The sequence below is a fragment of the Salinispora vitiensis genome, from assembly GCF_000378825.1.
Classification (GTDB): domain Bacteria; phylum Actinomycetota; class Actinomycetes; order Mycobacteriales; family Micromonosporaceae; genus Micromonospora; species Micromonospora vitiensis.
The window spans coordinates 231,470-289,140 of sequence record NZ_KB900388.1 but is presented as its reverse complement, the minus strand read 5'-3'; the positions used below and the strand labels follow the sequence as shown (position 1 = coordinate 289,140).

At 68.4% G+C, this 57,671-nt stretch carries 49 protein-coding genes, 2 pseudogenes and 1 riboswitch (2 of these 52 running past the window's edge); of the genes and pseudogenes, 23 read left to right on the top strand and 28 right to left on the bottom strand.

Annotated elements, in window-relative coordinates; translation table 11 throughout:
• Together pgm and SALPAC2_RS0101400 are read right to left on the bottom strand one after the other, a co-directional pair.
• Positions 1–636 carry the start of a phosphoglucomutase (alpha-D-glucose-1,6-bisphosphate-dependent) gene (gene pgm, locus SALPAC2_RS0101405; protein WP_018214847.1) on the bottom strand. The gene continues 1,023 nt to the left of window position 1, outside the view, so the window shows 636 of its 1,659 coding nt (coding positions 1–636); the start codon lies at positions 634–636; its stop codon lies beyond the left edge, outside the window.
• 67 nt (positions 637–703) lie between these two features.
• The gene (locus SALPAC2_RS0101400) at positions 704–1,690 is read right to left on the bottom strand and encodes an App1 family protein (RefSeq protein WP_188115870.1); all 987 of its coding nucleotides are present in this window, start codon (positions 1,688–1,690) and stop codon (positions 704–706) included.
• A 251-nt stretch (positions 1,691–1,941) separates the two neighbouring features.
• Here SALPAC2_RS0101400 and SALPAC2_RS0101395 point away from each other — a divergent pair, with 251 nt between their 5' ends.
• From SALPAC2_RS0101395 to SALPAC2_RS0101385, 3 genes are all read left to right on the top strand, one after another.
• Positions 1,942–3,549 (top strand): hypothetical protein, encoded by a 1,608-nt coding sequence (locus SALPAC2_RS0101395; RefSeq protein WP_018214845.1) that lies wholly within the window; start codon positions 1,942–1,944, stop codon positions 3,547–3,549.
• Between the two features lie 122 nt (positions 3,550–3,671).
• Positions 3,672–4,331 carry a hypothetical protein gene (locus tag SALPAC2_RS0101390; protein WP_018214844.1) on the top strand — a complete coding sequence of 220 codons (660 nt, stop codon included), beginning with the start codon at positions 3,672–3,674 and terminating at the stop codon, positions 4,329–4,331.
• A gap of 95 nt (positions 4,332–4,426) precedes the next feature.
• Positions 4,427–5,383 carry a TAXI family TRAP transporter solute-binding subunit gene (locus SALPAC2_RS0101385; RefSeq protein ID WP_026184287.1) on the top strand — a complete coding sequence of 319 codons (957 nt, stop codon included), beginning with the start codon at positions 4,427–4,429 and terminating at the stop codon, positions 5,381–5,383.
• 5 nt (positions 5,384–5,388) lie between these two features.
• Here SALPAC2_RS0101385 and SALPAC2_RS0101380 read toward each other — a convergent pair whose 3' ends face one another.
• From SALPAC2_RS0101380 to SALPAC2_RS0101370, 3 genes are all read right to left on the bottom strand, one after another.
• Positions 5,389–6,813 carry a sensor histidine kinase gene (locus SALPAC2_RS0101380; protein WP_018214842.1) on the bottom strand — a complete coding sequence of 475 codons (1,425 nt, stop codon included), beginning with the start codon at positions 6,811–6,813 and terminating at the stop codon, positions 5,389–5,391.
• 6 nt (positions 6,814–6,819) lie between these two features.
• Positions 6,820–7,476 (bottom strand): response regulator transcription factor, encoded by a 657-nt coding sequence (locus SALPAC2_RS0101375; protein ID WP_018214841.1) that lies wholly within the window; start codon positions 7,474–7,476, stop codon positions 6,820–6,822.
• A 106-nt stretch (positions 7,477–7,582) separates the two neighbouring features.
• Complete coding sequence (locus SALPAC2_RS0101370) at positions 7,583–8,215, bottom strand: TetR/AcrR family transcriptional regulator (protein WP_018214840.1); 633 nt, start codon at positions 8,213–8,215, stop codon at positions 7,583–7,585.
• A gap of 185 nt (positions 8,216–8,400) precedes the next feature.
• On the opposite strand from SALPAC2_RS0101370, the gene SALPAC2_RS0101365 reads away from it, so the two are divergent.
• Positions 8,401–9,306 (top strand): ABC transporter permease, encoded by a 906-nt coding sequence (locus SALPAC2_RS0101365; RefSeq protein WP_018214839.1) that lies wholly within the window; start codon positions 8,401–8,403, stop codon positions 9,304–9,306.
• On the top strand, positions 9,293–10,096 hold the full coding sequence (locus tag SALPAC2_RS0101360; protein ID WP_018214838.1) for an ABC transporter ATP-binding protein: 804 nt from the start codon (positions 9,293–9,295) through the stop codon (positions 10,094–10,096). The genes SALPAC2_RS0101365 and SALPAC2_RS0101360 overlap by 14 nt, the downstream gene beginning before the upstream one ends.
• 104 nt (positions 10,097–10,200) lie before the next feature.
• On the opposite strand, the gene SALPAC2_RS0101355 is transcribed toward SALPAC2_RS0101360, so the two are convergent.
• The 3 genes from SALPAC2_RS0101355 to SALPAC2_RS0101345 all read right to left on the bottom strand — a co-directional run bounded on the left by SALPAC2_RS0101355 (position 10,201) and on the right by SALPAC2_RS0101345 (position 15,603).
• A complete protein-coding gene (locus SALPAC2_RS0101355; RefSeq protein ID WP_018214837.1) occupies positions 10,201–12,432 on the bottom strand; it encodes a bifunctional glycosyltransferase/CDP-glycerol:glycerophosphate glycerophosphotransferase in 2,232 nt (743 codons plus the stop codon).
• Between the two features lie 18 nt (positions 12,433–12,450).
• Entirely contained in the window at positions 12,451–14,079 is a 1,629-nt protein-coding gene (locus tag SALPAC2_RS0101350) for a stealth family protein (RefSeq protein ID WP_018214836.1), read from the bottom strand.
• 681 nt (positions 14,080–14,760) lie between these two features.
• Complete coding sequence (locus SALPAC2_RS0101345; RefSeq protein ID WP_026184286.1) at positions 14,761–15,603, bottom strand: C39 family peptidase; 843 nt, start codon at positions 15,601–15,603, stop codon at positions 14,761–14,763.
• Positions 15,604–15,826: 223 nt separating this feature from the next.
• Positions 15,827–15,961: riboswitch (cyclic di-AMP (ydaO/yuaA leader) on the bottom strand.
• A gap of 1,752 nt (positions 15,962–17,713) precedes the next feature.
• Here SALPAC2_RS0101345 and SALPAC2_RS0101340 point away from each other — a divergent pair.
• From SALPAC2_RS0101340 to pseI, 3 genes are read left to right on the top strand one after another with little or no spacing between them, the layout of a single operon-like run.
• Positions 17,714–18,814 (top strand): glycosyltransferase family 2 protein, encoded by a 1,101-nt coding sequence (locus SALPAC2_RS0101340; RefSeq protein ID WP_026184285.1) that lies wholly within the window; start codon positions 17,714–17,716, stop codon positions 18,812–18,814.
• A complete protein-coding gene (locus SALPAC2_RS0101335; RefSeq protein WP_018214833.1) occupies positions 18,811–19,314 on the top strand; it encodes a GNAT family N-acetyltransferase in 504 nt (167 codons plus the stop codon). The genes SALPAC2_RS0101340 and SALPAC2_RS0101335 overlap by 4 nt, the downstream gene beginning before the upstream one ends.
• The gene (pseI, locus tag SALPAC2_RS0101330; RefSeq protein WP_018214832.1) at positions 19,311–20,363 is read left to right on the top strand and encodes a pseudaminic acid synthase; all 1,053 of its coding nucleotides are present in this window, start codon (positions 19,311–19,313) and stop codon (positions 20,361–20,363) included. Before SALPAC2_RS0101335 ends, pseI begins: the two co-directional genes overlap by 4 nt.
• A gap of 51 nt (positions 20,364–20,414) precedes the next feature.
• Here the strand turns inward: pseI and SALPAC2_RS0101325 are convergent, their stop codons facing one another.
• From SALPAC2_RS0101325 to SALPAC2_RS0101305, 5 genes are read right to left on the bottom strand one after another with little or no spacing between them, the layout of a single operon-like run.
• On the bottom strand, positions 20,415–21,641 hold the full coding sequence (locus SALPAC2_RS0101325; protein ID WP_018214831.1) for an acyl-CoA reductase: 1,227 nt from the start codon (positions 21,639–21,641) through the stop codon (positions 20,415–20,417).
• Complete coding sequence (locus tag SALPAC2_RS0101320; protein ID WP_018214830.1) at positions 21,638–22,687, bottom strand: LuxE/PaaK family acyltransferase; 1,050 nt, start codon at positions 22,685–22,687, stop codon at positions 21,638–21,640. The genes SALPAC2_RS0101325 and SALPAC2_RS0101320 overlap by 4 nt, the downstream gene beginning before the upstream one ends.
• The gene (locus tag SALPAC2_RS0101315; protein WP_018214829.1) at positions 22,681–24,078 is read right to left on the bottom strand and encodes an AMP-binding protein; all 1,398 of its coding nucleotides are present in this window, start codon (positions 24,076–24,078) and stop codon (positions 22,681–22,683) included. The genes SALPAC2_RS0101320 and SALPAC2_RS0101315 overlap by 7 nt, the downstream gene beginning before the upstream one ends.
• Positions 24,075–24,827 (bottom strand): SDR family NAD(P)-dependent oxidoreductase, encoded by a 753-nt coding sequence (locus SALPAC2_RS0101310; protein ID WP_018214828.1) that lies wholly within the window; start codon positions 24,825–24,827, stop codon positions 24,075–24,077. Before SALPAC2_RS0101310 ends, SALPAC2_RS0101315 begins: the two co-directional genes overlap by 4 nt.
• Complete coding sequence (locus SALPAC2_RS0101305; RefSeq protein ID WP_018214827.1) at positions 24,808–25,050, bottom strand: acyl carrier protein; 243 nt, start codon at positions 25,048–25,050, stop codon at positions 24,808–24,810. The genes SALPAC2_RS0101310 and SALPAC2_RS0101305 overlap by 20 nt, the downstream gene beginning before the upstream one ends.
• Before the next feature lie 251 nt (positions 25,051–25,301).
• On the opposite strand from SALPAC2_RS0101305, the gene pseB reads away from it, so the two are divergent.
• From pseB to SALPAC2_RS0101275, 6 genes are read left to right on the top strand one after another with little or no spacing between them, the layout of a single operon-like run.
• Complete coding sequence (gene pseB, locus SALPAC2_RS0101300) at positions 25,302–26,279, top strand: UDP-N-acetylglucosamine 4,6-dehydratase (inverting) (protein ID WP_018214826.1); 978 nt, start codon at positions 25,302–25,304, stop codon at positions 26,277–26,279.
• A gap of 5 nt (positions 26,280–26,284) precedes the next feature.
• Positions 26,285–27,433, top strand: a complete 1,149-nt coding sequence (locus SALPAC2_RS0101295; RefSeq protein WP_018214825.1) for a DegT/DnrJ/EryC1/StrS family aminotransferase — start codon at positions 26,285–26,287, stop codon at positions 27,431–27,433.
• Between the two features lie 10 nt (positions 27,434–27,443).
• Entirely contained in the window at positions 27,444–28,301 is an 858-nt protein-coding gene (locus SALPAC2_RS0101290; RefSeq protein WP_018214824.1) for a hypothetical protein, read from the top strand.
• A gap of 22 nt (positions 28,302–28,323) precedes the next feature.
• Positions 28,324–30,096 carry a methyltransferase domain-containing protein gene (locus tag SALPAC2_RS0101285; RefSeq protein WP_033661748.1) on the top strand — a complete coding sequence of 591 codons (1,773 nt, stop codon included), beginning with the start codon at positions 28,324–28,326 and terminating at the stop codon, positions 30,094–30,096.
• A complete protein-coding gene (locus SALPAC2_RS0101280; RefSeq protein ID WP_018214822.1) occupies positions 30,093–30,824 on the top strand; it encodes a cytidylyltransferase domain-containing protein in 732 nt (243 codons plus the stop codon). Before SALPAC2_RS0101285 ends, SALPAC2_RS0101280 begins: the two co-directional genes overlap by 4 nt.
• A complete protein-coding gene (locus SALPAC2_RS0101275; RefSeq protein WP_018214821.1) occupies positions 30,821–31,882 on the top strand; it encodes a PseG/SpsG family protein in 1,062 nt (353 codons plus the stop codon). The genes SALPAC2_RS0101280 and SALPAC2_RS0101275 overlap by 4 nt, the downstream gene beginning before the upstream one ends.
• Position 31,883: 1 nt before the next feature.
• On the opposite strand, the gene SALPAC2_RS0101270 is transcribed toward SALPAC2_RS0101275, so the two are convergent.
• Positions 31,884–34,367, bottom strand: coding sequence for a DNA gyrase/topoisomerase IV subunit A (locus SALPAC2_RS0101270; protein ID WP_018214820.1), 2,484 nt, complete (start codon positions 34,365–34,367; stop codon positions 31,884–31,886).
• 71 nt (positions 34,368–34,438) lie between these two features.
• Positions 34,439–36,547 (bottom strand): DNA gyrase/topoisomerase IV subunit B, encoded by a 2,109-nt coding sequence (locus SALPAC2_RS0101265; RefSeq protein ID WP_050563069.1) that lies wholly within the window; start codon positions 36,545–36,547, stop codon positions 34,439–34,441.
• Positions 36,548–36,939: 392 nt separating this feature from the next.
• Here SALPAC2_RS0101265 and SALPAC2_RS0101260 point away from each other — a divergent pair, with 392 nt between their 5' ends.
• The 5 genes from SALPAC2_RS0101260 to SALPAC2_RS0101240 all read left to right on the top strand — a co-directional run bounded on the left by SALPAC2_RS0101260 (position 36,940) and on the right by SALPAC2_RS0101240 (position 42,427).
• Positions 36,940–38,214 carry an SGNH/GDSL hydrolase family protein gene (locus SALPAC2_RS0101260; RefSeq protein ID WP_018214818.1) on the top strand — a complete coding sequence of 425 codons (1,275 nt, stop codon included), beginning with the start codon at positions 36,940–36,942 and terminating at the stop codon, positions 38,212–38,214.
• Positions 38,215–38,410: 196 nt separating this feature from the next.
• Positions 38,411–39,265: an alpha/beta hydrolase family protein gene (locus SALPAC2_RS0101255; protein ID WP_018214817.1), complete on the top strand. Its 855-nt coding sequence runs from the start codon at positions 38,411–38,413 to the stop codon at positions 39,263–39,265.
• Between the two features lie 127 nt (positions 39,266–39,392).
• Positions 39,393–41,264 carry a hypothetical protein gene (locus SALPAC2_RS0101250; protein ID WP_018214816.1) on the top strand — a complete coding sequence of 624 codons (1,872 nt, stop codon included), beginning with the start codon at positions 39,393–39,395 and terminating at the stop codon, positions 41,262–41,264.
• A 78-nt stretch (positions 41,265–41,342) separates the two neighbouring features.
• On the top strand, positions 41,343–41,723 hold the full coding sequence (locus tag SALPAC2_RS0101245) for an ArsR/SmtB family transcription factor (protein WP_050563152.1): 381 nt from the start codon (positions 41,343–41,345) through the stop codon (positions 41,721–41,723).
• Positions 41,720–42,427 carry a cation transporter gene (locus tag SALPAC2_RS0101240; RefSeq protein ID WP_018214814.1) on the top strand — a complete coding sequence of 236 codons (708 nt, stop codon included), beginning with the start codon at positions 41,720–41,722 and terminating at the stop codon, positions 42,425–42,427. The genes SALPAC2_RS0101245 and SALPAC2_RS0101240 overlap by 4 nt, the downstream gene beginning before the upstream one ends.
• 57 nt (positions 42,428–42,484) lie before the next feature.
• Here the strand turns inward: SALPAC2_RS0101240 and SALPAC2_RS0101235 are convergent, their stop codons facing one another.
• Positions 42,485–43,390, bottom strand: a complete 906-nt coding sequence (locus tag SALPAC2_RS0101235) for a LysR family transcriptional regulator (protein ID WP_018214813.1) — start codon at positions 43,388–43,390, stop codon at positions 42,485–42,487.
• A 72-nt stretch (positions 43,391–43,462) separates the two neighbouring features.
• Here SALPAC2_RS0101235 and SALPAC2_RS0101230 point away from each other — a divergent pair, with 72 nt between their 5' ends.
• From SALPAC2_RS0101230 to SALPAC2_RS28405, 3 genes and pseudogenes are all read left to right on the top strand, one after another.
• Positions 43,463–44,758, top strand: a complete 1,296-nt coding sequence (locus SALPAC2_RS0101230) for an MFS transporter (protein ID WP_018214812.1) — start codon at positions 43,463–43,465, stop codon at positions 44,756–44,758.
• A 131-nt stretch (positions 44,759–44,889) separates the two neighbouring features.
• Positions 44,890–45,117, top strand: a pseudogene (locus tag SALPAC2_RS28410) (hypothetical protein); the annotation flags it as partial.
• 166 nt (positions 45,118–45,283) lie between these two features.
• Complete coding sequence (locus SALPAC2_RS28405; RefSeq protein ID WP_080636847.1) at positions 45,284–45,670, top strand: DUF4304 domain-containing protein; 387 nt, start codon at positions 45,284–45,286, stop codon at positions 45,668–45,670.
• A 16-nt stretch (positions 45,671–45,686) separates the two neighbouring features.
• Here SALPAC2_RS28405 and SALPAC2_RS25595 read toward each other — a convergent pair whose 3' ends face one another.
• Positions 45,687–45,878 carry a hypothetical protein gene (locus SALPAC2_RS25595; RefSeq protein WP_080636846.1) on the bottom strand — a complete coding sequence of 64 codons (192 nt, stop codon included), beginning with the start codon at positions 45,876–45,878 and terminating at the stop codon, positions 45,687–45,689.
• Between the two features lie 146 nt (positions 45,879–46,024).
• On the opposite strand from SALPAC2_RS25595, the gene SALPAC2_RS25590 reads away from it, so the two are divergent.
• Positions 46,025–46,603 carry a hypothetical protein gene (locus tag SALPAC2_RS25590; RefSeq protein ID WP_223874048.1) on the top strand — a complete coding sequence of 193 codons (579 nt, stop codon included), beginning with the start codon at positions 46,025–46,027 and terminating at the stop codon, positions 46,601–46,603.
• Between the two features lie 517 nt (positions 46,604–47,120).
• On the opposite strand, the gene SALPAC2_RS0101215 is transcribed toward SALPAC2_RS25590, so the two are convergent.
• From SALPAC2_RS0101215 to SALPAC2_RS0101165, 11 genes and pseudogenes are all read right to left on the bottom strand, one after another.
• Positions 47,121–47,438 carry a helix-turn-helix domain-containing protein gene (locus tag SALPAC2_RS0101215; RefSeq protein ID WP_018214810.1) on the bottom strand — a complete coding sequence of 106 codons (318 nt, stop codon included), beginning with the start codon at positions 47,436–47,438 and terminating at the stop codon, positions 47,121–47,123.
• A pseudogene (locus SALPAC2_RS24260) lies at positions 47,435–47,797 on the bottom strand (type II toxin-antitoxin system RelE/ParE family toxin). Before SALPAC2_RS24260 ends, SALPAC2_RS0101215 begins: the two are co-directional and overlap by 4 nt.
• Positions 47,798–48,021: 224 nt before the next feature.
• A complete protein-coding gene (locus SALPAC2_RS0101205; RefSeq protein ID WP_018214808.1) occupies positions 48,022–49,044 on the bottom strand; it encodes an ABC transporter ATP-binding protein in 1,023 nt (340 codons plus the stop codon).
• Positions 49,041–50,030, bottom strand: coding sequence for an ABC transporter ATP-binding protein (locus SALPAC2_RS0101200; protein ID WP_018214807.1), 990 nt, complete (start codon positions 50,028–50,030; stop codon positions 49,041–49,043). The genes SALPAC2_RS0101205 and SALPAC2_RS0101200 overlap by 4 nt, the downstream gene beginning before the upstream one ends.
• Complete coding sequence (locus tag SALPAC2_RS0101195) at positions 50,027–50,908, bottom strand: ABC transporter permease (RefSeq protein WP_018214806.1); 882 nt, start codon at positions 50,906–50,908, stop codon at positions 50,027–50,029. The genes SALPAC2_RS0101200 and SALPAC2_RS0101195 overlap by 4 nt, the downstream gene beginning before the upstream one ends.
• Complete coding sequence (locus tag SALPAC2_RS0101190; RefSeq protein ID WP_018214805.1) at positions 50,905–51,849, bottom strand: ABC transporter permease; 945 nt, start codon at positions 51,847–51,849, stop codon at positions 50,905–50,907. The genes SALPAC2_RS0101195 and SALPAC2_RS0101190 overlap by 4 nt, the downstream gene beginning before the upstream one ends.
• 50 nt (positions 51,850–51,899) lie before the next feature.
• Positions 51,900–53,432 (bottom strand): ABC transporter substrate-binding protein, encoded by a 1,533-nt coding sequence (locus SALPAC2_RS0101185; protein ID WP_018214804.1) that lies wholly within the window; start codon positions 53,430–53,432, stop codon positions 51,900–51,902.
• 106 nt (positions 53,433–53,538) lie between these two features.
• Positions 53,539–54,990: a glucose-6-phosphate dehydrogenase gene (locus tag SALPAC2_RS0101180; RefSeq protein ID WP_018214803.1), complete on the bottom strand. Its 1,452-nt coding sequence runs from the start codon at positions 54,988–54,990 to the stop codon at positions 53,539–53,541.
• Positions 54,991–55,183: 193 nt separating this feature from the next.
• Positions 55,184–55,489, bottom strand: a complete 306-nt coding sequence (locus tag SALPAC2_RS0101175) for a hypothetical protein (protein WP_018214802.1) — start codon at positions 55,487–55,489, stop codon at positions 55,184–55,186.
• A 105-nt stretch (positions 55,490–55,594) separates the two neighbouring features.
• The gene (gene nhaA, locus SALPAC2_RS0101170; protein WP_018214801.1) at positions 55,595–57,553 is read right to left on the bottom strand and encodes a Na+/H+ antiporter NhaA; all 1,959 of its coding nucleotides are present in this window, start codon (positions 57,551–57,553) and stop codon (positions 55,595–55,597) included.
• A gap of 105 nt (positions 57,554–57,658) precedes the next feature.
• Positions 57,659–57,671, bottom strand: the 3' end of a protein-coding gene (locus SALPAC2_RS0101165) for a GGDEF domain-containing protein (protein ID WP_018214800.1). The gene runs 1,580 nt beyond the window's last position; only the last 13 of its 1,593 coding nucleotides appear in the window; its start codon lies off the right edge, out of view — the gene reads right to left on this strand; the stop codon is at positions 57,659–57,661.

The window sequence follows — 57,671 nt, the reverse complement described above, 5'->3', positions numbered from 1 at the left end:
GCGGCCGAGGAAGTCGTACCGGCCGGTGGTGTCGGCGGTGCGCGCCCGCGCGTACGGGATGCGGCGCACCTCCTTGAGCCCGGCGGCGAGGATCGCGTTCGCACGCTCCTGAATCCACGTGGTGACATCGGTGCCCGCCGGGCCCCCGTGGGTCGGGTTGTACTTGAACCCGCCGTCCTCCGGCGGGTTGTGCGACGGGGTGATCACGATGCCGTCGGCGAGCCCGCTGCTCCGTCCCCGGTTGTGGGCCAGGATGGCGTGGGAGACGGCCGGCGTCGGAACGTATCCGTCCCGGCTGTCCAACAGGACCGAGACCTCGTTGGCGGCGAGCACCTCCAGCGCGTCCACCGCCGCCGGGGCGGAGAGCGCGTGGGTGTCCCGGCCGAGGAAGAGCGGGCCGTCGAGGCCGTGCTCCCGCCGGTAGTCACAGAGCGCTTGGGTGATCGCGACGATGTGATCGGAGTTGAACGCGTTCCGCAGCGAGGACCCCCGGTGCCCGGAGGTGCCGAAGGAGACCTGCTGCCCCGGGTCCGCCGGATCCGGGTGCTCCGCGTAGTACGCGGTGACCAGCCTCGCCACGTCCACCAGGTCGGATGGCTGGGCCGGCTGGCCCGCCCGGGGGTGCGTGCTCACCACGTGACCTCCTGATCCCGGCCCATATCAGCCGTGTCTCGACGCTATCAAGATCCGGTGGAGCCGCGGCTCAGACCAGACCCGCCTCCCGCAGCAGGTGCCACAGCCCGGCCCCGTCCGGCGCCGAGATCCACTCCTGCCCCACCGGCGGAGTCGAGGCGCTGTCGCTAGCTGAGTACGGTAGCGCGCCGGCGAGCATCGCCTGGGTCGGGGAGAGCCGGCGAATCGCGATCCCGGCGACGTTGTCCGGGTGGGACACCGCGAACTCCCGGTAGATCTCCTGGTCGTGCTGACCATCGTCGCCGACCAGTAGCCATCGCACGTCCGGGAACTCTGTGGCGAGCCGGGTCAGGGTGGCCCGCTTGTGCTCCCGGCCGCTGCGGAACCACCGGTCCGCCGTCGGGCCCCAGTCGGTGAGCAGCAACGGCCCGCCCGGATAGAGGTGCCGAGACAGAAACCGGGTCAGGGTCGGCGCCACGTTCCAGGCACCGGTGGACAGGTAGAACACCGGCGCGCCGGGGTGGGCGGTGACCAGCCGCTCGTACAGCACGGCCATCCCGGGCACCGCCGCCCGGGCATGCTCGTCCAGGACGAACGTGTTCCAGGCGGCCAGCAGGGGCCGGGGCAGCGTGGTGACCATGACCGTGTCGTCAACGTCGGAGATCACCCCGAAGCGCACCCGGGGGTCAAGGATCCGCACCGGCGCCTGGACCGGCTCGGCCTCCGGGACTCGGATCCGCACCGCCCCCCAACCCGGGGGCAGGTCCACCGGCACAATCGTGTCCACGAAACCGCTGCGGTCGGTGCGCGTCTCATGCCGCTCGCCCCCCGACTCGATGTCCACCTGGACGTGCTTGGCCGGAAGGGTGGCGAAGCTACGCCAGCCCCGAACCTTCTCCGGCCGGCCTCGCTTCCGGTTGTCCGGCCGCCGCAACAGCACCCGACACATCACCCGAACCCAGCCCGGGGCCCCGTAGCCCGGGTAGGCCACGGTGTGAATCCGCCAACCGGTGCGCCGGAGCCGCCGCTCGACCAGACGGTGCACGGCGTCCTCCATCCGCGCGGCCCGGTGTAGTTGAGGTACGGCCAGTTGGCCGGCGGAATTCGGTGGCACACGGCCACCCTGCCACAACCGACCTACCGCGACCACGCGAGGCGAACGGCCGGCACCGACCTACCGCGACCGTCGTTGCCCGATGGCCCGCTCGGCATCATCGACCATGCCAGGCGAACGGGCCGGCAGCGAACCGCTCCGCCCAGCCGAGCTCCTGTGACAGACTCCGGTGGGGGGATGACGGGGGCCTGATCGTGTCGCAACCTCTACCGCGCCGTGAGCGGTGGCGCCGGCGGCTGGACCTGCCGGCGCTCGTCGCGCTGGTGCTCGGGGTGGCTGGCATCGGATACCGACTACTCCTCACACTCTCCACGGTCCCGCCGTCAAACAGCGACGAGGCGACGTTCGGACTCGCCGCCGTACACATCGCCGATGGCCAGGAGCGGCCCGTGTTCCTGTACGGGCAGCACTACATGGGGGTGCTGGAGTCGTACCTCGCCGCGCCCCTGCTCGCGCTCTTCGGGCCGAGCTGGCCGGTGCTCCGGCTGCCGCTGCTGGCCCTCTACGCACTCTTCCTCTGGCTGATCCATCGGCTGACGCGCCGGATCGGCTCCCCCTGGTTCGCCACCCTGATCGTCGGCCTACTCGCGCTCGGTTCAGAGCGGGTGATCCGGGACCAGCTGACCGCGGTGGGCGGGCGCCCGGAGGGGAAGGTGGCGGTGCTGCTGATGCTGCTGGTCGTGGTGGGGCTGGCCCGGGGAACGCTCCGGCTCCGCCGGCTGGCTGTCGGCCTGTTCGGCTTGCTCGCCGGGGTGGCCGTCTGGTCCGACTGGCTGCTCCTGCCCTACGTCGGGGCCGCCACTCTGGCGTTGCTGTGGGCAGCCCGCCGCGACCTGCTCGGCTGGGCGGGCGTGCTGCTGGTCGCCGGATTCGCGCTCGGCGTCGCACCGATGATCGCGTACTACCGCACCGCCGGTCCGGGTACGGACCCGCTGTCGGTCCTCCGTCAGGTCCACGACGATTCGGACCCACCGCTGGCCCAACGGTTCTCCGGTGCCGTACTGGAGGGGGTACCACTGGCCACCGGGCTCTGCCCCGTCAATGGGTGCAGCCGCTGGCTGGAAGGGTTCGGCCTGCTCTACCCGGCGCTGCTGGTGATCGCGGCCGTGGTCGCGGTCGTCGCGTATCGGCGGGCCACCGGACGGGCCGCGCGGGTCGCCCCGGTCGTGCACCTCGCGCTGGTCGTCGGCGCGACGTTGACCCTCCTGTCGTACACACGCACTTCGGTCGCCGCCACAGATCCCCTGGCTAACGCCCGCTACCTGGCGCTGCTGCAGCTGTCCCTACCCGCAGTGCTGTGGCCGCTCTGGCAGGCGGCGGTCGCGGCCCTGCGGAGCACCGCCGGTGTGTTTGGTCGGCTGGCGGGCACGCTCGCCGCGGCGTTCCTCGCCGCCCTCGCCGTCACCGCCACGCTGACCACGGTTTTGTTCATCACCACCGGCACCACCGCTTCTCGAGCCAACGAACGCGCCGCCCGGGAGTTGGCGGACACCCTGCGGGTGTCCGGTCCGCACGAGGTCTACGGAACCTATTGGACCTGCAACCGCCTGATCTTCAACACGGACGAGGAGGTGGTCTGCGGGGTCCTCGACGACGAGCTCAACCCGGGAAATAACCGCTACCCCGCCTACTGGGACCGGGTGGCGGTGGCGAGCCGGCCCGGCTATGTGGTGGAGACCGGATCGCCCCAGGAACAACGCCTGCGGCAGCTGCTCGGCGAACGAGCTGACGCCTCCCTCATCTCCGACGCCGAAGAGTATCGGGTGTATCACCCAGAGACACCGCTCCGGCCTTGGCAGTAAAGCGACCGCCATCAACCGCCGCCACACCCGCAAGATTTCCTCAAGGCTTGGCCCAATCGGTTCCCTACGTTTGTGACAGCCGTCACCGTAGGGGAAATCCGACGCCGCTAAGGAGTCCCACGGTGAACCCGACCCTGCTGGACCGTCCCCGGTCCGCGTCGACCCCACCGCCGCTGGACTGGCGGACCCTGACCGCCGCGTTCGAGGCCGCCTGTCTCCTGCGCTGCGCGACCGCACCAACGGCGGCCCGACGCCAGCGCGGCGCCCCCGTCCACGCGCCCGGGCGGGTGGAGTTCAACCGCGAGGACGCGGCGCAGCGGCTCCGTCACCTGCTCCACCAGCTCGAGGTTCCGGTCACACACGAACGCGCCATCGGCGGGCTGCGCCGCCGCTACGAGCTGCACCGGCTGACCATCGCCCCGGCCCAACAACCCGGCTACGCCGCCATCCTGGGTGCCAGCTGGCGCCGCGGACGCGGAGAACTCATCGGTGCGCCGGTACGCGACGCGTCCCTCCCCCGACGAGTGGGGCGGACCCGGCTGGCCGCAGCGGCCTGGCGAGCCGCGCTGTTGGCCGGTGGCCGGCACATCCGCCGGCACATCCTCGGGATCCGGGTGACCGACCGGGACCTGGCGGCGATCCTCGTCCGGAGCGCCGCCCTGCTGGACGCACCGGCGATACTGCGCCCTGGCACCGGCTGCTATCTGGTGAGCGTGCCTCAGGGGCCGGCCCGCGTACGGATCATGCAGGCCACCGAGCTGGGGCCGCCACCCCCGAGCTGATAAACAGCTGATCTTATCGGTGGGTGGGCGGATCAAGCGCCGGGACCGGATCGTCGGACAATCCGGGTTGCGCCCGACCACGCGTACGGCGCACAGTGCAGCGCGTGATCAGAATCCCAGGTCGCCGGCGCGACGCGGTGCTGGCCGTACTGCTTCTGGCGATGGCGCTGCCGGGTCTCACCGGCTGCCAGCACGGCCCGCCACCAACCGTGCAGATCCGAATCGCCACCGGCAGTCCCACCGCCGTCTACTACGCCTTCGGGCAGTCACTGGCCACCATCCTCAATCGGGAGCTACCGAACGTCGAGGCTGAGGTGCTGGTGACCGCTGCGTCGGCGGAGAACATCCGGCTGGTGAGCGCCGGCGAAGCGGAACTCGGCTTCACCCAGGCCGACGCGCTCCCCACCGTCCCGGCCACGCTGCCGACGATGGCCGCCGTGGCCCGCGTCTACGACGACCTCCTACACCTCGTCACCACCCCGACCAGTGGCGTCCGCACCCTCGCCGACCTGCGGGGGCGGCGGGTCTCGGTGGGGGCATCGGGCTCCGGCACCGAGATCACCACGTCCCGGCTGCTCGACGTGGCCCAGCTCGGCGGGGATGCGGTACGCCGGGAGCGGCTCGGCCTGGACGACTCGGTCGAGTCGCTGCGGGCCGGCCAGATCGACGCGTTCTTCTTCTCCGGCGGCCTACCGGTGGGGGCGGTGGCGACGCTGGCCGCACAACGAGGCGTCCAGCTGGTCGACCTGGGCGAGTGGAGCACGCCACTGCGCGCCCAGCACCCCGGCTTCTACGTCTCCCGGGACGTTCCCCGCTCGGTGTACGGGGTGGACCCGGTGACCACCGTTGCCAACCCGAACTACCTGATTGTCCGGGCCGACCTGCCAGCGCGACTGGTCCGAGACGTGACCCGGCTACTGATGGAGCGACGCGAGGAGCTGGCGTCGGCGCACCCCGCAGCCGGCCAGATGAGTCCGCGCTCGGCCATCAACACCACCCCCCTACCACTGCACCCTGGGGCGGTCGCCTGGTACAACGCGGTCAAACCGTAGCCACGTCAACACCGAGCAGCAGGGCGGGACGCTTCCTGCTCCCCCTCATCGGCGGGGATGGGCAGCGACGCGGGAAACCAGAGGGCAGCGACCAGGCCATGGGGCTGGTTCGGACGCATACTGAGCCGCCCCGCGGAGGCGTCCACCAGGACGGCGACGATGGCCAGACCCAGCCCGGCACCGTCGATGTTCTGCGCCTCCGGCGCCCGCCAGAACCGTTCGGTCGCCTGGTCGAGCTGGCTGGCCGTCATACCCGGGCCGGTGTCGCGTACCTGCAGGGTCGTCCCGTCCTCCCGACCCCGAACCGCCACCGTCACCTCACCCCCCGCGACGCTGAACTTCACCGCGTTGTCGATCAACGCATCAAGCGCCTGGTCAACGGCGGTCGGCACGGTTCTCGCGTACGCCGGAGCAGCATCGGTGTCCAGCCGCAGGGTGATCGCCCGGCGGCGTGCGAGCGGCTCCCACGCCGCCACCCGGCTCGCGGCGACTGCTGCCGCGTCAACGGTCACGCGCAGGTTCTCCGTCCGCTCCGCCCGAGCCAGGGTGAGCAGCGCATCCAGCACCAGCGCCAGCCGGTCGGTCTCGGCCAGGGCAAGCTGGTGCTCGGCCGCGCCCTGCGGGTCACCCAGGCTGGGTCCCAGCTCCTCGACCCGCAGCCGCAGCGCCGTCAACGGATTGCGGAGTTGGTGGCTGGCATGCGCCACGAACGCCCGCTGCCGATCCATCACGTCGGAGACGGCGTCGGCCATGTCGTTGAAGCTCGCCGCCAGGCGGCGCAATTCGGGTGGGCCCTGCCGATGCTGCACGCGGGCGTTCCGGTCGCCCTCGGCGATCTCGTGGGTCACCGCGTCCAGCTCGGTGACCGGTCGCAGCACCCATCCAGCCAGGGCGAACGCGGTCGAGACGCAGGCCAGCACCGCGAGCAGGCCGGCACCGGCGAGCAGCAGCCACCAGGTGGCGACGGCCTCCCGGATCCGATCGGTGGGGGTGGTGGTGACCACCGCGCCGAGGACCTCGCCGCCGTCGTTGATCGGCACCGCGACGACGATCGGCGCGTCCACCCACGGCAGCACCGAGTCGGGCCCGCTGGCCTGCTGACCGGAGAGGGCCGTGTCGAGCTCCCCCCAGGTGCCCGAGGCGGGCTGCCAGCTCGGCGACGCGACCACCGTCCGCCGGTCTCGGTCGACGACCGCGGCGCCGATGCCGTACAGCTCGTCGTAGCGGTCCAACTCACTGCCGATCGGGCCGGTGCTGCCGCCGCGCAGCGCCGCGTCGGCCAACGACGCAAAGCGGGTGGCGTCGGCGAGCCGGTCGGCGCGGACCCGCTCGGTCTCCCGACTGGCCAGCGTGGCCGCGAGCGGGGTCTCCAGGGCAACAAGGACCAGCACCATCAGCAGCAGATAGCTGATCACCAGGCGGCGACGCACCGCGCCTCACCCGCTCCGCAGCCGGTAGCCGATCCCGCGTACGGTCTCCACCAGGCCGGGATCGCCCAGCTTGCCGCGGAGCGAGCCGACGTGCACCTCAACGGTGTGCCGGTCGGCGAAGGTGGTGCCCCAGGCGTCGAGCAGAATCCGATCGCGGGGCACGGCGGACCCGGGCTGGCGGGCCAGGGAGAGGAGCACGTCGAACTCCTTACGGGTCAGCGCCACCTCCTGGGTGTGGATGCGGACCGTCCGGGCCGCCACATCGATCTGGACCGGACCGACCTCGATCAGGTTGCGCTCCGGCGCGGCCTGCGCGGCGCGGCGCAGCACCGCCTCGATCCGGGCCTGCAACTCCACCATCGAGAACGGCTTGACCACGTAGTCGTCCGCACCGATGCGCAGCCCCAGCACCCGGTCGCGCTCCTCCCCCCGCGCGGTCACCGCGATGATCCCGAGTTGGTTGCTGCGCCGCCGCAGCTCCCGACACAGGTCGGTGCCGTCTCCATCGGGCAGGGTGAGATCCAGCAGGGCCAGGTCGCACGGAGCTGCGCGGAGCGCGGCGGCAACCGTCGCCGCATGCTCCACCTGGTAACCGCGCCGGGTCAGGGCCGCGGTGAGCGCGGCGGCCACCCGGTGGTCGTCCTCGACAAGCAGGATCCGCACCTAGTGCCCCCAACTCTCGCCTCCGTTGACCACGAATGGTCGCAGATGGCGACGGTTCAGGGGAGAGCCCCGCCTTGGTCGACGCGCCCACACTGGCGCACCAACCTCATACCTCCGCCTCGGGCACGTCGGGCCCCGCACCTGCCACCTGCAGCGCGGCCACGATCATCTCCGCGACCCGGCGCACCTCCGCGGTTCCCAACGGGGTCCGGGCAATCACCAGCCGCCAGTAGATCGGCCCAACGATCAGGTCCACCGCGAGACGCTGGTCGGTGGCGGCCGTCAGCTCGCCGCGCTCGACGGCCCGACCGATCACCGCGAGACCTATCGTCCGCTGGTAGTCCTCAAGCGTCTGATGGAGCTTCTCGGCGATCTGTGGGGTACGCGCCGCCTCGGCGAGCAGGTCCGGGATGATCTGCAGGGCCATCTGGTGCTGCAGCGCACGAGCCATCACATGGAGCAGAATCTCCAGGTCGCCCAGGAGGCTGCCGGTGTCGAGCAGCGGCAGATTACGGCCAGCCGTTGCCGAGACCAGATCCAGCACCAAGTCGAGCTTCGAACGCCAACGGCGATAGATAGCGGCCTTGCTCACGCCAGCCCGCCGGGCTACCGCTTCAATTGAAAGTCGCCCATATCCCACCTCGGCGAGCTCCGCCACGACCGCACCACGGATGGCCACGGTGATGTCATCACGCAGCACCGCGGCACCGACCGGGGAGCGCTTCTTCTCGACCACCACGTCAACAAGGTACCGTAACGACGGTACGGTTGCGTCGCGACGCGTCGTACACTAACTTCCAGGCAGCAGCACGGCGCCTCCCAGGGGCCGAGGACCGCCCGGTCGCGAGCCGCAACAACGCCCGCCTGTCGCTGTGATGCGCACCACCTGCTCCCCAATGGCACAGAAGATCGGAGCACTCGACCATGGCCAACACCGCGGTGGCCAACCTCCACCCCAGGCTGACCCCCGCCGAACTCGCGCAGCGGCACGGGCTGAAGGTCGCGAACGACAGACCGCCCCTGCGCGAGTACACCCGCCAGGTTTGGGCATACCGGCACTTCATCACCGCGTATTCCCGAGCGAAGATAACCTCGTCGCTTAGCAACACCCGGCTCGGCCAACTGTGGCAGGTACTGACCCCGATCACCAACGCGGCGGTCTACTACCTGATTTTCGGCGTGATCCTGTCCCAGGGACGCGGCAGTATAGATAACTTCATCGCCTACCTCTGTACCGGTGTGTTCGTCTTCATCTTCACCCAAACCGCGGTGGCGAACGGCACCAGTGCGATCAACGCCAATCTCGGGCTGATCCGGGCCCTGCACTTCCCGCGAGCCGCCCTACCCATCACGGTCACCCTGGTGCAGCTCCAGCAGCTACTCATGTCGATGGTGGTCCTGGCCGCCATCGTGCTGTTCACCGGCGAGCCGATCACCCTCCGTTGGCTACTGCTCGCCCCGATTCTGTTCCTGCAGACAATCTTCAACATCGGCCTCACCATGGTGATGGCACGATTCGGCTCCAAGGTCGCCGACCTCAAGCAAATCATGCCGTTCGTGCTCCGTACCTGGCTCTACGCCTCCGGCGTGCTCTACCCGGTATCGCTGCTCCGCGATCACCTACCAGACTGGGCCGCGACCCTGATGGAGGCCAACCCGGCGCTGATCTACATCGAACTGGCCCGGTACGCCCTACTGGATTCGAACCGAGAGAACCTGGTCGCCACACCCATGCAGCTCTGGGGGACGGCCCTGGCCTGGACACTCGTCGTCGGCATCGGCGGATTCGTCTACTTCTGGCGCGGAGAGAAGGAGTATGGACGTGGCTGAGCAGACCCAGGCCCCAACCGACCCCAGCACGGTGGACTCGCAGCGCGTTCCAACCGTCATCGCGGATGACGTCCATGTGATCTATCGAATTCACAAGGGCGCCGCGGCCAACACCGGCGCCACCGCCGCCCTCAAACGCATCGTGTCTCGCACCAGCACTCCGAACATTCGCGAGGTACACGCGATCAAGGGAGTCAGTTTTACTGCCTACCAGGGCGAGGCCATCGGTCTGATCGGTAGCAACGGATCCGGCAAGTCGAGCCTACTGCGGACCATCGCCGGACTACTCCCGCCGGCCCGGGGTGCGGTCTACACGCTGGGGCAGCCCTCACTGCTCGGCGTGAACGCGGCCCTGCTCAACGACCTCTCTGGCGAGCGAAACGTAGCGCTGGGCTGTCTGGCGATGGGAATGTCTCCGGATCAGGTCAAGCGCATCACTCCAGAGATCATCGAATTCTCCGGTATCAACGAGCGGGGGGACTTCGCATCCCTGCCGATGCGCACCTACTCCTCTGGGATGGGGGCAAGGCTGCGCTTCGCCATTGCCGCCGCGAAGGAGCACGACGTGCTGCTCATCGACGAGGCGCTGGCCACCGGAGACCGAAAGTTCCGTATCCGCAGCGAACAACGCGTCCGCGAGCTACGCGCAAATGCGGGCACAGTCTTCCTGGTTAGCCATTCGCTCGGCTCGATTAAAGACACCTGCGAGCGGACCATCTGGCTTGAGGGCGGCGTTCTGAAGATGGACGGCCCGACCGATGAGGTTTGCCGGGCGTACGAAGGAAGATAGCCACCCACCGTGGCGGAAGTGCGTCATCGACCAATCGGTTGATGACGCCTTTCCGCCACGGTGTTCAACATCCGGATTCGGACACCGAGGACAGGCAAAGCCTATTAACGCTGCTCACCCTGAGTACTCGCGTCGATAATTCGCTTACAGTTCTGGCCGTCGGAGTAGGCGAAGAAGGAGTCGATCTCGCGAATCTTTTCCTCATCCGGCAGGAAGCCCTGACCCGCGCTGGCGGCGATAGCGTCGACGGCGGCATCGTGGTCTGATGACCGGACTCCCAAGCGCTCATAGAGCGCGAGGTCGCTTCCGACGTTGGTGCCGTGGGTCTGGAGTTCCGGGAACGTGTAGTAGACCACGGGCCGCCGTAGGTAGAGGGCGTCAAACGCAAGCGAGGAATAGTCGGTTACCACCATCTGGGCACCCGAAATCAGGTCAGCGAAGCTCTCCACCTTACCGTAATCGAGCACCTCGACTAGGTCGGAGCCCGGGAAGCAATCCCGGAATTGAGCAAGACTCGAGTGCAGCGCGAATTTGATCCGAACCCCGGCGGCCCGCAGAGCTGCCTGCACCCGATCATCGTGGAGTAAGGCGTTCCACGACTTGCAGAATTCCGATGCTTCGAATTCGGACTTCGATGCCTCTTGCAGAAAAGATCGCCAAGTTGGACTCACCAGTACATAGTCGCCAGAGCGGCGCTCCAGCAGATCATGCCGGGCCAGGCCGGTCAACTTCAACGTGTCCGGCGAGAGTCGATACCTGATATTGTTCAGCAACGCATCGTACTCGACCTGCGTCGAACTACAGAAGACATGATACTCTTTGGTCCCCAGCCAGGAGGACAGGTCAGACCGGATAATTCCGTGTTGCAGGAAGGTCAACTTATAGCTAGGCGCACCGACCCGTGTTCCGTAATCCTTCCACGGCTTGATAATCACATCGTCTACGTGCGAGGCAAAGAAGTGCTCGCAATTAAACAGTAGACGCCAGTGCGCAATGGAGCCGTAGCGCACCAGATTGAATCCGTTCCGGCGAAGTCTCTCATAGTCCGGGCAGTCAGCACGGATAATGAAAGCAATCCGATCATGAAGACGGTTCTCGCGGACATACCGATATAGCGCCTCGGCATTGTCGGCCGCCTTGTCCCGGCGGTCCATAAACAGCCAGTAGCCGTTGGGCTCACCGTGGAGGCTGTTACGGAGATTCGCCCGCAGGAACTTGCGGGGTGAACGGTCGTCAGCAGCTCGCTTGGCGAAGACGGCGTACCTGTAAACCTTGCGGGCAAGCTTCACCGGACGCATTTCGAGCTTCCGGAGTCGCCGGTTTTGCCTACGCACAGTCCCCGAAATACTGCTGCTGCGCTGGTTCATAAAATAGAGCATCAGCTGACTGTATGCGCGATCGCGCAGAAGCTCGACTATTCGACGGTCGACTGAATTCTCGGTCTGCAGCAGCCGGTCGAAGCCGTACCCATCGCATGCAGCACGTATGAGGTCCAGGGCATCGTCGGTCAACTCCGGATCCAAGAGTAGCAGCTTCGGAAAGTAGAACGTTCGAAGCAGAGCGGCGAGGCGATAGCTGATGATAGGTTGGGAAAAGTAGACCCCGAGCGCGTCGTCCAGTCCGCTGAAAATCTTTGGCAAATCACGGTACAAGTTGAGCTTGATACGACTTGTGATGCTGCCGGTCCGACCCAGCGTATACAGATAGATAACGTCATTGATTCTGGATATACGGCTGGCCAAGAGGAGATACTTCTTATCGAAGATCTCGTCCTCACTACTGACAATATCCTCCAGAAATCGGAGGCCATGCTCCCGGATCAATGCGGTGCGGTAGATAGACTTCAGGATGCCGGGACGTCGAGAAAGTAGATCAAGCTTTACCGCGTAACTGTCCTGGTTGAAGTATTCCGGGGCGATGTAGTCGGTCCAGATCTTACGCTCCGGCCCCTGCTTCTCCGGCACACCATAGCGGGCCCCGACGACCACGTCACTCTGATGCTTCTCCATCGCCTTCAGCAGGGTACTGTAACCGTCTTCATGGATCCGATCATCCGGATCCATGAAGATGATGTACTCGCCACGCGCGTTATCTATTCCTGCATTCCGCGGCCGGCCGGGCCCACCCGATCCTTCGTCAAAGGAGATCGGGAAGAAGTTGTTCGGATAGCGACGCTGGTATTCGTCGATAATTCGCTGGGTACCGTCGCTCGAACCGTCGTTGACCGGAATAACCTCGAACTGGTCAAATGCCGACTGGGCAACGATAGACTGAAAGGCATCGTCGATGTAGCTTTCGACGTTGTAGCATGCCAAGATGATCGATGCCTTGTACAACGAACTCCTCCAAATGGGTCACTGCGGTGTCGGGGTCAGCAACTCGGTTGCGCCTGATTCATGTGGCAAGGCCCCCGAACCGGCAGCCGCCGAAGAGGTCTCGTACGGCGACCGAAACGGATAGTAGGCTGGCAGGAACTCCTGCAGCAACGCCGCCTGTTCGCTTACCGGAAGCCCTTCAGCATCGGTGTCGTTTAGGCAAAAGACCTCGTGGCTTCGGTGCCGCAACGCGTGTGCCAGCCGAACGGGAGTAGCCGGATCAGCAAGATCCGTATACATGTAGTTGATGTCCCCTAGCACTGCCCGGTTGGTTAGGTATGCCCAGTAATGCTGTAGGGACGACATCATCGAGATGTCCGCCGGATGGCGGAACTGACGCCCGGCAGTACCCAGAACCTCCTCCGGGCATCGCCGCTCAATCTCCTCCAGGACGCTTCGACGCGCCGCGTGCGGCGTGTGTTTTGTCTTCTGCGTTAGAAAACGACCAAACTCCCGTTCGATCACTGCCCGGTTGTTCTTCCCAGCGGACATGACCGGGGGCTCATCAGCAAGGGGCAAACCGGAGTCAACCCGATTCACCGACAGGAAGAGTCGGCTGCTGCCCCCCGGAGTGAAGAACGTCTGCGGCGTCACGGGACGACCGAAGAAGACGTCGTCATTGAGATAGAGGAAGTGCTCAGCCAGCCCAGGAATGCGATGCAACCGCGATTCGATTGCATGTGAATTGAAGGTCGGCAGCCGGCCGGTATCTCCAAAAATCTCGCGATGACTGACCAGCCTGAGCTTTGGGTTGTCGACGTTCAGCCACTCGGGTACTTGTTCGTCGGTTACCAGGAAGACGGTCCGCACCCAGGGCGCGTAGTAATGCAACGAGCGCATGGAGTAGCGCAGCTCGTCCCGGGAGACATACCGTGACCCGTTCGCCGCCTGCCGATTAACGCTGACCCATCCGTTCTCAGCCAGCGCTCGATTCTTACGCGCCAGCCAATCGGGGTCAGCGCCGTTGACCCAGGTGTAGACGACATCGATCGGAAAGTCCACCGTGTCCATCGACTTGACAAGAAAGGGGCGACGCGTACGGTAGTGGCTCGTTGACCCATTGCCCCAGCGCCCATCGAAGGTAGCGTCGGTGGCCTCGACTATTGGCGCGTCAGCCGGTAGCACGCCGACTGACGGGTTCGAACGGGGTGCGACGAGCTGACCTTCCTGCTCTTGCCAAAACTCGATCTCACATGCGTACTGATCCCCTAGGACCAGGCTGCCTCGAGGGTCGGTGACGGGCCAGCAGACCCGGACCACCCGCGCCGGTTGGCCCTTAGCTGACCCTGCGTCGGTCCCGACGGTCGCCACCTGCGCACCATCGCCGGCCAACTGGCCATGCACTAGCGTTTCAACCCGACCCCGCCAAGGCTCGGGGACGCCGAGCACGGTACGCCCCACCTGCTGCTGCGGCACCCGGAAGTAGGGCACGCCGGCGCCTTCCAATGCGGCCGCTACACGGTTGATGTTGGCGTGACGGACATCCAGCGGCGAGGCCGCGACGTCAACGCGGGCGACCGTCTGCGGACGGCCCGTGCCGGTTCGCACCCGCACCAGATCGGTCCCGGGACGCGCGTGCAGCACGCGCGCTTGCGGCAGCCGTACCACACGTCGGACTAACCAGAGTCGACGTGTAGGCGGAAAGATGCGGATCGCTCGTCGCCGGAGCTGGCGAGGAACCGCCATCCGCACCGCTCGCCATAGATACACGCACAGATCCTTCCAACCCTGGCCCCGTTCGAGAGGATCGGGGCTGCCAACTGGCCTCCAGGCTTCTCGAACGGTCACCGAATACCGGCAGCAGTGCGGAAGCCTACAGGCTCCACCAGAACACCGCCAAAGCTTGTCGCGCCCGTCCGAGGCTGGGGCAGTCATGACTTGGGGCCCGGCGATAGGGAGTCCGGTCCTCGTCGCACTAACCAAAGGTCGTCAAGCGCGGCGGCGGTAAGACGTCGCGGGTAGCAGGGCGCCATAAACCCGATAAATCGTCGCGCTATGGCACCGCAGCTACCCAATAGCCCCTCCGCGCTCTTTCCGAGCACACCTCCTGTCACGTCGTCCAGCGGCGGCTGCGACGCAGCATTATGACCGTTTTATAGCTATTTCACCAATTTTTAGGGACCGGTCACCGACCCCGGGTGGTCAATCAAGCCGGGTACCGCGCTCTCGGCCCAAGCGCTCCCGCGACGACCTGCTGCAGGTCGTGGTGGACTGCCCTCGGACCGTCGACACGGCACGGCGGTGGACACCGAAACTGGAGGGGATTCGGTGCCCGCCAGGCAAGGCCGGTCAGGCGGAGTAGCCGCGCGTCGCGGCCCAGTCCGCCAGGGCGATCGTGGTCATCCAGTACGAGCTGGTCGCCGGGTTCGCCGAGTCGGCGATCTGCACCAGACGACCATCGTCGTCGTATCCGACCACGGCGACATAGTGACCGCCCGGGAAGGAGTGCCATCCGCCGGCGGTGTCGGTGGCGGAGCCGGCGATATTCACCACCACGCTCCGGTCCTCGGTGATGGCCTTGACCACGTCGGCCTGAAGCTGGTCCATCTGCGCCGAGGTGGCCGAGCCGCCCGAGATCATCCGGGTCTGGTAGGGCTCCCCCTCCACCTCGGCATTGAGCACCCGCGTGGTGTCCTCGGCCGAGTCGGTGCCGAACTGGTCGGTGCCGAGCGGGCCAGCGAGTTCATCCTGCGTCCGCTCAACGCCGGTAGCGCTGAGGGCGTTCCGGACGGCGGCTGGGCCGCAGTAGTAGAAGTTGATCTGTGCCTGGTAGTCGTACTCCAGCATCTTGGAGGCAGCTGGCTCCGGTGCTGCCGGCTCGGTCAGGTCGGGGTCCGCCGCAGGCGTACTCGACGACTCAGCACTCAACGGCTCGGTGCTCGACGACTCGGCCTTGGTCGGGGTCGCGAGCCCGACCGCCTCGGGAGTCGCGTCGGCGACGTCGCTGCCGGCCGCGGAAGCGGCGGGGACCGGCCCCGGCGAGCCGGAGTCTTCGTCGCCACCAGCGGCGAGGGCGCCGGCGCCGGTGGCCAGTACGAGCGCGGCAGCCGACGCGGCGGCCAGCTGGTACGGGCGCTCCGTGGTCAGACGGGCAAACTGTCGTTTAAGGCGATGTTTCACGGGATCCTCCACAGGCTGTCGGGGCTGTGGCGCACCGCGCCGTTGGGCGGGCAGCAGAGGTGGGCCGCACGGAACCGGGATCCGCGCGCCGGTGGCCACGAGGGGAATACGCCCCGGCCAGTGCCGGGGTACGCGGGATAGGTCAGCGCCCGGCGGCAGGCCGGACGGGCACGGACACCGCAGTGCCGTGAAGGCGGCGGAGCGCCCGCTGGGCGGAATAACGCTGCACGAAACGACCTCCTTCCGACACCGCTGACCGGGTTAGCTGACGGTTTTCGGACGGGAAGTGTGCCCTACCGCAAAGCCACTGATTCACCCCAGGTAAAACGGGTCCTCGGTTCACCTTTCGGCAATTGAGCGGGTCGGCACGGCGTCGCCTTTTGCGATCGTTGACCGCACCGGACGCGCCGACACTACTGGCCAGCCAGGACACTGCCAACCCACCCTGGCCTGCCTAAACATCGATCATGGCAGGAATTTTCGGACAGCGCCCCCTGCCCTGAATCAATGGGACGGCGGGTGGTCACGGTACGCCCGGCCAGGAACAGGACGGCTTGCGGACATTTACTACCGGCCTACCGGGGAAATCGGCCAGTATGAGGCGCTTGACCGATTCGGATTAACTATGACCAGCCTCATAGAATCGGCCACGCACGTCCTGCCTAATTCCTCGTCATGCAACCTAGACCGGGTAGCTGAGTGCCGGATCTTGGGGCGACGGCGAATCCGGTCGTTAGCCGGCTCGTTGGCTTCGCCAGCGGAGTCGTCACCGATGGTGGTGTCGGGACTATCGCACTTCGGCAGCGGTAGCTGGCCACCCGCGTCTACACCGGGTGAAAAGCGTCAGGTCGCCGTGGGACGGCCACCAACCGACCGGACAGTAACAGCGACGCAGCTGCCTCGCCTGACTCCGACTCGGCATAGCCCGTGTTTGACCATTTTTGACTTATGAGGATCGGTTCCGGGTTTGGTGGGGGCCGTCTGTCGCGGCGGCTATCTGTTGGCCAGGGCACACCTGACCGGGTCCGGTCGCGACCAGTTCCGGCCGGACCCTGGGTGGATGTGCCGCCAGCGGCGTCGTTCCCGGCCCTGCCCGGCCGTCCGGGCGATGCGGGTGGACATCCGGCAGTGGTAGCGGCCTGTGTCCTGAGCGCCTGCTTCGGCGGTTCGGTGGCCGCCATGGCCCGTGCCGTGGACCGACCGGCTTCGCCCGCCGGTAGTAGGTCGCCCGCGAGGTCCCGGTCAACCCGCACGCCCGCTGCACCGAGATATCGGCGTCGCGTAGCTCGTCGAACACGGCGGTCCGGACTTCTTCGGCGGTTTGTCGTTGTCCGCGCTCTCATAGAGTTCTTCCAAGAGCGCGTGCGATTTCCCCATGATCCAGAGCCATGCGGGTCTTGGTCAGATCCGTCTGCCGCTTCTCGTTCTGCCGGCGCAGCTTCTCCGAATCGACCTGCTTTCACCCTCCCGCCGCAGAATCGCGCCTTTCTCTCCGCGACACCACACCCGAACCACTACCGGTGACCCACAGATCCTTTAACAACGCCGTAGCCGCACCTCGGAAAGTAGCTCGCAAAGAGTAACGGCAGCTGCCGAAAGCACAAGTCAGGCTGCCATCAGCTCTACCGTCCTACTGCGAAAGAGTAGGCAACGAAAGTACCTCGCCTCCACGTGAACCAACAGCGCCTCACGATGCTTAGCTCCGGGACGTCGCGTTCCCTGAAGCTCGATCTGGCTGGGCTTCGTCCCCGGCTCCACCCGGCCCGCACCGGCACCGACACCGGCACCGGCACCGGACCCACCGTCCTGGCCACCCTGCGCAACGCCTCAATCGGCTACCACCACACCGACAGCGAGGCCAACAACGCCTGTTCCACCTGCAAGCCAACCGCCGCCCACACGACCCCAACACCACCGCCTATCCGAGACGCAGTGCCCTGGGAGAGTGCCTGCCTGAAAGCCCTCGGACCCCGGTACAGGGTCGCTCCCAACACTGTCCGCAGTCATCGCCGTGACGGTAGAGGGCGCCTGGACCGCGTCCCACGCTTCCCAGAGCGAACGGTTCCGATCAGTTCACCTCCTGGTTCCCTAGCGCCCCTTCCGCACCCTCTACCATGTCCGGGTGGTCACCAACCCCCAACCACTACTGAGCGTGGCCGTACCTGTGTATGGTGTAGAGGCGCAGCTATATCAGTGCCTCGACTCACTCTTCGATGGTCTCAACGAAGCCGATGCCGCCGACATGGAAGTAGTCGCGGTCAACGATGCCTCACCGGACCGGTGCGGCGAGTTACTGCATGCATACACCGCCCAGCGGCCGGCGGTACGCACCATCACGCTTTCCCGAAACGTGGGGCTCGGCCTAGCCCGGAACGCCGGGCTGGATGCGGTGACAGGCCGGCACGTCTGGTTCGTAGACAGCGACGACTGGCTGCCGACAGGCTCAGTGCCGGCGGTGTTGGGGCGGCTACGCGCAGATCGGCCGGATGTCCTGCTGTTCGACCATCTCCGGGTGCATCACGATGGCCGAGAGGAGATGGACGCCAGCAGCCATCTACTACGCGGGGTGAATGGCTGCGTCCGGCTGGACGAGCGCCCCGAGCTGCTCCGGGTGCAACACACCGCCTGGAACAAGGTGGTCAGTCGCACCTTCCTGACCGAACTAGGCATACGCTTCTACCCCGGTTGGTACGAGGACATCCCGTTCAGCCACCCGCTACTTATCGCTGCGGAGCGGATCGCGGTGCTCGACCGAATCTGCTACCACTACCGTCAGGGGCGCCCCGGTGCGATCACCACCACCCCCAGCGAACGGCACTTTGACGCGTTCGACCAGTACGATCGGCTCTTTGACTGGTTGCTCAGCGCCCGACCCCAGGAGACCAAGCTGCACGCCGACCTGTTCGAAAGGATGATCAGCCACCTGCTTGTGGTCGTGGGCAACAACCATCGGATGCCGGCGAAGCTACGCCGCTCCTTCTTCCACCGGGTGTCCGCGCACTATCAACGCTACCGGCCGACCGACGGCTATCCCCGCCCTGGTGGAATAGGTGGCCTGAAGCATCGCCTCATCGCCTCGAACAGCTACCTGGCGTACAAAGCGCTGCGCCATGTTCACCGGCTCGCCACTCGGCGACCTCCGGCACCCGCAAGGGTCCCGGCCACCGGGCCGGTCGCGGAGTCCGCCGAGCGGCAGCCGCAGATGATGGCGGCACGGCGATGACCGCGACCGTGCGTCCGGCCGACACCGGTGACCTCGACCGGATGCGGCGCTGGCGCAACCACCCCCAGGTACGCGGCACGAGCTTGACCCAGCACGAGATCAGTCCTGAGGAACACCTCGCCTGGTGGTCGGCGGTGCGGGAGGATTCCGACCGCCGGGTGCTCATCTACCTACACGAAGGGCATCCGGCCGGGGTAGTGGCCTTCACCGGCGTCGCATCCCCGGAGAAGGCCCTGACCTGGGGGTTTTACCTGGACATCGAGGGGCTTGAAGAACGTGGCCTGCTCCTACCCGCCTGGATCGGGCTGCAGCGGGCCGCGATCGAACACGCCTTCGAGTCGCTCGCGGCCCACACGCTCGGTGGGGAGACCCTGGCCGACAACCGACCAGTACTTGCGCTACACCGCCGCTTCGGGTTCCAAATTATCCGGCGCTACGAACGGGAAATTGACGGCAAACCACACCAGGTAGTGTGGACCGAATTGAGCAGGAGAACATGAGCAGTACAGTAAAGATCGGGCCGCACCTGGTAGGCCCGGGCGAGCCGCCACTCGTGGTCGCCGAGGTTTCCGGTAACCACAACGGCAGCCTGGACCGGGCGCTGGAGATCGTAGACGCTGTGGCGGCGAGCGGCGCCCACGCACTCAAGCTGCAGACGTACACGCCGGACACCCTCACGATCGACCACGACAGCCCGGCCTTTCGCATCTCCGACGGGCATGACCTGTGGGGTGGCGAAAATCTCTACCAGCTCTTCCAGCGGGCGCACACGCCGTACGAATGGCATGGGCCGCTCTTCGAGCGGGCCCGCCAGCACGGACTGACTGTCTTCTCCTCGCCGTTCGACCACACCGCGGTGGAGCTGCTGGAGGAACTGAACGCCCCGGCGTACAAGATCGCCTCATCGGAACTGGTCGACCTGCCCTTGATCCGGCTGGTCGCGAGCACCGGCAAACCACTGGTCATCTCCACGGGGATGGCCACGATGGCGGAGATCGACGCCGCGGTCCGGGCGGCCCGCGAGGGTGGCGCCGACGGCGTGGTACTCCTCGCCTGTACCGCCTCCTACCCGGCGCCGCCGCAGGACAGTAACCTGCGCCGCATACCGGTGCTGGCCGACGCCTTCGGCTTGCCGGTCGGCCTCTCCGATCACACGCCCGGGATTGGGGTACCCGTGGCCTCGGTGGCGTTGGGTGCGTGTCTGGTCGAGAAGCATGTCACGCTGGCCCGGGCCGACGGGGGCGTGGACTCGGACTTCTCGCTGGAACCGGCCGAGCTGGCCGCGCTGCGTGTGGAGACCGAGCGAGCTTGGGCGGCGATGGGCAGCACTGTGGTCGGTCCCACCCCCACCGAACGTGAAGGCCTGCGCTTCCGTCGTTCTTTGCATGTGGTCGCCGATGTGCGGGCCGGGGAGCCGGTGACCCGCGCGAACATTCGATCCATCCGGCCGGCTGGCGGCCTGCACCCGGACGAGTTGGACCGGGTACTCGGACGCACCTTCACTCAGGACGTGCGACGCGGCACTCCGCTGGGCTGGGAACAGATCTAACTGGAAACGAACGGGGCCCGAGGTGATGATCACCTCGGGCCCCAGCTGTCCTCAGTCGTTGACCGTGACCAGCCGAACAAACTCCCGCAGCAAATCGTGACCGTCCCACACCGGAGCGAAGGTCAACGCCGCGCCGAACGGCACGATGCGGTCGACTCCCCGCCCTCCTAGGCTCCGGGCTAGGGCCGTCAGCTCATCCCGATCAAAGCCGAAGTGGGTGAGGGTTTGGTCGCGGCGACGCACGAACGGCACCAGCTCCGTCAGGTCAGGCACAGTGACGAACGGGAAGGTGCCGGCGCCGAGCCAGTGCCGCGGGGTGGCTGACACCTCTGCCAGTTCCAGGGTTGCCAGGGCATTGCGGTGGAAGACCATCCGCCGCACTCCCCCATCGGCAGCCAACCCGTACGCACCGACCCGCTTCTCCACCGCCATCGCCGCGTCCACGTCCCAGCCGCGTTCCTGGACCACGTCTTCCAGCAGGGCGACGAACTCGGCCCGGACCTCATCAGCCTGCTCCGCCGCGCCAACCAGGAAGACGGTACGTGGAGAGGCGCAGGCTGCCTGATCGAACCAGTACGCGTCGTTGGCGAACGCGTTGGCTGCCTCTCGCCGCCGTTGCGGCGAGGCCGCCGCCCAGCCGGGCACCGACAACATGGCGAAGGACGACCGATCAGGGAAGGTGAGGTCCCGGGCTGCCGGCGCGAGCGGATGCCGTCGGAGGTTCTCCACCGCCCGGTCGCCACCCCAGAGGACGCGCAGGTCGCTGGTAGCGCTCAGCTGGGCGGTCACCGCGTCATCGTGACCGTAGGTGACCATGAGCTGGGTACGGGCCACCACCGGGTCGGCCTCGGCGAGGCTGGCGTTGAGCACCTCAAGTACCGCGTCGGCGGCCGCTGCAGAACGCGGCGACACCCGGACCACGTTGGTGTTACCCGCCAGCGCGGACAGTGCCCACGAGTAGACGAAAATAGTGTCTACGTTCGCCGGTGGGACGTGAAATACCCGCCCGCGGGGGAACACAAGCGTGTCCGGCCCGAGCGTGGAGTGCAGCCGTTCTACCGCGCCCAGTAATTCCCGGCGACGGAGGAAGAACCCGAGTGAGCCCAGCTCGGGGTGCCGCCGGGCCAACGCCGGAGTGAGTAGCCGTTTGGCGACCGCGGCCAGGAAGTCCACCATCCGTGGATCTCCCACGGCCAACGGCTCAACCTCGTTCGGAGCCAGCAGGTCCGCCACGGAGGAGACGGCCTCGCCGACGGGGAAACGCATCCGAAGCGTCATGGCGTACCTCCCTGATAGGTGTCGCTGCAGCCGCGCGCCTCAGCGCGGGGCAACCGGCCGAGCACACTGAACCGCTTACCAGGCCAGTGTCCGTCGTCGATCCCGTGCACCACACCGAGGTCCTCGGTGAGCAGCACATGCCCGGGGTACGAGGTCGGCAAGGTACTCAGCACCTCGATGACGCCCGGCGTGCCAACCGGCACCTCCTGCCAGGTCACCGGGTCCCGGATGATCACGTCGGCGAAGTCTGGGCAGTAGAGCGAGCCGCCCTCCGGCCCCTCCAGGAAGACCGTGCCAATCTGCTCGACCATTCCGTAGAAGTTATGAATCCGCGTCAGACCGGTGTCCGCACCAAAGCGGCGACGAAACTCGGCGTTGTCGACCGCTCGATCAACGAGCTTCTTCCAGCCACCGGAGTGCACCAGGATCCCTTGGGAAAGGTCCAGTCCATGCTCACGGGCCACCTCGTAGAGGTAAGTCCAGACCATGAAGGTGAACCCGAAGATCAGGAAGGGCTCACGACCGTGCCGGTCCAGGAAGGCCCGCAGCGCCTCGACGTCCGGTCGGTCGTCGGCGTCAAGGAGCCAGTGATGATCCCGACCGAAGTTCACCATGCCAAGCGCACCCGCGCCCCGAGCGGAGTATGAGCGACGGTCGCCGACCACGCCACGACCATCTACCACCAGCATCGGTAGCCGGCGCGAGCCGAGCACGGTGGCGAGGGTCCGGGCGAGCATCCGGGACTGGGTGGCCGCTGCCCCTCGGTCCAGGTGAATCCGGCTCACCTCACCGGTGGTTCCGCTGGAGGTGAGCACCCGGATCACCTGATCTTCAGGAACGCTCACCAGCTTCTTGGTCTTGAATAGTCGGACCGGCAGCCAGGGCAGTTCGGCCACAGTCGCCGCTTCGCCCCTGACACCGAGTGCGTCCATGATCCGGGCGTACGGCGGACAGGACTGCCGATGGTGCGACACCAAGGCGTTCAGCTCGTCACGTAGCTGCTTCTCCTTGTCTGGCTGGGGCCGCGTGAACACGTCGGTCAGCACTGGTCCTCCAGAGCTCGGTAGTCAGGCTTTCCGGTGGCGGTCAACGGCAGCGCGTCAACGCTGCGGACCAGGATGCCGGAGGAGTGGGTGCCCAGCCCCTCGGCCGCCTCGGCTCGAATCCGGGCCAACCGGTCGTCGTCGGCGCCCTCAACGACCAGCACCAAGCGGTCCGGACCAGCCACCGCCGCGACCGGGCCATGCCGCGCGACGGACCGCTCGACATCGTCGAGGTTGACTCGTACCCCAAAAATCTTGGCGATCCGCTTGATCCTGCCGGTGATGTAGAGGAATCCCTCGTCGTCCAGTCGGCCGAGGTCTCCGGTACGCAGCACCCCGCCCAGATCATCGCCCCGGGCCAGATCAGCGGCGGTCTCGGCGTACCCCATCATGACGTTGGCACCCCGGTAGACGATCTCGCCAGTGCGTCCCGGCTCAGTCGTCTCGGGCCCGTCGCCGGGGCTAACAGTGATCTCGCCACCACGCACCGAAACACCCGCCGAGCCGAGCTTCGCGGGCAGCCGGTCCGCGGGCAGCACAGCCATTCGAGCGGTGGCCTCGGTCTGCCCGTACATGACGAAGAACCGGCCACCAACCGCGGCCATCCGGCGGTGGAAGTCCTCGACCAGGTCGGGGTTCAGCCGGCCGCCAGCCTGGGTGAGCGTCCGCAGCCGGGGGTATCGGACGGGATCGAAGCGAAGCCGACGAAGCATCTCGTACTGGTATGGCACCGCGGCCAGCGAGGTGACGTGAAACCGTTCCACGTTGGACCAGAAGTCCCGCGTCGTGAGGGCGTTCTCCTCGACCACCACGGTGGCGCCAGCGTAGAGGTGGCTGGTGAGCACCGACAGCCCGAACGTGTAGTGCAGCGGCAGGCTGGTCGGCGCGACCTCGTCACCATCGATCCCAAGCGCCGCGCCGATCGCCGCGGCGTTGGACAGCACCGCCGCCCGGGAGAGCCGGACCAGCTTGGGGCTTCCGGTCGAACCGGAGGTGGTCAACAACAGCGCCAGGTCGGGGTGCGGGGCCGGCCCGGGATCTCCGGCGCGGCGCTGGTAGTCACCCAGCCGCTGGTCCGGCCCGGGGCGATACCCGGGCAGCGACTCGGCATCGCCGAACAGCACCGCCGGGCAGAAACGATCGACCAAGTCGGCCAGTCGCTCCCCCTCGATTCGCGGATCGACCAGTGCGATCGGCCGGCCCACGCGCAGCGCCGCGAGGAACCGAAGAACCGCGGTGACCGTGGTGGGCATGGGGGCCAGCACCACTCCGGGCGGCTCCCGGTCCAGCGCGGTGCCAAGCTCCGCAACCCGGTCATGTAGGTCGACGCCGCCGAGCGTGGCACCGCTGGCCGCCTCAACCAGGCGAGCATCGGGGTGCAGCAGGCCAATCATGGGGTGAGACCGCCGTCCACTCCAACCACCTGACCGGTGACGAAGCTCGCCGCCGGATCCAGCAGGAAGGCCACCACCTCGGCGACATCCTCCGGCTCCCCCAGCCGGCCCAGTGGGGTGGCCGCGACCCGAGCCGCGCGGCCCTCGGCATCCAGGTCAGCGAGGAGGTCGGTACGGATGAAGCCGGGCGCGACCGCGTTGACCCGGATTCCCGCCGGGCCGAGTTCCTTCGCGGCAGCCCGGGTCAACCCCTCAATAGCCGCCTTGCTGGCGGCGTAGACGGCCTGGCCCGCGGCGCCGGCCGTACCGACCACCGAGGCGGTGAGCACCGCGGCTGGGCGTTGTCCCCGCCGCAGCAGCCGGACGCCCTGCTGGAGGGTGTGCGCGGCGCCGGCCGCATTGACCGAGAAGAGCCGTTCGATCGTCGGATCGGCGACGGAACCAAGTAAACCGGCCGCGTGCACGCCGGCGTTGACCACCAGTGCGTCCAGCCGGCGCCACCGCTGGAACACGAGCCGAACCAACGCGCGGACCTGCTCGGGGTCCGCGACATCGCCGTGCACCGCCAGATGCGGACCGCCTGGCAACGCAGCCGCGACCTGCTCAGCGTCTCCGAGAGTCCGGCCGTGAACGGCGACGATATAGCCCGCCGAGGCCAGCCGCGTCGCGATGGCTCGACCGATACCCCGAGTCGATCCGGTAATCAACGCGTATCGCGTGTCCGGCAGTTCAGTCGGTGAGGACGACACCGTGCTTCTCCAGAATCTGCTGCGCGCGGATGAAGGAGCTGAGGTCGATCACCTCGTCAGTGTCGAGCATCACCCCGAACTCGTCCTCGATCGCCGCAACCAGGGACATGTGCGCGAGCGAATCCCACTGTGCGTTACCGCGATATTCCAAATCGTCCACCGGAAGTTCATCTGACAGTTCCAGGGAATTCCGAAAGACGTGCCTGAGCCGTCCGAGTTCCACTGTGGCACTCCTCACCACCCGGCTCGCACGGCCGGATCGACGGCCGAGTGTAGCGGAGGAAATCGCAGCTATTACGGCCGCCAGGCTCACCTGACGCCTCTGCTAGGGCGGATGCTAGCATGCGCCCGCCCATATGGAGAGCGCAACACTGGGCGTAGCCATTCCCCCCACCCGCACGTATCATGCCAGTGCCAACCAGGGAACCCCTCGTGTGGCAGCCACATGACCAGGAACGGAGCACGAAGTTGAGCGTGTTGGACGGTTCGTCCATTCTGATCACCGGAGGAACCGGATCCTTCGGTAAGGAATTCCTCCGCAATGTCCTAGCCGAGAGCACGCCGGCTCGGGTGGTGGTGTTTTCCCGAGACGAGCTCAAGCAATACGAACTACGTCGGGACCTTGGTGACGACCCACGACTGCGCTGGTTCATCGGTGACATCCGGGACCGCCACCGGCTGACCCGGGCAATGCACGGCATCGACTTCGTCGTGCACGCCGCCGCTCTCAAGCAGGTCGATACCGCCGAGTACAACCCCTCGGAGTTCATCGCCACCAACATCACCGGTTCCCAGCACGTCGTTGATGCCGCCATCGAGGCCGGGGTGCAGAAGGTCATCGCACTCTCCACCGACAAGGCATCCAGCCCTATCAACCTGTACGGGGCGACGAAGCTCGTTGCCGACAAACTTTTCGTCTCGGCCAACCACTACGCCGCCGGCCACCCGACCCGCTTCGCCGTGGTCCGCTACGGCAATGTGATGGGCAGCCGTGGCTCGGTGGTACCGCTGTTCCGGCGACTCGCCGCCGAGGGCCGGAGCCTGCCCATCACCGACAAGCGAATGACCCGGTTCTGGATCACGCTGGAGCAGGCAGTCCAGTTCGTCTTGGACTCGTTTGAGCAGATGCAGGGCGGCGAGCTGTTCGTGCCGCGCATCCCCAGCATGCGCATCCTCGACCTGGTGGAGGCGGTCGCCCCGGAGGCCACCACGCACGAGATCGGCATTCGCCCCGGCGAGAAGCTGCACGAGGAGATGATCGCGCCGGACGACAGCCGCCGCACGCTGCGCGCCGCCGACCGGTTCATCGTGCAGCCGACCATCGCCACCTGGGGCTACCAGCCTCCGAGTGAATGCGAGCCGGTCCCGGACGGCTTCGCCTACCAGTCGGACAGCAACGACCTCTGGCTCACCCCGGACCAGATGCGCGACATGCTCGGAATCACCGCGTGACGACAATGCTCCCGTACGGCCGGCAGTCCATCGTCGAGGACGACGTGACCGCGGTCGCCGCCGCCCTCCGTGGGGACTGGCTCACCACCGGCCCCCAGGTTTCGGCGTTCGAGGATGACCTGGCCCGCTGGACCGGCGGAGTCGGCTGTGCGGTGGTCGCCAACGGCACCGCCGCGCTGCACACCGCCTACGCGGCGGCCGGCGTCGGTCCCGGCGACGAGGTGGTCGTGCCGCCGATGACCTTCGTGGCCACCGCGAGCACCGCCGTGGCCCTCGGCGCCAAGGTGGTCTTCGCCGACGTCGAGGAGGAGACCTTCACCCTGGATCCCGCGGCGGCCGCCGCGGCGGTGACGCCGCGGACCCGAGTGGTGGCGGCGGTGGACTACGCCGGCCACCCGGCCGACTACGACGCCATCCGTGCGGCCCTGTCCGGCAACGACACGCTCCTACTCGCCGACGCCGCACACTCCATCGGTGCCGCCTACCGCGGTCAGCCGGTCGGCTCGCTGGCTGACCTGACCACGTTCTCGTTCTTCCCCACGAAGAACCTCACCACGGCGGAGGGCGGCGCGGTCGCAGCCACCGACCCGGCCGTGTTGGAGCGCGCCCGCCGGTTCCGCAACCACGGCCTGGTCCGGGACCGGGCCGAGCAGCGCTGGCCGGACGAGGGCGGCTGGCACCAGGAGGTGCCCGAGTTCGGCCTCAACTATCGACTACCCGATGTCCTCTGTGCGCTTGGCCGCAGCCAGCTGCGGCGACTCGGTGAGTTCCGCGCCGCCCGGGAACGGCTCGTCCGACGGTACGACGAGGCGCTCGCCGACCTGCCCGGTGTGCTGCTTCCGACCCGCCGCGACTGGGCCAGCCCAGCCTGGCACCTGTATCCGATCCGAGTGCTTGACGGGCGGCGGCGCGAGGTCTATGACCGGATGCGGGCCGCCGGCATCGGCGTGCAGGTCAACTACCTTCCGGCGCACCTCCACCCGGTCTTCGCCGACCTCGGCTACCGGCGCGGATCCTGTCCGGTCGCCGAGGCGTTCTACGACCAGCAGCTCTCCCTTCCGTTGTACCCGACGCTCAGCGACACCGACCAGGAGCGGGTCGTCGACGCCCTCACCACCGCGCTGCGGGCACCGGCGCCGACCACCGCCTGCTGAGACGGAACCGATGCATCACGCCAACCACTTTTACGGCCACGCCCACGTGCTCGCCCGATACTGCGGGTTCGGCGATCGGCACCCGCCCCGGATCAACGGCTATGTCCAGCACGGCTGGAACATCGGCGACGGGCTGGCACCCGGCCACCCGTACGTCGAGCGAACACCGAGCCTGCTCTGGTCCGCCCAGACCCGTCGCCGGGCCTGGGCGGTGGGAAGGCGAAACGTCGTCGTTGTCGGGGCGCCCTTCACCTACCTGCTCGCGCTGCGTCCGCAGGATCCCCAACCGGTGGGGACCATGCCGACGAAACGGGAGGGCACCATCTGGTACCCGTTCCATGGCTGGGAGGGGCAGCACGTCAAGGGTGATCACAAGGAACTGATCGCCCGGATCCGGGACACCGAGCCCGGCCCGGTGACGGTGTGCCTCTACTGGCACGAGTACGGCATGCGCCGGGTACGTCGGCTCTACGAAAAGGCCGGCTTCCGGGTCATCTGCCACGGCTATCGCGGCCACTGGTGGCGGGACACCGACCCACTCTTCCTCGACAAGCAGCTCACCGAACTCCGTCGGCACCAGCGGGTCGCTTCCAACCGGCTGACCAGCGCCATCTTCTACGGCATCGCCGCCGGGTGCGAACCGGCGGTCTACGGTGACCCGATGGTGCTCGCCGACGAAGATCCGACCTTCGGCGGCACGGCCCGAATCCGCAGACAGTGGCCGGAACTTCACGGCGAGTCGGTCACGCTGTCCACCGCCGTCGAGATCGCCCGTGCCGAGCTGGGCACCGACCATCGCTGCGCCCCGGCCGAGCTACGCGAGCTGCTCGGCTGGGCGCATCTTCAGGAGAACGACCTTGACGACTGACACTGACCACGCCCAGCCGATCATGCTCCCCGGTGGCGAGATGCTGGCGTGGTCCGACCTACCTACCGAGGAGCTGACCGCTGGCGGGCCCCTCGGCATCCTTGGCGCCCGGGTGGTGCCGGCCGGTGCCCGGGTGCTACTGGCCGGGCCGCACGCGCCCGGCTTCCTCGACCGACTGGTCCACGCCGAGGTGACCTGTCTGCTCCGCAGCCACCTAGACGGGGTGGCGCTGGCCGAACACGCGGCCAAACTCCCGGTACGAGTGATCGTCGGCGGCCCGGCCGGGTTGCCCGCCGACGAGACGTACGACGTGGTTATCGCCACGTCCGGGCTGGATTCGGTGGAATCCATCGAGGGGACCCGACTCGGTTGGGACGGGGTGCTGGCCATGCTGGCCGACCGGCTGCGTCCGGGCGGAACCCTGCTGCTCCGCATGGACAACCCCGTCGGTCTGCACCGCATCGTTGACGTGTCCCCTTGGTATGCCGCCCGGGACGACAACCGGTGGACCGTGGAAGGGGTGCTGGACGCGGGCCACCCCGCCAACCTCGACCAGCTACGCGGCCGCCTCGTCGATGCCGGCCTGATCCCAGGCGCCTTCTTCGCGGCGTACCCGCACCCGGAGTCGGTTACCACCCTGGTGGCTACCGAAGCGCTCGACCAGGGGACCTCCGCCGGCCTGCTCGACGCCGTGCTCCACAATGCCTGCTCGGACGGGTACGCCGACCGGTCGGTGCTTCAGGACCCGGCCCGGCTGGCGGTTGACGCGCTGCACGCCGGGCTGGCCTCGGGGCTCGCCCCGGCGTGGGTGGTCTCCGCCCGGCGTAGCCCGCTTCCGGCGGTGGAGCCGGCCGACCTGCCGGTGGTGCTGGTCCAGACCGGTCCGCCCGACCTGGGGGGAATCGAGGTGGTGACCGCCGGGCAGGAGTGGCACTGGCAGGTCACCCAGCCGCCGCTGCGAACCAGGCCGGAGACCGGCTCGCCGTACCGGGATCCCGGGGCGTTGACCGGGCCGGTCCCGGCTGGTCGCCTCCTGCGCACCCTGCTGTTGGACGCCTGCCTCCGGCAGGACCTGGACCAGCTGCGGACGTTGCTCTCCGGATACGCCCACTGGCTCGACTCCGCCGCCGTTGCCGGCCAGCTCTCCGGCGCGCCGGCGCTGGCCGGGGTCGACAACGTGGTGGTGGACGGGGAACGGTTTGCCGTACTCGACCCGAGGTGGCAGGCGGCCGTCCCGCTTCCGGTGAATGTCGCGCTGGCCCGCGGTCTCTGGCGGTTCGCCGCCACCCTGCTGACCGGCGGCTACGCCCACCCCTGGTCTTCCACTCTCGACCTGGCTGGGCTCACCGTTGTTCTTGGCGGGGTGGCTGGTCGTGACCTCGACCGCGCCACCGTGCGGGTGGCGGTGGAGACCGAGGCGGCGCTCGTCGCCGCCCGGACGGACTTGGACCCGGCGGGCCAGGAGGAGCTCCGGGACCAGCTGGACGCGCTGGAGCCGAACTCGCCGCCGCCCGGCACGCGCAGCTACCAACAGCTACACGAGGCGTGGCTACGCCAGCGCGAGGAACTGAACCGGATCCAGGCGGTGCTGCGCTGGACCGAAGACCTGATCACCAGCCGGGAGCGGGCGCTACGCCGAGCTGACACCGTGATCAAAGGGCTAAGCGGATCGGTCAGCTTCCGGCTGGGTCGGCTGGTCATCATCCCGGCCCGCTGGGCCAGACGGGCCATCAGGGCGCTGAAGCGGCGCCTACGCAAGGCACTCAACCAGCGGGCGCGAGGTGGGCAGCGATGAGCGGCATCGTCGGCGTCGTCCAGGCTCGGATGGGTTCGTCCCGGCTTCCCGGCAAGGTGCTCCGTCCACTCGCCGGACGCAGCGTCCTCGGCCGGGTGGTCCGAGCCGCCCGGGAGAGCGAGAAGCTGTCCGACCTAGTGGTAGCCACCAGCACCGAGCCCGGTGACGACGCGGTCGCAGACGAATGCGCCAAGCTCGACGTCGCCTGCCACCGCGGCCCGGTAGACGATGTCCTCAGCCGCTTCATCGGCGCGTTGGACGCGCACCCGGGCGACGCGGTGGCCCGCTTCACCGCCGACTGCCCCCTCCTCGACCCGGAGATCATCCGCCTCGTCGCCGACGTCTACCAGGCGGTCCCCGGCCTCGACTACGTCAGTACCTCGATCGCCCGAACCCTGCCCCGCGGCATGGATGTCGAGATCATCCACGCGGATGCGCTGCGGACCCTGCACCGGATCGCCACCGACCATCACCGGGTCCACGTCACCTCGTACGCGTACACCCATCCGGAGCTGTTCCGGGTGCTCGGGGTGACTCTCACCCCGGACCGCTCCAACCTGAGGCTCACCCTCGACACCGAACAGGACCTAGCCCTGGTAGGCGCGATAGCCGACCACTTCGGTGATGTCACCGTGCCGCTGGCCACGCTCGCTGACTGGTTGGCCGACCAACCAGCACTGCGGGCCCTCAACGCCGACGTCCAGCAGAAGCAGCTGGAGGAGGCGTGAGGACGCTCCGGATCGGGTTACGCTGCGATGCGGGCGCGCGTCGCGGCGTCGGCCACCTCATCCGCTGCCTCGCCCTAGGCGAGGAGTTTCTCGCCCGAGACGCCCACGTCGCACTGCTCGGCAGCGTGGCCAACGTGGACTGGGCCGCCCGCCAACTCGCCAACCAGGGCATCCCGCGGCACCCCGGACCGGACACCCCGCACGAGTTGGTGACGGCGGCCCGCAAGCACCAGTTGGACGTGCTGGTTCTGGACTCGTACGAGCTGGACCCGGCCTGCGCCGGGGCGCTGGGGGCGGCGGGCATTCGTACCCTCGCCGTGGTGGACGGGGACACCCGCGGTCAGGACGCCGACCTGTACCTGGACCAGAACCTCGGCGCCGGCCGTCACGCGGCGGGCCACCGGCTACTCGCCGGCACCAACTACGCCCTGCTCCGCCGGGAGATACTCGACCGGCGACCAGCCGCGCCCCGCCCGCCGACGCCGACCGCTCGACCGCGGGTACTCGCCTTCTTCGGCGGCACCGACGCATTCGGCGCCGCCCCGCCGCTGACCCGGCTGCTACTCGCCACCGGACAACCGTTGGACCTGACCGTGGTGGTCGCCCGCGAATCGATCGGGGCGGAGTTGGCGACGCTACGCCCTGCCCCCCGGCAAACAGTGCGGGCGATACCGCCCACCGACACGTTGCCGGACCTGATCGCCACGGCGGACCTGGTGGTCTCCGCCGCCGGCACCTCGACCTGGGAGCTCTGCTGCCTCGGTGTCCCCTCGGCGCTGGTCTGCGTCGTCGACAACCAACACGACTCGTACCACCGGGTGATCCGGGAGGGCGTCGCGGCCGGGCTCGGCGAGCTGACCGAGCTGACCGCCACCGGACCGGCCGGAACCTCCGCCCGCGCCAGCGCCGTCCAGACCCTGCGCAAGCTACTCGCCTCCGCAGAACACCGGGCCGAACTCGCCGCGCGGGCCTGGGCCATGGTGGATGGACGAGGCCGGGCCCGCGTGGCTGATGCCGTCCAGGCGCTGGTCGGGGCGACCGCGCCCGGCCAACGGTAGGTCAGTCGCGGTCGATCTGATGGCCGATCACGGCGGGGCCGAGCAGCACGGCGAAACCGCTGCCGTCGCGACGTGGGTCGGCCGCCGGTAGCTCCACCGGCTCGCCGTTCGCTGTCGCACCGGCCGGACGCGGACCGACCCAGGCGACAACCACCTCGGTCTCCCCCTTGAGGAAGCGCTGGGAGCGTACGCCGCTGGTCGCCCGTCCCTTCGCCGGATAGGCCGCGAACGGTGTCACCTTCACCGTGGCGCCGGTCGAGGTGACCACCATCGGCTCACCGTGGGCGGGGTCGTCGGTGCGGACCGCGCCGAAGTAGACCACTCGCGCGGCATCGGGGAGGCTGACTCCGGCGACGCCACCGCCCCGCAAACCCTGCGGACGGACCAACCCGGCCGGGTAGCGCAGCAGCGACGCCTCCGAGGTGACGAAGGCGAGGCTCTCCGCTCCGTCGGTCAGCCAGGTCGCCCCGACCACCTCGTCGCCGTCCCGGAGAGTGATCACCTCGAACTCGTCGGCGCGCACCGGCCAGTCCGGCGCGGCGACCTTCACCATGCCCTGTCGGGTGCCGAGCGCCAGCCCCGGCGAGCCGGCCGCGGACGCACCGAGCGGTGCGATCCCCACCACCGTCTCCCCCGGTGCCAACGGCACCAACTCGGCCGCGGACATCCCACCGCGCAGGGAGACCGTGCCGGACTGCTCAGGTAGCACCGGCAGCGGCAGCACGTCCACCTTGAATGCCCGGCCGCCACTGGTGACCAGCAGTACCCTGCCCCGGGCTGTGGAGTGGGCGACGGCGCGTACCGCGTCGTGCCGGACCCGGCCATTCCGGCGATGCCCCTCGACCGCCTCCTCCGACTCGGCGGCGGTCCGGGCGACCAGCCCGGTTGAGGAGAGGATCACCTGGCAGGGGTCGTCGGCGACCTCCAGTGGGCCGGCCGGCACAGACGCGGCGAGCACCTCCTTCAGATCCCCGTCCACCAGGGTGGTGCGGCGCGGCGCGGCGAACTGTTTCACCACCGCGCCCAGTTCGCTGGAGACGACCTTCCGCAGGATCTTCGGATCGTCCAGGAGCCGGGACAGCTCGGCGATCTCGCCGCGCAGCTTCTCCTGCTCGGCCTCCAACTCCAACCGGTCGTACTTGGTGAGCCGGCGCAGCGGTGTGTCGAGGATGTAGGTCGCCTGGATCTCGGAGAGCCCGAAGCGCCGCATGAGCCCTTCCTTCGCGGCCTGTGCGTCCTCGCTGCCCCGGATCAGCTTGACCACCCGGTCGATGTCGAGCAGCGCGACCAGCAGCCCATCCACCAGGTGCAGCCGTTCCTCCCGCCGACGCTTCCGGTACGCGCTGCGTCGGGTCACCACCTCGTACCGATGGGCCAGGAAGACCTCCAGTAGGGCCTTCAGCCCCAGGGTCTGCGGCTGCCCGTCCACCAGCACCAGATTGTTGACGCCGAACGACTGCTCCAGCGGGGTCAGCCGGTAGAGGTCGGCGAGGAGTACCTGTGGATTCACCCCGACCTTGCACTCGATGACCAGCCGGGTGCCGTTCTCCCGGTCGGTGAGGTCCTTGACGTCGGCGATCCCGGTGAGCCGCTTGGTCTTCGTGACCTCGTTGGTGACGGCGGCGATGACCTTCTCGGCGCCGATGCCGTAGGGCAACTCGACGACGGTGATCGCCTGCCGGCCGCGGCTGCCCTCGATCGGGCCGATCTCCACCTTGGCGCGCATCCGCACCACGCCGCGGCCGGTCTCGTAGGCCCGCCGTACCTCGTCCAGGCCGAGCAGCAGCCCGCCGGTCGGCAGGTCCGGCCCCGGCACGAACTCCATCAGCTTGTCCAGCGTCGCGTCCGGGTGGTTGATCAGCCAGCGGGCGGCGGAGACCACCTCACCCAGGTTGTGCGGGATCATGTTGGTCGCCATTCCGACCGCGATCCCCGAGGCACCGTTGACCAGCAGGTTCGGGAAGGCAGCCGGCAGCACGGTGGGTTGGGTCAATGAACCGTCGTAGTTCGGCCCCAGGTCGACCGTCTCCTCGCCCAACTCACCGACGAGCAGCATCGCCTCCCGCGACATCCGGGCCTCGGTGTAGCGGGCCGCGGCTGGGCCGTCGTCGGGGCTGCCGAAGTTGCCGTGCCCGTCGATCAGGGGTGCGTTCAGGGAGAAGTCCTGCGCCAGCCGGACCAACGCGTCATAGATCGCCACGTCGCTGTGCGGGTGGTACTTACCCATCACGTCGCCGACCACCCGAGCCGACTTGACGTGCCCCCGGTCCGGACGGTGGCCGGACTCGTACATCGACCAGAGGATGCGCCGGTGCACCGGCTTGAGCCCGTCTCGGGCGTCCGGCAGGGCACGGGAGTGGATGACCGAGAACGCGTACTCCAGGTAGGAGTCGGAGACCTCGGTGACCAGCGGATTGTCGAAGACCCGGGCGCCCGCCTGGTCGAACGCGGACAGGTCGACCTTCGGGCCCTTGCGGCGTGCCATGACTCAGCTTTCCCCTCGGACTGTTTCCGTGCTCGTGCCGGTGCCCACGTGATCCGCGGCCGGTCCGGGTCTCATGCGTCGATCGCCTCACGGTCGACCCGGTCGGCGGAGGCGATCAGCCAGTTCCGACGGGGCTCCACCTTCTCCCCCATCAGCAGTTCCAGGACCCGCTCGGCTTCCTCGGCGTCCTCGAGCGTGATCCGACGGACCGCCCGTCCGGCCGGGTTCATCGTGGTCTCCCACAACTCGTCGGCGTCCATCTCGCCCAGCCCCTTGAACCGTGGGATCGGGGTGACGATCTGCTTGCCCGCCTGCTCCAGCCGCCGGACGGTCGCCTCCATCTCCTCCTGGGTGTAGGTGTAGATGGTCTGCGGCTTGCGCCCCTTTGTGGTGATCTTGTGCAGGGGCGGCATCGCCGCGTACAGCCGGCCGGCCTCGATCAACGGTCGCATGTACCGGGCGAAGAGCGTGATCAGCAGCGTCCTGATGTGCGCGCCGTCCACGTCGGCGTCGGCCATGATCAGAACCCGGCCATAGCGCACGGCGGAGAGGTCGAAGGTGCGCCCCGACCCGGCCCCCAACACCTGCACGATCGCGGCGCACTCGGCGTTGTCCAGCACCTGCTGAAGGTTCGCCTTCTGTACGTTCAGGATCTTGCCGCGGATCGGTAGCAACGCCTGGTACTCCGACGAGCGGGCCAACCGCGCCGTGCCGAGGGCGCTGTCCCCCTCAACGATGAACATCTCGCTGCGCTGCACCCCGGTGGACCGGCAGTCGACCAGCTTCGCCGGCATCGACGCGCCTTCCAGGGCGGTCTTGCGCCGCGCCGCCTCCTTCTGCTGCTTCTGGGTGAGCCGGACCCGGGCGGCATCGGCGATCTTCTGGAGGACGGTCCGCGCCTCGGTCTTGGTCTTACGCTCCTCCAGCCAGGCCTTGAGGTGCTGCTCGACCAGGCGCTGGAGCACCTTGGTGATACCGGCGGTGGAGAGTTCGTCCTTGGTCTGGGAGGTGAACTGCGGTTCTGGGACGCGCACGTGCACTACCGCGGTCAGACCCTCGAGGATGTCGTCCAGCGTGGGCGGGTCCTCCTTGGCCTTGAGCAGGCCACGGGTGTTTCGGATCGCCTCGGCGAGGGTCCGCGTCAGGGCCCGCTCGAAGCCCTTGCGGTGGGTGCCGCCGTGCGCGTTACGAATGGTGTTGGTGAAGCACTCCACGGTCCGCTCGTAACCGGTGCCCCAGCGGAAGGCCACCTCCACCTCGGCACGACGGGGCACATTGGCCTGCATCACGCCGTTGGCGTCGGCGGCGTTCTCCCGGTACGCCCCTTCGCCACGGACCAGCAGGGTGCCGGAGACCGGGCGGTCGCCGGCCGGGGCGAGGAAGTCCACCATGTCGGTCAGGCCGTTGGGGTAGTGGAACCGCTCCTCTACCGGCTCCGCTCCGGTGTGGTCCCGCAGCAGGTAGCTGACCCCGGGGACCAGGAAGGCGGTGTTGCGCAGCTTCATCCGTACGGCGTCGGCGTCCAGGGTGGCGCCGACCTCGAAGTAGCGCGGGTCGTACCAGTAGCGGATCGAGGTGCCGGTGCGCTGCCGACGCTTGGCAGCACCGACCACCTGCAGGCCCGGACCGGCGGTGAAGGGCGCCTGCGGCCCGTCGCCGTCAAACGCACCCGGCACCCCGTGCCGGAACGACATCGTGTGGATCTTGCCGCCACGACGGACCGTTACGTCGAACCGGCGGGAGAGGGCGTTGACCGCCGAGGCGCCGACGCCGTGCAGGCCACCGGAGGTCTTGTAGCCGGAGCCGCCGAACTTGCCACCGGCGTGCAGCCGGGTGAGCACCAGCTCGACTCCCGATATTCCGGACTTCGCGTGCACGTCGGTGGGGATACCGCGACCGTCGTCGTCGACCTGCACCGATCCGTCGGCGTGCAGCGTCACCTCGATGGAGGTCGCGTGACCGGCGACTCCCTCATCGGTGGAGTTGTCGAGGATCTCGTTGACGAGGTGACCCACGCCACGGCTGTCCGTCGAGCCGATGTACATCCCCGGACGCTTACGGACAGCATCCAGCCCCTCGAGATGCGTGAGGTCGTCGGCCTCATACAGGGTCTCAGGCTCTGCGGTCAACTGGTCGTACTCCCAGGTCTCGGCGGGTATGGTGCCACGCACAGCAGGCATTGGCCGGTGCGGCACGCCGCAGCGAGCCTAGCCGTAGGCCCCGACGGGCCCCGCTGGGCCCGTTCGCGCGCCCACAACCGGAGTAACGGATCGGGGCCGCCCAGCGATTCCGGCCGTGACCCAGGCGACAGCCGTGCCGCGACGCCGGAGCCGACACCCGTAGGCCCCGGCGGGCCGGCATCCCATCCGGGCGTTCAGGCGCGTCCGGTGGCCCCCGTCGGGAGCGGCCTGACCCGGCCGGGCGCCCCACCGCACCACGGGTACGGCGAAGATTTCACCACAAAACCCACTGCCGTGAGATTCGTTACTAGTGAGTATTGACACTTGCGATCGATGGGTGATCTGATCCCCTCCCAGCGGATCTTTCACATCTCGATAGGGGTGATCATCACATGTCCAGATTGGGTCGTACCGTCCTGGCCGCCGGCATCGCCGTCGCCACGACCACATTCTCTGCGACGGTCATATCGCCGGCTCTGGCCGAGACACCGCCCACCGCTCCGGCCGGCGCACCACCCACCGCCGCGGTAGCGCTCGGAGACAGCTTCATCAGCGGAGAGGGCGCCGGGGCGTACACTCCCGTGGTCGATATCAACGGGGAGACCAGCACCTTCCCCGGATGGTCCGCGTCGAACAGCGCGGCCTACTTCTGCCACCGCTCGGCGAACGCCTCACTCCATCGGGCCAACCTGCCCGGCATCGAGGACCGCTTCAACCTCGCCTGCTCCGGCGGCCAGCCGGCCGACATCGCCAACGCCTCCGCCGACCGGACGAACGGGCGCCAAGTCGCCGCCCAGCTCGACCAGCTCCGCGCGGTGGCCGAAACCCACGACATCGACCTGGTCCTCATCGGCGTCGGTTCGAACAACAGCTCGTTCACCTTTGGCAAGGTGGCCGAGAAGTGCGCGAACCGGTTCATCGCCGACGCCTGGATCGGCTGGTGGGAGTTCTGGGCGGAGCCCTGGGCGGTGGAACAGGATCCCTGCTCCGACGACGACCTGGCAACCGACGCCGAGCTCGCCGCGGCGACCGCGGAGACCAGCGCCGCGGTGCAGCAGGTTCTTAGCACGCTCGCGGAGGTGGACGCCGACGGCGAGCACCGGGTCATCCTCCAGGACTACACGAACCCGTTGCCGGAGGAGCTGGACCACGCCTACTGGACGGAGGACAACCGGGACGACACGCGGGACAAGTTCCGCGACCTCGGCCGCGAACGGTACGCCGCCGGGTGCCCGATCCACCGCGCCAGCCTCGCCCCCGGTCACCGTTTCTCGCAGGGTCTGGGCACGATGGTGAGCCAGGTCCACACTGACGTCACCAGCGAGTTCCCCAACGCCGACGTGGTCCTGCTCAACGTGCAGCAGGCCTTCGACGGCGCCCGGCTCTGCGAAACGACGGATGGTCCGCAGCACGCCCTCGCCACCGCCGTCCGTCTGATGGACGGACCCAGCGGCACCTACGTCACCAGCCTCGAAGGGGCGGACAAGCTCGACATCAACCGGATCGCCGGCACCTGCGTGGATCACTTCCAGACGTGTCAGGAGTCGTGGCACCCGAACGCCGCCGGCCACTTGGCGCTCGGGCAGTGCCTGACCGGCGCCGCGTCCACGAGTTCCCGTGAGGTCTCCTGTGTCCGTTCCCCGAACGGCACGATCGCGGTGAGCTGACCCTCACCACCACACCCGGCGCCTCGCGGATCCGCGCACCGAACGGATCCGCGAGGCGTCTGTGTTACCCGCTAGCGGGCGAGGTCGACGTGGGCGCGCCGGTAGTGGGTGCGCCGACGCCGACCCGACCCGGATCGACGTGACGACAGTCACCGATTGGTTACTTGTCAGTAGATCGACCCCGTAGATTGGGCTGGTGAATGCGGATTACCAGCAAGAATTCGTCGAGGTCGACGGAGCCCGCCTCGGTCTGCAGATCTATCCGGAGCCGGCGGAGACCGCCGACGCCCCGCTGGTACTGATCTCCCCCGCAATGGGCGTACCCGCCCGGTACTACCGCCCGTTCGCCACCGCGCTCCGGGCCGCCGGGCTCGCCGTCGCGGTCGCCGACCTTCGCGGCACCGGAGCGAGCACACCCCGCCCGAGCCGCCGCTGCCGCTACGGGTACGCGGAGCTGGCCACCGATGTCGGCGCGGTGCTGGCGACGTTGAAGGAACAGCGAAACGGCCGGCGTACTCTCCTGCTCGGACACTCTCTGGGCGGCCAGACGGCCCTGCTGCACCTGGCGCTGACCCCGGGGCACGATGTGGACGGGTTGGCCCTGGTCGCCGTCGGGCTCCCCTGGTGGCGCAGCTATCCGCCCGGACCGCGGGGTTACGCCGTCCTCCCGTTCTCCCAGACGATCGCGGTCGCCACCCGACTACTCGGGGTGTGGCCGGGCTGGGGCTTCGGCGGTCGGCTGGCGCGCGGGGTGGTCCGGGACTGGGCCTACACCGCCCGCACCGGGCGCTTCCCCCAATTGGACGGAGTTGACGCCGAGGCGGCACTCCGCGACCTCCGCACGCCGGTGCTGGCGGTCAGCGTGGACAACGACCAGTACACCCCGCACGAGACCCTCGACCACCTCTGCGCCAAACTCACCGGCGCTCCCATCACCCGCGAGCGCCACGGGGCCGAGCCGGGCGGCAGCCGGCTCGACCACTTCAGCTGGACGCGTACCGCAGCGACCCCGCTGGCCACCCGAATCGCCCGGTTCGCGACCCAGGGGTAGCCATCGACCCTCTTCCCTCAAGCCTGCTCACCGGGTAGAAACGGGGTCAGCCCCCACCCGTACAGGCCGTCCCCCCGCAACACCGAGAGAGCGCTCTCTCCCCATCGCGTGACGAGAGGACGAACGCATGCCCCTTCCCCAGCCACAACGACGCGTACGCCGAGCCCTCGGGCTCAGCCTCGCGCTGACGGTCGCCGTCACCGCCTCCGCCCCCGGCGCCGCCAGCGCCGGCGGACCCCGCCCCGGCACCCCCGACTTCGGCCCCAACGTGACGATCTTCAGCCCGGAGACGCCCCTCGACGAGATCCAGGCCACCATGGACGCGCGGCACGCCGCGCAGGTGGACGCCGAGATGGGAACAGACCGGCACGCCTACCTCTTCCTGCCCGGCGAGTACGGCAGCGCCGACCAGCCGTTGCAGGTCAAGCTCGGCTACTACACCCAGGTCTCCGGCCTCGGCGCCACCCCCACCGACGTCCAGGTCAACGGAAAGATCGAGGTCTACAACCGCTGCCTCGACGACGAGGGCACCAGCAACTGCCTCGCGCTGGTCAACTTCTGGCGCACCCTGTCCAACCTGGCACTGCGCATCGACCCCGCTGGGCAGGACGACTGCCGCTCCTCGGCGAACTTCTGGGCGGTGTCGCAGGCGGTGTCGATGCGCCGCCTCGATGTCAGCGGCGGCACCCTGTCCCTGATGGACTACTGCACCGCCGGCCCGCAGTACGCCAGCGGCGGGTTCATCGCCGACTCCCGACTCCCCGAGGTCGTCAACGGCTCGCAGCAGCAGTGGTTGACCCGCAACAGCGAGATCGACAGCTGGTCCAACGGCGTCTGGAACCAGGTCTTCACCGGCGTTGCCGGCGCACCCGAGGACGACAGCTTCCCCGACCCGCCGTACACGACGCTCGACACCACCCCGCTGAGCCGGGAGAAGCCGTACCTCTTCGTCGACGATCGCGGGCGGTACCAGGTAAAGGTGCCGGCCGCCCGCCGCGATACCCGGGGCGTCTCCTGGGCCACGGGCCCCACCGCCGGCCGGACCATCCCGATCCGCGACTTCCACATCGCGCGTCCGGGTGACTCCGTGCGGACGATCAACCGGGAGCTGGCGCGGGGCAAGCACCTGCTGCTCACCCCCGGCCGCTACGACATCGCCCGCAGCATCGAGATCCGCCGGCCGGACACGGTGGTCCTCGGGCTGGGGCACGCCACCCTGACCGCCGTCGACGGCGCCACGCCGCTCAACGTCGCCGGCGTTCCCGGTGTCGTGGTGGCCGGGGTGACCATCGATGCGGGGCTCCACGAGTCGCCGGTCCTGCTCCGCGTTGGTAAACGGCACGGACGCAACCACAGCACACCACAGAACCCGATCACGCTCTCGGACGTGTACTTCCGGGTCGGTGGGCCCCACATCGGCCGGACCCACACCGCGCTGGAGGTCAACGCCGACGACGTGTTGATCGACCACACCTGGGTGTGGCGGGGCGACCACGGCGTGGAGGACTTCACCGAGGGGGTCAAGGGCGACACCGACCGCTGGCGTACCAACACCGGGCGGTACGGCGCGATCATCAACGGCGACCGGGTCACCGCGACCGGCCTCTTCGTCGAGCACTTCCAGCGCCACAACACGGTGTGGAACGGCGAGCACGGCACCACGATCCTCTACCAGAACGAGCTGCCCTACGACCCGCCCACGCAGGCCGACTGGATGAAGGGCGACGTGCAGGGTTGGGCCGGTTACAAGGTCAACGACCGGGTACGGCACCACACGCTCTACGCCGGCGGGGTGTACGTGTATAACCGAAACAACCCGTCGATCCACACCGAAAACGGATTCGAGGTGCCGAACCGCCCCGGAGTGCAGCTCCATCGCGTGATGACCGTGAACTTGAACGCGGGCACGATCGATCATGTGGTCAACGGGATCGGCGCGGCGGCCGACACCACCCGCGTCGGCCAGCCGGTCTATCTCACCGAATATCCAATCGACTGACCCCCGCCGCTGACCGCCGGTCACGGGTCGCGCTGCGCCGAGCAGGGCACCGCGACCCGTGCCGGCCGCGACAGAGTGATGCATCAACGGTGCTATCATCGCTGGGTGACGATTGATTCCCCTTCGGGGCTCGCACCGGCCGTCGCACTGTTCCGGTCGCTCGGCGACCCGGCCCGGCTGGCCATCCTGCACCGGCTCACCCATGGTGAGGCCCGGGTGGTGGACCTCACCCGCGAGCTGCGACTGGCGCAGTCAACCGTCTCGAAACACCTCTCCTGCCTACGGGACTGTCAACTGATCGACTTCCGGGTCGAGGGCCGCCAGTCGTTCTACGCGCTGGCCCGGCCCGAGCTGCCCGCCCTGCTGCGCTCGGCGGAACAACTCCTCGCCGCCACCGGCGAAGCAGTCGCCCTCTGCCCGACATACGGCTCGTCCACCGACCGAGGAGACCACGCGTGACCGCCTCCACCCTGACCCCCCAGCGGCGTGCGCTCCTGTCCCGCCGCAGCCTCTGGCTGGCCTACGCCACCGCCGGCTACAACCTCCTGGAGGGCTTGATCGCGATCGCCGCCGGCGCCGCGGCCTCCTCCACCGCGCTGATCGGCTTCGGCCTCGACTCGTTCGTCGAGGTCTCCAGCGCGGCCGTGGTGATCTGGCAGTTCCGCTCCCGGGTGCCGGAGGAGCGGGAACGGTTGGCGCTGCGACTAATCGGTGTCTCGTTCTTCGCCCTCGCCGCCTGGATCACCGTCGACGCCGGGCGCGCGCTACTCGGCGACGGAGACGCCAGCCCCAGCCCGGTCGGCATCGGCCTCGCCGTCGCCTCGCTGATCGTCATGCCCCTGCTGGTCCGCGCCAAGCGGCGTACCGGCCGGGAACTCGGCTCGGCCACCGTCATGGCCGACTCCACCCAGACCGCGCTCTGCACGTACCTGTCCGCGGTACTCCTCGTGGGACTGCTCCTCAACGCCGGGCTCGGCTGGTCCTGGGCAGACCCCATCGCCGCGCTCGCCATCGCGGCCGTCGCGGTACGGGAAGGAATCGCGGCGTGGCGGGGCGACCAGTGCGACGACTGCGCGCCGCCCACCCGCGCCACCGCCACCGCCGACCCGGCACCAAGCTGCACCGACGGGTGCCAATCCGACGCGGCCACACCCCAGTCGTAGCCGCTCCGGCGGTGCGCGTGCCCGGCAGGCCAGGAACGAGCGGCTGCCGGGCCGCAGTTACCGGCGAGCCACGCCCAGCTCGGGCCTGTCCGGTGCATCCTGCGCGACGCCCAGGATCCGCGCGGTCAGGGCAGGCAGCACCCGCGCCAGGTGAGATGGTCTCGGGGGCCGGGTCACCAGCGAGAGCACGACCTTCCCCGGCACCGGGGAGGGCAGCAGGCGGTCGGTGCGGTCATCCCACCAGCGGGCCGCGAGGACGGGAACCACGGCCGGGACCTTGCGGTACCGGGCGATGCGCAGGGTGGCCTCGATTGTGGGGCCCGGCTGCGGGAGCGCGCCGAGCCCGGTCAACCCGGCGTGCAGGTGCTCGCCGGCCAGATCCATCGAGGAGTACAGCACCTCCCTTCCCGCCAGCGTCTTCTTGCCGGGGGCCAGGGGTGCGGTGTCCGCGGGCAGGACGAGGACCAGCGGGGAGGCCCCGAGCCCGGTGACCTGGAGGCCGTGGGGCAGGACGGCCTGCTCTGCGATCGTGACGATCGCCGCGTCCAACAGGCCCTGGTGGACCCGGCCGATCAGGGTGGGGCCGTGCTCGACCTCAGCCTGAAGTGTCACGCCCGCGAGTTCGATCCGGGCGGCGGTGAACACGATCGGGGCCAGCCCCTGGATCGTGCCCAAGCTCAACGACGGGGCCTGCATCGCAGCGGCGAGCTGGGCGGGGAGGGCGTCGAGGTCAGCCAGCAGGCGTACGCCTCGCCGGGCCAGCTCCCGCCCGGCCGGCGTCGGGCGGGCCCCGGTCGTGTCCCGCTCGAACAACCTGATCCCCAGGCGGCGCTCCAGCGCGGCCAGTCGACGCGAGGCCGAGGGCTGGGTGGTCAGCAGTTCCTTGGCCGCGGCCCCGACCGATCCGTGCCGGGACACCGCCTCGACCAGCACCAGGTCCTCGGTTTTCAGGCTGGGTCTCATGCCCCCAGCGTATGAGCCAGCTACGCGAAAGGATCTCTACCCGGTCGGCGGAGGGCGGTTGAGGATCGGTGCGTGCGGAGAGGACTGCTGCTACTGACCGTGATCACGTTCGTGACCTGGATCGGGACGAGGATGACCGCCGTCGCCCTGCCCCTGGTCGCGCTGGAGGAGACCGGACATGCCTGGACCACGGGGCTGGTGGGCGGGATGGCCGGGCTACCCCTACTGACGGTGGGCTGGTGGGGCAGGGGGCTGCGGGACCGCCTCACCGGCGGGAGAGCCCTGGCGGTAGTGGCAGGCCTGCACGCCGCCGGGCTCGCCATCGTCCCCGTGGCCTCCCTGGTGGGTCAGGTCGGGGCGGTCGCGCTGTGCGCCTCCGGCCTGGTGACCGGGGTCGCGGGCGCACTGCTGGGCCCGGCCGAACGATCCCTGGTCTCCGACCTCGCCGACGAACACGTCGCCCGCGGCGGCCGGACGGGACCAGCGAAGTGGTTGGCCTGGCAGGACCTCGCCCACCGAGTCTCGATGATCTTCGCCCCACCCGCTGGGGCCTGGGCCGTGACCATGTTGGGCGCGAGCGCGCTGCTGTGGTGCGAGACCGCCGTGGTCGCCCTGGCCGCGATCGCCTTCCTGGCCGTCCCCGCCCGTAGCGCGACATCCCACGAAGGCCAGGGCGGCGGTTCGGGAGCGGCCACGCCGGGACGGCCGGTCTCTGCTCTGGCGGTGCTCCGTTCCCACCCGCAGATCGCGACCGGCGCGCTCATGGCCGGGGTTGGCGGGATGTGCTGGTTCGGGTTCAGCCTGGGCCTGGCCGTACTCGGGGTCGAGCACGACCGGCCCGGCGCACTCATCGCCGCGGGCATGAGCGGGTACGGGACCGCATCCGTGGCCGCTTCCCTGCTGGTGCCAACGGTCATCGACCGCCTGCCGCGGATGACGGCGATGCTGTCCTCCTGGGTCGTGCTCGGGGCCGTGTTCGTCGCCTTGCCACTGGTGGCACCGAGCCGGACCGGTGTCGCCGCCGTGGCCGCAGTGGGCGGAGCCGCGATGCCGTGGGGGCTCGCCGCCCTGAACGCTCTGATCAGCGAGCAGACCCAGGGCCCCGAACGCCGAGCGGCTTTCACCGCAGAGACAGTCCTGCACTCCGGAGGCACCTCCCTGGGGCTGCTGGCTGGCGGAGCCCTGATCGGCTGGGCAGGGGCCGAGGCCGTACTCCTGACCACCGGGCTCCTCCAGATCGCCGCCGCAGTCGGCGCGGCCGGGTTGTCCTGGAGACCCGTCACGGTGACCCTCCTGGCCCCGGGCCAGGCCAAGGTCGCTCCCTCGCCCCGGGGCTCCAAAGCCCGGACCGGCTATCTCCACCGCTGAACCCACCCGAACTGGCTGCGCGGGGCCAGGACCGGTCACCCGCGAGCAATTCAAGCCCCGCATGGGCTGCGGACCTCGGCCGAACCGGGACCCAGATCACCGCAATCACCAAAGCTCTCCGCCAGGGACGAGTGCACAACCTCACCGTTGACGGCCTCCACACGTACTATGTGGTGGCCGGCAACACCCCGGTCCTCGTACACAATACGGGCGGCTGTCCGAGGAACACCAAGGGACAATTCACATCCGGCGAAAACGTGGATGCCGCACGCGATAGAATTACGCATCAAAATTATCGAACGGCCCTGGGAGACGGATACGACTACGAATTTACTATTCCAAGTGACCTACGGCCTGACGTAATCGACTGGAATGATCGCGTCGTCCATGAATTGAAGTCAGATGCAGCCAGCAGTCAGGCGGCTGGTCGTCGCCGGTTTGGCCGACTATGTGTCGGAGTTGGAACAGATGACGGGCCAGAGTTGGACCGGTATTCTCGACACCTATTCGAGGTAAGGATCTCTAGTGGCGGCAAAAGAAGGGCTCACGGCTATTCTGGCGGAGTCGCTCGCGGAGCGAGGGTTTCGTCTACGTGGGGACAGTTGGCATCGTCTCAGCCCCGACCTGTACTCCGTCGTCCACCTCCAGCCGTCGAGATGGGATTCGTCGTTCTACTTGAATCTCGGGTTTGCCCCGGCTGATCGGGTGGTGCGGGGGTGGCTTCCTGAGTCAAAATGCCTGGTCCGCTTCCGAGTTGAAGCCATCAAAAAGCTGTCTCCGGGGGATCTCCGGCTCTTGAATGGCGACGCGTTTAGTCACCTGGGAGAGCATGAGTGGTGGGTGGCCGTGGGGGGAGGGTTGTCGACCCAATCGTCGAAATACTCGACCATGCTACGGATCTTTCTGGGTTAAGGCATGTGCTCCAGGATCAAATTTCGGAGCGCGTAATGATGCATGCGGAAATGAGGAAAATTCTTAGCTTGCAGTAGCTCGGAGGATGGGCACCTTGTTTCAACCCGTCATCACGAGCCCGATCGACCAGCATCGCGATCAACTGCTCATCCGTGACCGCACCTACCGGCCCGCTGGCCGACTGTTCCACGGTGGTCTTGGTCATCATCTGGCGCCTCTCCCTTGATCGGTCGATCAGCCGTTATTTGTACAGTCCCGTTTTCGAGGCGTTATGAGAATGCTGGCGATACAGGAAATAACTTTAGGCCGGGCCAGTCGTCTCGGGACCCGGCGTCGCAGTGGTATCACGAGGAATTGAGCAACAAGGAACTGTTGGACGGGATCACCAATCCCGCAGATGGCGATGGAATTCTTGTCTCCCGTGACGGGAGGTTCTTGGAGGTCAGCACCGCTTGGACGAACTTCAGCGAAGGATCAATGACAGGCGAATCGACCCGAAGACAAAAATCCACACCGACGTCTACGACGGAGAGTAGCGCCCTGATGCCTGTTATTCGTTCTACCGACCCTGACTTTCGGGTCTGTCAGATCAGCTTCGATACACTGATTGAGATTCAGTTGGAAGCGGAGGGTCGAGGATGGGCGACCCGGTGGACCTCGGTAGACGCGCTCCGCAGCCAGGTTAAGGAGGACTTCATTGTCGTTCAGTCGCTGTTGCGGGAGGAGCGAGGAGGGGCTGTGCGTGCCTACCGATGCCTCCTACTGTTTCCGACCTTGGACGATGGAGGCGCCGGAGGAGTTGCCACGATGGATATCGATCCGGCAAGGTTCGAATCGCTGGAGCGACTCGATCGAGATTCAGATGTTCGAAGGGTGCTTGCCCGGATGTTCTCCCTTATGTCGGGCGGGACTTCGACAGTCTCCAAGAAGTAGCGGCTCCTGGCGCACCCCCAAGGGCAGCGCGGTCACCATTGGAGGCGGTTAGATAATTTCCTTGGAGCGCCTTTGGTGGCGCGGCAGAGAATGACCATTCATGGCTGAATGACGGGATAGCACGCCGCTACCTAACGCATTCGCGCTGCTTCCTTGCGCTCTTGGGGTGGTGGTTGTTCGCGGAGGTTGCCGTCAGCGTTGCTGTCGGGTATTGGGTATCTATCTAATAAGTAAATGAAAGAGGGCATGATCGCGACAGTGGGCAAGTATCCGCTGGCGCGGCGCGTAGGGTCGCGGCGTCGATCGCCGCAACCACTCGCTCAGGGCGGTCGGTGACGGGATCGTCACGGACTCGATCGGTGAATCGTCCGGGCGCAGGATGTGTGGCCGCTGTTGGTGGGCGTGTGCGCGGGCCAGAACGGCATAGCGCGTGCGCGTGCGCCCGGCGTAGCCGGTGCTCTTGATGTTCTTGTAGAGCAGTTTTGAGCCAGTCTGATCTTGGTGTGTTGGTTGGGCGCTATGCGATGGCGGCGATGTTGCCGTCGTCGAAGTAGATGGCTTGGTGGAGGCGTCCGCCAAGGGCGGCGGCGTATCGGGCGACGATGTCTTGGCCGGAGATTTTGCCTTGTTCGATCTGGGAGATGCGGCCTTTGGTGACGCCCATGCGCTCGGCGACCTGCTGTTGGGTCAGGCCGCGGGTGCGGCGCACCTCGGCGAGTCGGTGTCCGACGACGGTGGCGAGGAGTTCCTGTTTGCCGTCTTCGACGGCCTGCTCGCCGCCGGCGCGTTCAACGTGGGTGGTGCGGATGTCGCTCCAGCGTGCGTAGCTGTTCATAGCTGTCGGCCCTCCTTGGCGCGTTCCTTGAGGTAGATCTCGTAGCGTTGCTCGGCCAGGGGGATCGCTTCGGTGTACCACTGTTGCCATCGTCCGGCCTTGTCTCCGGCGACGAGCAGGATGCTGGCGCGCCACGGGTCGAAAGCGAACAGGATGCGGACGGTGCCGGGGCGTAGCTCTTTGAGGTTGGCGAGGGCGGAGCCGTGGATCGCGTCGACCAGTGGCTGGCCGAGTCTTGGGCCGGCTTCGGCGAGCAGGTCGATGGCTTACCCGACGCGGGCGTGGGTGAGGGGATCGAGCCTGCCGATCCACTCCTGCACCTCGTTGACGAGGTAGATCTCCCACTCGTCGGTAGCCATCCCCAGAGTATAGCGGGCGCTATACCACCCATGCTGGCGAGAGCGGGATGCGTTTGGCCTGGCAACGTGCCGGTGACTACCGAGTCCGCTACCACCTCCACGGCGACGAGTTGACTATTCACGCCGTTGGACACCGCAGAGGCGTCTACTCGTAGGCAATCTCGATCCGGCGGCCTTCTCCCCGGACCAGGTGCACTGACCTTATTGTTGTGCGATCGCAGCGGTCATGGCGAGGAGGCGTTGACGGGCTGCGCCCGCATCGCGCGTACCGCCTCGCCCGCGAACAGGCAGGCCGCCTGGTGGCCGGAGCCGATCTCGACCAACACCGGGTCGGTCTGGGCGCAGTCGGGCCGGGCCTGCGGGCACCGCGTCCGAAACCGGCAGCCGGTGGGCGGGTCGATCGGGCTCGGGACATCACCGGCCAGGATGATCCGCTGGCGACCACGCTGCACCGGCGGGTCGGCCACCGGCACCGCCGACAGGAGAGCGGCAGTGTAAGGGTGGGCGGGCTCCCGCCAGATCTGCGCCGGGGTGCCGCTCTCCACGATCCGGCCGAGGTACATCACGGCCACCTGATCGCTCATGTGCTCGACGGCGGCGAGATCGTGCGCGATGAAGAGGTAAGTCAGCCCGAGCTCTCGCTGCAGCCCACGGAGCAGGTTCATGATCTGCGCCTGCACGCTCAGGTCCAGGGAGGCGATCGGCTCGTCGAGGACGATCAGGTCCGGCTCACCGGCGAGCGCTCGGGCGATGCCCACCCGCTGCCGCTGGCCGCCGGAGAGTTCGTGCGGGTGCCGTTCGGCGAGATCGCGCCGCAGGCCGACCAGGTCGAGCAGTTCGGCCACCCGGTCCCGCCGGGCCGCGCCGCTGGCGGCGAGCCGGTGCACGGCCAGCGGTTCGGCGATACTCGCCCCGACGGTGTGCCGCGGGTCCAGGGAGGCCTGCGGATCCTGGAACACCATGGCGACGCGGCGGCGCAGCCGACGCAACCGCCGCCGCGACCAGCGGGTCACGTCCTGCCCCGCCACCTGGACCGTACCCGCGGTCGGCTCGACCAGGCGCAGCAGCGCCAGCCCGGTCGTCGACTTGCCGCTGCCGGACTCACCGACCAGACCGAGGGTTTCGCCGCGGCGTACCGTCAGGGACACCCCGTCCACGGCGTGGACCACCCCCGCCGGGGTCGGGAACCACACCGCCAGGTCGGTCAGCTCCGCGACCGCGTCGGTGGCCACACTCTCCCCGGTCATCGGTCCTCCCCAGTCGGCTGGCGCGGATAGAAGGTCCGGACCTGGTGCCCCGCCGACACCGGCACCAACGGCGGCAACTCCCGCTCGCAGCGGCTGTCCCCGCGAACCGAGCAGCGGGGCCAGAACGCACACCCCTCGGGCAGCTCCAGCGGGCTGGGCGGCGTCCCCGGGATGGTGACCAGTTCGGTGACGTTCGCGTCCGGGTCCGGCCGCGCCGCGAGCAGCGCCGCGGTGTACGGGTGCGCCGGTTCGGCGAAGACCGCGTCCACCTCTCCCTGCTCGACGATACGACCGCCGTACATGACGGCCACCGTGTCGGCGAGCCCGGCGACGACGCCGAGGTCATGGCTGATCCAGACGACCGCGGTGCCGAGGCGCCGTTGCAGGTCGGCGACCAACTCGACGATCTGGGCCTGCGTGGTCACGTCGAGCGCGGTGGTGGGCTCGTCGGCGATCAGTAGATCCGGCTCGCAGACCAGGGCCATGGCGATCACCGCGCGCTGACGCATCCCACCGGAGAGCTGGTGCGGGTAGGCGTCCACCCGGTCGGCGGCGGAGGGGATGCCGACGAGTTCGAGCATCTCGATGGCGCGGGCCCGGGCAGCCCGCCGGGTCAGTCCGAGGTGGACCTCGCTGGCCTCGCCGATCTGGCGGCCCACGGTCAGCACCGGGTTCAGCGAGGTCATCGGGTCCTGAAAGACGAAACCGACGTGCCGCCCCCGCATTCGCCGACGACGTGCCGCCGACAGCGCGGCGAGGTCCGTACCGAGTAGCCGGACGTCTCCGGTGACCCGGGCCGCGCGGGGGGCGAGCCCGGTGGCGGCGAGCACGCTCATGCTCTTGCCACTGCCCGACTCACCGACCAGGGCGAGCGTCTCCCCCGCCCGGACCGACCAGTCGACGCCGGCGACCGCACGGGCCGCTCCCCGGCGGGTACCGATCGTCACGGTCAGGTCCGCGACGGACAGCACAGCTTCGTCGGTCATCCGGCGTTCCTCCTCGCCTCGCTGACAGTGAGCTGGCGAGGGTCGAGCACGTCGCGGAGCGCGTCTCCGACCAGGTTGAACGCCAGGACGGTGAGGAAGATCGCGGCACCGGGGAAGAAGCCCAGCCACCACGCGTCGGTGACGAACCCGCGCCCGTCGTACAGCATCCGGCCCCAGGCCGGCTCGGGCGGCTGCACCCCCAACCCGAGGAAGGAGAGCGCCGCCTCGGACAGGATCGCGAAGGCCAGTGAGAGCGAAGTCTGGACGATCAGCGGCGCCGCGATGTTGGGCAGCACGTGCCGCCGCATGATCCGCAGATCCGATGCCCCCGTGGCGACTGCCGCCCGGACGAAGACCTGCTCCCGGACGGAGAGCACCCCCGCGCGGGTGACCCGGGCGAAAATCGGGGTGTAGACCACGCCGATCGCGACCATCGCGGTACTCAGGCCCGGCCCCAGGACCGCGACGATGGCCACCGCGAGCAGCAGGACCGGGAACGCGAACAACACGTCCATGCAGCGCATGAGTACGTTGTCCAGCCACCCCTGGTAGTAGCCGGCGAACAGCCCCAGCGTGACACCCGCCAGCAGGGCGATCCCCACGCTGACCGCGCCGACCTGCAGCGAGACGCGGGCGGCGACCAGGACCCGGCTGAGTACGTCCCGACCGAGTTCGTCGGTACCGAAGGGGTGCGCCCAGCTGGGCGACTGAAGCATCCGGTCGACATCCACCTCGTTGATGCCGGCGGGGGCCAGCCAGGACCCGGCCAGGCCCGCCACGACCAGCAGTACGAGCACCACACCGCCGGTCACGGCCAGCGGGTCGCGGCCCAGCGCCACCAGCGCCCGGCGCGACGTCGAGTCACCGTTTCCGCTCATCGCACCCGAATCCTCGGATCAAGACGGGCATAGAGGAGATCCACCAGGAGGTTGACCACCAGGAACAGCGCCGCCACGAGCAGGATCGCCCCCTGGAGCACGGGATAGTCCCGGGCCTGCACCGCGTCGTAGGTGAGTCGACCCACCCCGGGCCAGGCGAAGAGCACCTCGATCACGATCACGCCGCCGAGCAGGCTGGCCAGCTGCACCGCCACGACGGTGACCACCGGGATCAGCGCGTTCCGCAGGACGTGCCGCACCACCACCACGCGGGTGGGCAGCCCCTTCGCCTCGGCGGTGCGGACATAGTCCTCAGCGAGCACCTCCAGCACGGAGGATCGGATGAACCTGGTCAGGATCGACGCGGTGACCAGGCCGACCGTGACCGCCGGGAGAAAGACGTGCGACGCCCAGCCGACGGGATCCTCGGTGAGGGCCACGTAACCCGAGGGCGGAAACCAGCCCAGCACCCCTGCGAAGAGCAGGATGCCCATGATGCCCATCCAAAAGTCGGGTACCGAGACTCCGAACTGGCTGAACACCCGCGCGGCGTGGTCGAACACCGAGCCGCTCCGCAGGGCCGAGAGCACCCCCAGCGGGAAGGCGACCAGGAGCGCGAAGACGACCGCGGTGATCGCCAGGGAGAGCGTCGCGGGCAGCCGCTCCAGCACGATCGCGGTCACCGGCCGGCCGCTGCGGAAGCTGACTCCGAGATCGCCGGTCAACGCCTGCCCGACGTAGCTGGCGTACTGCACCGGCAGCGGCTGGTCCAGCCCGGCCCGGGAGCGCAGCGCCTCGTACGTCTCGGGGTCGAAGCGGGTGCCGAGCGCCACCCGCACCGGATCACCGGGGACGAGCTGCAGCAGCAGGAACACCACCAACGTCACGCCGAGGAGGACGATGCCGGACTGGAGCAGCCGGCGCAGGATGAAGCGGGTCACCGGGAGTGACCCGCCAACTCACTGAGCATCACCAGCAAGGTCCCGCCACCTCACCGGGCAAGGTCGACGTCGCGGAACCGGATCGCCCGGTCGGCGCGGACCTCGTAGCCGCTGATCTGCGGCGACCAGCCCTGCACCACGTCTGGGTTGTAGAGGTAGAGGTAGCTGGCGTCGTCGACGATCTGCTTGGCCGCCTGCTCGTACTGCTGCTTCCGCGCGGCCTGGTCGGTCTCGGTCCGGGCCTGGTCGAGCAGGTTGTCCACGGCCGGGTTGCGGTATCCGTGGAAGTTGAAGGTGCCAGCGCTGTGGTGCTGGGCGTAGTAGAACTCGTCGGGGTCGATGTTGCCCAGCCAACCGAGCATGAACGAGTCGAAGTTCCCCTTGCCCTGCTCGTCGAGCCACTGGGCGAAGTCCAGCGTACGGATCTTGACGGTGATGCCGATCTCCTCGAGCTGCGCCGCGATGACCTGCGCCGCGGTCACCGTCTCCGGGTACTCGTTGGTGACCATCAGATCCATGGTCAGGTCGGTCCCGCCCGCCTCGGCCAGCAGCTGCTTCGCCTGCGCCAGATCCTGCTGGTACGGCGCGTAGTCGTAGTAGTAGGCGCTGTCCTTCGGAATGGCGGTCTGGTTGACCGTCGCCAGCCCGAACTTGGCGGCCTTGGTGATCGCCGCCCGGTCGAGCGCGTAGGCGACCGCCCGGCGCACGTTGACATCGTCGTAGGGCTTGCGGGCCTGGTTGAGAGCCAGGTACCAGTAGTCGCTCGACGCCGCGGAGCGCACGACGAGGTCGTCGTCCTCACGAAGCGCCGACACCTGCTGCGGCGGCAGGTTGTCGGTCCACTGCACCTCGCCGCTGCGCAGGTTCTGCAGGGCCACGGTCGGGTCCTGCACGAAGGTGAAGGTCACCCCGTCCAGCTTGGGCTTGGTGCCCCAGTAGTTGTCGTTACGCACCAGCTTGATGCTGTCCCCGGCGCTGTAGGAGGAGACAACGAACGGGCCACTGCCGATCGGCTCCGTCTTCACCGCGCCAGATTCCACGTTGGACTTCTTGACGATCGCCATCCCCTTGAAGCCACCGAGGCTGGCGAGCAGGTTCGGGGTGGGCGCGGTCAGCTGCACGACGACGGTGCCCGGATCCGGGGCCGTCACCGACTCGACGGTGGCGAACCGGTACGCGGCGTTCAGCTCCTCGTCGATGATCCGGTTGTACGAGTAGACCACGTCCTCCGCCGTGAGCGGGGATCCGTCACTGAAAGTCACCTCCTCGCGAAGGGTGAACGTCCAGGTCAGTTGGTCATCGCTGGTGGTCCACTCGGTCGCCAGGGAGGGCTGCATCGCCAGGTTCGCGTCCGGCTCGACGAGCGTGTCGTAGACATTCTCGAGCACCTGGAAGCTGGGGTAGGCCGAGGTGTGGTGTGGGTCCAGCTGATCCGGCTCCCCACTGATCGCGGCGGTCAGGATCCCACCGGCGCCGGTCTGCCCCCCGTCGACATCGACGCCCTCCCCGGCGCTGCAACCCGCCAGCAGACCGAACGTCAGGGCGAGCGCGACACCGGCCCCCCGGAATCTCTTGCTGGACATGGTCCCCCCTGTGGACTCTTCCCGGCAAAGTGAACGATCATGTGAGTCTCACCCTCGAGCCGGACCATGTCAAAAATTTTGGGGCGAATGCCTACCCCGGCAGCGGTCAGTCCTCGGTCTCCACCCCCGGCACCGGGGTCAGCAGGGAGTCCTCTGGGCCCCGACTGCCCGCCGGGTACTCCCGCAGTGGCACCGCCCCCGCCCGCCAGCAGTCGAGCACCGGCTCGATGATCCGCCAGCAGTCCTCGGCGGTGTCCCCCCGGACCGACAGCGTGGGGTCGCCGTCGAAGGCGCCGCGGAGCACCTCCCCGTACGGCGGCAACCCCCCGGGGCCGAAGTCGGCCACCAGGTGTGCCTGGCCCAGTTCCAACGGGTTCCCGGGGCCGTTGATGTTGACATCGAGGCCGAGCCGGTCCGGGCCGAAGCCGATCCGCAGCCGGTCCGGCTGGTCGTACCCGATCAGTCCGGATGGCACCCGGGGCGGTTGCTTGAACGTGACCACGGCCTCCTTGCGGCGGGCCGCGAGCCCCTTACCGGTACGAAGCCGGAACGGCACGCCGGCCCAGCGCCAGGTGTCGACGCAGAGCACCACCTCGGCGAACGTCTCGGTACCCCGGCTGGGGTCAACACCGGGCTCCTCGGTGTACGCGGGCAGCCGTTCCCCGTTGGCCTCCCCCGCCGCGTACCGGCCCCGCCGGCTCCACGTCGCCGGGTCGTCCGCCCACACCCGGGTGGCCCGCAGCACCTGCGCCTTCCGGCCCCGCAGGTCCCGGGCGTCGAGGGTGGGCGGGGCGTCCATCGCGATCAGCGCGAGGACTTGGAGCAGGTGACTCTGCACCATGTCGATGAGCGCGCCGGCACCGTCGTAGTAGCCGGCCCGGCCGGCCACTCCCAGCGTCTCGTCAAAAACAATGTCCACGCAGGCCACGTGCGCGGAGCTCAGCATCGGCTCGAAGATCCGGTTGGCGAAGCGCAGCCCGAGGATGTTCATCACCGTGGACTTGCCGAGGAAGTGGTCGATACGATAGACCTGCTCCTCCGGCACCAGCCGGGCCAGCACCTCATTGAGGGAGCGGGCCGAGACGGCGTCGGTGCCGAAGGGCTTCTCCAACATCAGCCGGGTGCCCGGTGGCAGACCGATCCGGGTTAGCTCGGCGGCGGCCTGGGCGGTGATCGCCGGCGGCAGCGCGAAGAAGATCACGAGTTGGTCGTGACAGTTCGACAACAGCCGACGTAGATCCTTCTCCTTCGTCACGTCGGCGGGCAGATAGCAGGTGGTGCGGACGAGTTCCTTGACCCGAGGGCCGGTCGCACCCGCCGCGGCGAAAGCGTCCGCTACCCGGTGACGCCAACGCTCGTCATCCCAATCGTCCGCGCCGCTGCCGAGTAGGGTGAGATTCGACCGGGGACCGGGACCGGTGGCCACCAGCCGCCCCAGGCCCGGCAGCAGCAGCCGGTCAGTCAGATCACCGCTCGCCCCCAGCAGGAGCAACGTCTGGGGGCGGTGATTCCCCCGATGGGCGGGGTGACCGGCGGTGGTGGACTGCGAGGTCGTCATACCCCCACCATGCCCTGCCGGGCCGGCCGGTACGGCCTGGTTCGACGCGGACCGCCCGCCAGTCACGTCCAGGCCTTCCCGGCCTCCGGCTCGACCGGGTCAACCGAGGTGGGGTCAGGCATGCGCCGCCCCCGCGGCCGAACACGCTGGTTCGGTCCCCGGGGGCGGCGCGCCCGTAGTCGGTGGTCGGCGGTCAGCGCTCGGTGCGGTCGGGAATCTCGGTGCCCGACTCCCCCGGGCGAGCACCGATCGACTCCTCAGCAGCCCGCCCACCGGTGCTCTCATCACCCAGGGTGAGATCACTGCGGGGCAGGCCGGCGAGCCCGGCCGGATCCCGGGTGGGCTGCTCGACCGCCTCACTGTCCGGTTCGGCCAAGCCCGCCCGGCTTAGCATCTCGACCAACTCGTCGTGCGGCATGCGTTCGGTGTCCGCTATCCCGGCGCCACGCGCGATGGACCGCAGGGTAGCCAGATCCTGATCCGCGAAGGTTTCGGCCATACCGCAGGCTTCCCCGACGGGCCGACCAGAAACCTTCCCACCCCGGCCCCCGCTGTCCGCGTCCGCCAGGCGGTGGACCCACCCGTCGTTCCGCCGGGCCGGGTCTCAGCTCCCCGGTTCCGCGTCCGGCCGTTCCGGCCCACCCTCGCGCCGGTAGCCGGGTTCCCGGCCCTCGGCGGGGCGAAGCCGCGCGCTGGCGAACGCCGTCTTGACCGCCGCGGAGAGCGCCTCGATGTTGTACGGGCCGTGGTGCCGGCGACCGTTGACGAAAAAGCTCGGCGTACCGGAGACGCCGCTCAGGTCGGCCGAGTCGACATCCTCGGCGATTCGGGCAGCGCCACGACGATCAGCGAGGTCCTCCCGGAACCGGTCCAGATCAAGGTCGAGTCGTTCGGCGTAGCGGAGCAGATCGGCGGGGCGCAGCTCACCCTGGTTCGCCAGCAGCAGGTCGTGCATCTCCCAGAAGGCCCCCTGCTCTCCCGCCGCCTCGGCGGCCTCAGCGGCCACCTGGGCGTTGGGGTGCACGTCGGTGAGGGGTAGGTGCCGCCAGACGTACCGGATGCTGGTGAAGTCGGCCAACAGTTCCCGGACCGCCGGTTCGGCCTGCCCGCAGTAGGGGCACTCGAAGTCGGCGTACTCCACGACGGTCACCGGTGCCTCGCGTGGACCGCGGACGTGGTCCCGATCCGGATCGACCGGGACCATCAGGTCGATGATCCCCTCCGCGGCGCCCAGCAGCGCCCGGGCCCGCCGCGCCGGGGCGAGCCGGGCGGCGAGGCGGAACACCAGCCAGGTGGTGAGGGAGGCGCCGACCGTCGCTACGAGGATGCCGACCTTCGCCTCGTCGAGGGCAGGCCCGTGGAGGGCGTGGGTGGCGATCAGCAACGCGATGGTGAACCCGATGCCGGAGACGGTGCCGACTCCGATTATCGCGGCCCAGCCAACCGGTGCCCGGAACCGGTTCCGGCTGAGCCGGGCCACCAGCATCGAGGCGATCACGATTCCGGCCGGCTTGCCGACCACGTAGGCGAAGAGGACGCCGAGGGTGACCGGGGAGGTCACCGCGCGAGCCAGAAGTTCACCGTCAATCACCACGCCGACGTTCGCCAACGCGAACAGCGGCACGATCAGATAGCTGGCCCAGGGGTGGTAGATGTGTTGCAACCGGTCGTTCGGGGACAGCGCCGCCGCGAGCCCTGCCCGGACCGAACTCGCCAGTTGCGGGCTGGGTTGCTCCCGGAACAGCCGGAACCGGTCGGCCGCCTGCCGTAACTCGGTGCGGGCCGGGACATAGGCGTAGGTGAGTAGCCCCATAACCAGACCAACCACCACGGGGTCAACCCCGGACTCCGACACCGCCAGCCACGCCGCCACCCCCAGCAGCAGGTAACCCGGCCCCCACCGCACGCCGGCCGCGCGGATGAGCAGGACAAGCGCGAAGATGCCCACCGCGACGAACAGCGCCGTCGGCGACGGATGCTCCGGGTAGGCGATCGCCAGTACCGCGATCACGATCAGGTCGTCCACGACGGCGACGGTCAGCAGGAAGTTCCGCAACCGGTCGGAGAAGCGGGGGCCGAGGACGGCGAGCATGCCCAACGCGAGCGCGGTGTCCGTCGCCATCACCACGCCCCAGCCCATGGCCGTCGGCTTCCCGGCGTTGAACGCCAGGTAGATCGCGATCGGCGCCAGGATGCCGCCGATCCCCGCCAGCAGCGGCAACATCAACCGGCGCCGCTCCCGTAGTTCACCCAGATCGAAGTCGCGCCGCACCTCCAGGCCGATGACCAGGAAGAAGAACGTCATGAGTCCGCTGTTGACCCAGAACCGCAGCTCATGTGAGACCTGCCAGTTGCCGAGTTGGACGGAGAAAGTGCTACTCCACAGCGACTCGTACGACGACTCGTCGAGATTCACCCACACGAGAGCGACCACGGCGGCGGCCAGCAGCACCCGCGCGCTGCCGGTCTCGGTGTGCAGGAAGGCCCGCAGTGGGGAGCTGCGCCGGTTGGCCCCGGTGCTCCGGGCGGACCACCGCCGCCCACGAGGAATTTCGCCCGTCACGTGGGGATCCTCCCCCACCGAACCGCGGGCTGGCCCCGATATCGGCAGCCGCCGCGCCCACGGGGCAGCGGGGGGCACCGACCCGGCCGGGGCCGCTGCTGAGTTTCAGGTCGCGACG

What these genes read in the sequence shown, in the direction of transcription:
- SALPAC2_RS0101400 (WP_188115870.1), bottom strand. Translation starts at nt 1,690, where the DNA reads ATGGAGGACGCCGTGCACCGTCTGGTCGAGCGGCGGCTCCGGCGCACC.
- SALPAC2_RS0101365 (WP_018214839.1), top strand. Translation starts at nt 8,401, where the DNA reads ATGGCCAACACCGCGGTGGCCAACCTCCACCCCAGGCTGACCCCCGCC.
- SALPAC2_RS0101360 (WP_018214838.1), top strand. Translation starts at nt 9,293, where the DNA reads ATGGACGTGGCTGAGCAGACCCAGGCCCCAACCGACCCCAGCACGGTG.
- SALPAC2_RS0101335 (WP_018214833.1), top strand. Translation starts at nt 18,811, where the DNA reads ATGACCGCGACCGTGCGTCCGGCCGACACCGGTGACCTCGACCGGATG.
- pseI (WP_018214832.1), top strand. Translation starts at nt 19,311, where the DNA reads ATGAGCAGTACAGTAAAGATCGGGCCGCACCTGGTAGGCCCGGGCGAG.
- SALPAC2_RS0101325 (WP_018214831.1), bottom strand. Translation starts at nt 21,641, where the DNA reads ATGACGCTTCGGATGCGTTTCCCCGTCGGCGAGGCCGTCTCCTCCGTG.
- SALPAC2_RS0101315 (WP_018214829.1), bottom strand. Translation starts at nt 24,078, where the DNA reads ATGATTGGCCTGCTGCACCCCGATGCTCGCCTGGTTGAGGCGGCCAGC.
- SALPAC2_RS0101295 (WP_018214825.1), top strand. Translation starts at nt 26,285, where the DNA reads ATGCTCCCGTACGGCCGGCAGTCCATCGTCGAGGACGACGTGACCGCG.
- SALPAC2_RS0101290 (WP_018214824.1), top strand. Translation starts at nt 27,444, where the DNA reads ATGCATCACGCCAACCACTTTTACGGCCACGCCCACGTGCTCGCCCGA.
- SALPAC2_RS0101285 (WP_033661748.1), top strand. Translation starts at nt 28,324, where the DNA reads ATGCTCCCCGGTGGCGAGATGCTGGCGTGGTCCGACCTACCTACCGAG.
- SALPAC2_RS0101280 (WP_018214822.1), top strand. Translation starts at nt 30,093, where the DNA reads ATGAGCGGCATCGTCGGCGTCGTCCAGGCTCGGATGGGTTCGTCCCGG.
- SALPAC2_RS0101270 (WP_018214820.1), bottom strand. Translation starts at nt 34,367, where the DNA reads ATGGCACGCCGCAAGGGCCCGAAGGTCGACCTGTCCGCGTTCGACCAG.
- SALPAC2_RS0101265 (WP_050563069.1), bottom strand. Translation starts at nt 36,547, where the DNA reads ATGCCTGCTGTGCGTGGCACCATACCCGCCGAGACCTGGGAGTACGAC.
- SALPAC2_RS0101260 (WP_018214818.1), top strand. Translation starts at nt 36,940, where the DNA reads ATGTCCAGATTGGGTCGTACCGTCCTGGCCGCCGGCATCGCCGTCGCC.
- SALPAC2_RS0101250 (WP_018214816.1), top strand. Translation starts at nt 39,393, where the DNA reads ATGCCCCTTCCCCAGCCACAACGACGCGTACGCCGAGCCCTCGGGCTC.
- SALPAC2_RS0101245 (WP_050563152.1), top strand. Translation starts at nt 41,343, where the DNA reads ATGCATCAACGGTGCTATCATCGCTGGGTGACGATTGATTCCCCTTCG.
- SALPAC2_RS0101235 (WP_018214813.1), bottom strand. Translation starts at nt 43,390, where the DNA reads ATGAGACCCAGCCTGAAAACCGAGGACCTGGTGCTGGTCGAGGCGGTG.
- SALPAC2_RS25595 (WP_080636846.1), bottom strand. Translation starts at nt 45,878, where the DNA reads ATGATGACCAAGACCACCGTGGAACAGTCGGCCAGCGGGCCGGTAGGT.
- SALPAC2_RS0101215 (WP_018214810.1), bottom strand. Translation starts at nt 47,438, where the DNA reads ATGAACAGCTACGCACGCTGGAGCGACATCCGCACCACCCACGTTGAA.
- SALPAC2_RS0101205 (WP_018214808.1), bottom strand. Translation starts at nt 49,044, where the DNA reads ATGACCGGGGAGAGTGTGGCCACCGACGCGGTCGCGGAGCTGACCGAC.
- SALPAC2_RS0101200 (WP_018214807.1), bottom strand. Translation starts at nt 50,030, where the DNA reads ATGACCGACGAAGCTGTGCTGTCCGTCGCGGACCTGACCGTGACGATC.
- SALPAC2_RS0101195 (WP_018214806.1), bottom strand. Translation starts at nt 50,908, where the DNA reads ATGAGCGGAAACGGTGACTCGACGTCGCGCCGGGCGCTGGTGGCGCTG.
- SALPAC2_RS0101185 (WP_018214804.1), bottom strand. Translation starts at nt 53,432, where the DNA reads ATGTCCAGCAAGAGATTCCGGGGGGCCGGTGTCGCGCTCGCCCTGACG.
- SALPAC2_RS0101180 (WP_018214803.1), bottom strand. Translation starts at nt 54,990, where the DNA reads ATGACGACCTCGCAGTCCACCACCGCCGGTCACCCCGCCCATCGGGGG.
- SALPAC2_RS0101175 (WP_018214802.1), bottom strand. Translation starts at nt 55,489, where the DNA reads ATGGCCGAAACCTTCGCGGATCAGGATCTGGCTACCCTGCGGTCCATC.